The 47,461-nt window shown below is 68.8% G+C and carries 39 protein-coding genes and 4 pseudogenes; 19 read left to right on the plus strand and 24 right to left on the minus strand.

The annotated features are described in order from the left end of the window. Window positions 1-403: 403 nt before the first annotated feature. Window positions 404-3,010 carry a rifamycin-inactivating phosphotransferase gene (gene rph / locus ACFWDI_RS36040; RefSeq protein ID WP_385310693.1) on the minus strand — a complete coding sequence of 869 codons (2,607 nt, stop codon included), beginning with the start codon at window positions 3,008-3,010 and terminating at the stop codon, window positions 404-406. Window positions 3,011-3,633: 623 nt separating this feature from the next. Beyond that, the gene (locus tag ACFWDI_RS36045; protein ID WP_385310695.1) at window positions 3,634-4,227 is read right to left on the minus strand and encodes an MBL fold metallo-hydrolase; all 594 of its coding nucleotides are present in this window, start codon (window positions 4,225-4,227) and stop codon (window positions 3,634-3,636) included. Window positions 4,228-4,367: 140 nt separating this feature from the next. On the opposite strand from ACFWDI_RS36045, the gene ACFWDI_RS36050 reads away from it, so the two are divergent. Next, a complete protein-coding gene (locus ACFWDI_RS36050) occupies window positions 4,368-5,276 on the plus strand; it encodes a helix-turn-helix domain-containing protein (RefSeq protein ID WP_327328474.1) in 909 nt (302 codons plus the stop codon). A gap of 459 nt (window positions 5,277-5,735) precedes the next feature. On the opposite strand, the gene ACFWDI_RS36055 is transcribed toward ACFWDI_RS36050, so the two are convergent. Continuing rightward, on the minus strand, window positions 5,736-6,308 hold the full coding sequence (locus ACFWDI_RS36055) for a DUF4291 domain-containing protein (protein WP_385310697.1): 573 nt from the start codon (window positions 6,306-6,308) through the stop codon (window positions 5,736-5,738). Then, window positions 6,250-6,813 (minus strand): annotated as a pseudogene (locus ACFWDI_RS36060) (hypothetical protein). Before ACFWDI_RS36060 ends, ACFWDI_RS36055 begins: the two are co-directional and overlap by 59 nt. Before the next feature lie 172 nt (window positions 6,814-6,985). On the opposite strand from ACFWDI_RS36060, the gene ACFWDI_RS36065 reads away from it, so the two are divergent. After that, window positions 6,986-7,612, plus strand: a complete 627-nt coding sequence (locus ACFWDI_RS36065) for a hypothetical protein (protein WP_385310699.1) — start codon at window positions 6,986-6,988, stop codon at window positions 7,610-7,612. Window positions 7,613-7,786: 174 nt separating this feature from the next. Here the strand turns inward: ACFWDI_RS36065 and ACFWDI_RS36070 are convergent, their stop codons facing one another. The 3 genes and pseudogenes from ACFWDI_RS36070 to ACFWDI_RS36080 form a co-directional block, all read right to left on the minus strand. Beyond that, on the minus strand, window positions 7,787-8,071 hold the full coding sequence (locus ACFWDI_RS36070; protein WP_385310701.1) for a hypothetical protein: 285 nt from the start codon (window positions 8,069-8,071) through the stop codon (window positions 7,787-7,789). A gap of 249 nt (window positions 8,072-8,320) precedes the next feature. After that, window positions 8,321-8,461: pseudogene (locus ACFWDI_RS36075) on the minus strand (DUF4291 family protein); the annotation flags it as partial. 182 nt (window positions 8,462-8,643) lie between these two features. Continuing rightward, a pseudogene (locus tag ACFWDI_RS36080) lies at window positions 8,644-8,775 on the minus strand (peptide-methionine (S)-S-oxide reductase); the annotation flags it as partial. An 89-nt stretch (window positions 8,776-8,864) separates the two neighbouring features. On the opposite strand from ACFWDI_RS36080, the gene ACFWDI_RS36085 reads away from it, so the two are divergent. Next, window positions 8,865-9,641 carry a GntR family transcriptional regulator gene (locus ACFWDI_RS36085; protein WP_385310703.1) on the plus strand — a complete coding sequence of 259 codons (777 nt, stop codon included), beginning with the start codon at window positions 8,865-8,867 and terminating at the stop codon, window positions 9,639-9,641. A 436-nt stretch (window positions 9,642-10,077) separates the two neighbouring features. Beyond that, the gene (locus ACFWDI_RS36090) at window positions 10,078-11,049 is read left to right on the plus strand and encodes an alpha/beta hydrolase (RefSeq protein ID WP_385310705.1); all 972 of its coding nucleotides are present in this window, start codon (window positions 10,078-10,080) and stop codon (window positions 11,047-11,049) included. Between the two features lie 392 nt (window positions 11,050-11,441). Here the strand turns inward: ACFWDI_RS36090 and ACFWDI_RS36095 are convergent. Both ACFWDI_RS36095 and ACFWDI_RS36100 read right to left on the minus strand, forming a co-directional pair. Continuing rightward, window positions 11,442-11,594, minus strand: a pseudogene (locus ACFWDI_RS36095) (peptide-methionine (S)-S-oxide reductase); the annotation flags it as partial. Between the two features lie 28 nt (window positions 11,595-11,622). Further along, complete coding sequence (locus ACFWDI_RS36100) at window positions 11,623-11,937, minus strand: hypothetical protein (RefSeq protein WP_385310707.1); 315 nt, start codon at window positions 11,935-11,937, stop codon at window positions 11,623-11,625. A gap of 813 nt (window positions 11,938-12,750) precedes the next feature. Between ACFWDI_RS36100 and ACFWDI_RS36105 the strand changes: the two genes are divergently transcribed. Further along, window positions 12,751-13,524 (plus strand): polysaccharide deacetylase family protein, encoded by a 774-nt coding sequence (locus ACFWDI_RS36105; protein ID WP_385310709.1) that lies wholly within the window; start codon window positions 12,751-12,753, stop codon window positions 13,522-13,524. 121 nt (window positions 13,525-13,645) lie between these two features. On the opposite strand, the gene ACFWDI_RS36110 is transcribed toward ACFWDI_RS36105, so the two are convergent. The 3 genes from ACFWDI_RS36110 to ACFWDI_RS36120 all read right to left on the minus strand — a co-directional run bounded on the left by ACFWDI_RS36110 (window position 13,646) and on the right by ACFWDI_RS36120 (window position 16,160). Beyond that, window positions 13,646-14,083 carry a hypothetical protein gene (locus ACFWDI_RS36110; RefSeq protein ID WP_385310711.1) on the minus strand — a complete coding sequence of 146 codons (438 nt, stop codon included), beginning with the start codon at window positions 14,081-14,083 and terminating at the stop codon, window positions 13,646-13,648. A gap of 127 nt (window positions 14,084-14,210) precedes the next feature. Further along, a complete protein-coding gene (gene msrA, locus ACFWDI_RS36115) occupies window positions 14,211-14,876 on the minus strand; it encodes a peptide-methionine (S)-S-oxide reductase MsrA (protein ID WP_385310713.1) in 666 nt (221 codons plus the stop codon). A gap of 180 nt (window positions 14,877-15,056) precedes the next feature. Then, a complete protein-coding gene (locus ACFWDI_RS36120; protein WP_385310715.1) occupies window positions 15,057-16,160 on the minus strand; it encodes a hypothetical protein in 1,104 nt (367 codons plus the stop codon). Window positions 16,161-16,270: 110 nt separating this feature from the next. Between ACFWDI_RS36120 and ACFWDI_RS36125 the strand changes: the two genes are divergently transcribed. Further along, window positions 16,271-17,425 carry a cystathionine gamma-synthase gene (locus ACFWDI_RS36125; protein WP_385310717.1) on the plus strand — a complete coding sequence of 385 codons (1,155 nt, stop codon included), beginning with the start codon at window positions 16,271-16,273 and terminating at the stop codon, window positions 17,423-17,425. A gap of 135 nt (window positions 17,426-17,560) precedes the next feature. On the opposite strand, the gene ACFWDI_RS36130 is transcribed toward ACFWDI_RS36125, so the two are convergent. The 4 genes from ACFWDI_RS36130 to ACFWDI_RS36145 all read right to left on the minus strand — a co-directional run bounded on the left by ACFWDI_RS36130 (window position 17,561) and on the right by ACFWDI_RS36145 (window position 19,101). Continuing rightward, a complete protein-coding gene (locus ACFWDI_RS36130; RefSeq protein WP_385310719.1) occupies window positions 17,561-17,752 on the minus strand; it encodes a DUF1059 domain-containing protein in 192 nt (63 codons plus the stop codon). 82 nt (window positions 17,753-17,834) lie between these two features. Further along, window positions 17,835-18,086, minus strand: a complete 252-nt coding sequence (locus ACFWDI_RS36135; RefSeq protein WP_327325727.1) for a hypothetical protein — start codon at window positions 18,084-18,086, stop codon at window positions 17,835-17,837. Then, a complete protein-coding gene (locus ACFWDI_RS36140) occupies window positions 18,083-18,556 on the minus strand; it encodes a sigma factor-like helix-turn-helix DNA-binding protein (protein WP_385310722.1) in 474 nt (157 codons plus the stop codon). Before ACFWDI_RS36140 ends, ACFWDI_RS36135 begins: the two co-directional genes overlap by 4 nt. A 32-nt stretch (window positions 18,557-18,588) precedes the next feature. After that, on the minus strand, window positions 18,589-19,101 hold the full coding sequence (locus ACFWDI_RS36145) for a MarR family transcriptional regulator (protein ID WP_327325729.1): 513 nt from the start codon (window positions 19,099-19,101) through the stop codon (window positions 18,589-18,591). 146 nt (window positions 19,102-19,247) lie between these two features. On the opposite strand from ACFWDI_RS36145, the gene ilvA reads away from it, so the two are divergent. The 3 genes from ilvA (at window position 19,248) to ACFWDI_RS36160 (ending at window position 22,592) form a co-directional block, all read left to right on the plus strand. Further along, window positions 19,248-20,477, plus strand: a complete 1,230-nt coding sequence (gene ilvA / locus ACFWDI_RS36150) for a threonine ammonia-lyase (RefSeq protein WP_327325730.1) — start codon at window positions 19,248-19,250, stop codon at window positions 20,475-20,477. 247 nt (window positions 20,478-20,724) lie between these two features. Next, entirely contained in the window at window positions 20,725-21,744 is a 1,020-nt protein-coding gene (locus tag ACFWDI_RS36155; RefSeq protein ID WP_385310725.1) for an ATP-binding cassette domain-containing protein, read from the plus strand. Beyond that, a complete protein-coding gene (locus tag ACFWDI_RS36160; protein WP_385310727.1) occupies window positions 21,741-22,592 on the plus strand; it encodes an ABC transporter permease in 852 nt (283 codons plus the stop codon). Before ACFWDI_RS36155 ends, ACFWDI_RS36160 begins: the two co-directional genes overlap by 4 nt. Before the next feature lie 153 nt (window positions 22,593-22,745). On the opposite strand, the gene greA is transcribed toward ACFWDI_RS36160, so the two are convergent. Together greA and ACFWDI_RS36170 are read right to left on the minus strand one after the other, a co-directional pair. Continuing rightward, window positions 22,746-23,246, minus strand: a complete 501-nt coding sequence (gene greA / locus ACFWDI_RS36165) for a transcription elongation factor GreA (protein ID WP_327325733.1) — start codon at window positions 23,244-23,246, stop codon at window positions 22,746-22,748. Window positions 23,247-23,442: 196 nt separating this feature from the next. Then, window positions 23,443-23,847 (minus strand): DUF4307 domain-containing protein, encoded by a 405-nt coding sequence (locus ACFWDI_RS36170; protein WP_385310730.1) that lies wholly within the window; start codon window positions 23,845-23,847, stop codon window positions 23,443-23,445. 151 nt (window positions 23,848-23,998) lie between these two features. Between ACFWDI_RS36170 and mca the strand changes: the two genes are divergently transcribed. Together mca and ACFWDI_RS36180 are read left to right on the plus strand one after the other, a co-directional pair. Beyond that, complete coding sequence (gene mca / locus ACFWDI_RS36175) at window positions 23,999-24,880, plus strand: mycothiol conjugate amidase Mca (protein WP_385310731.1); 882 nt, start codon at window positions 23,999-24,001, stop codon at window positions 24,878-24,880. After that, complete coding sequence (locus ACFWDI_RS36180; protein ID WP_327325736.1) at window positions 24,873-25,124, plus strand: hypothetical protein; 252 nt, start codon at window positions 24,873-24,875, stop codon at window positions 25,122-25,124. Before mca ends, ACFWDI_RS36180 begins: the two co-directional genes overlap by 8 nt. 208 nt (window positions 25,125-25,332) lie before the next feature. Here the strand turns inward: ACFWDI_RS36180 and ACFWDI_RS36185 are convergent, their stop codons facing one another. Further along, the gene (locus ACFWDI_RS36185) at window positions 25,333-28,539 is read right to left on the minus strand and encodes a tetratricopeptide repeat protein (protein WP_385310733.1); all 3,207 of its coding nucleotides are present in this window, start codon (window positions 28,537-28,539) and stop codon (window positions 25,333-25,335) included. 124 nt (window positions 28,540-28,663) lie between these two features. Here ACFWDI_RS36185 and ACFWDI_RS36190 point away from each other — a divergent pair, with 124 nt between their 5' ends. From ACFWDI_RS36190 to ACFWDI_RS36210, 5 genes are all read left to right on the plus strand, one after another. Beyond that, a complete protein-coding gene (locus tag ACFWDI_RS36190; RefSeq protein ID WP_385310734.1) occupies window positions 28,664-30,673 on the plus strand; it encodes a thioredoxin domain-containing protein in 2,010 nt (669 codons plus the stop codon). A 228-nt stretch (window positions 30,674-30,901) separates the two neighbouring features. Beyond that, complete coding sequence (locus ACFWDI_RS36195; RefSeq protein WP_385310736.1) at window positions 30,902-32,116, plus strand: glycosyltransferase; 1,215 nt, start codon at window positions 30,902-30,904, stop codon at window positions 32,114-32,116. Next, on the plus strand, window positions 32,113-33,858 hold the full coding sequence (locus ACFWDI_RS36200; RefSeq protein WP_385310738.1) for an ArnT family glycosyltransferase: 1,746 nt from the start codon (window positions 32,113-32,115) through the stop codon (window positions 33,856-33,858). Before ACFWDI_RS36195 ends, ACFWDI_RS36200 begins: the two co-directional genes overlap by 4 nt. Further along, window positions 33,855-35,039, plus strand: coding sequence for a glycosyltransferase (locus tag ACFWDI_RS36205; protein ID WP_385310740.1), 1,185 nt, complete (start codon window positions 33,855-33,857; stop codon window positions 35,037-35,039). The genes ACFWDI_RS36200 and ACFWDI_RS36205 overlap by 4 nt, the downstream gene beginning before the upstream one ends. Before the next feature lie 73 nt (window positions 35,040-35,112). Continuing rightward, a complete protein-coding gene (locus tag ACFWDI_RS36210; RefSeq protein WP_385310742.1) occupies window positions 35,113-37,548 on the plus strand; it encodes a galactose oxidase-like domain-containing protein in 2,436 nt (811 codons plus the stop codon). A gap of 77 nt (window positions 37,549-37,625) precedes the next feature. Here the strand turns inward: ACFWDI_RS36210 and ACFWDI_RS36215 are convergent, their stop codons facing one another. Together ACFWDI_RS36215 and ACFWDI_RS36220 are read right to left on the minus strand one after the other, a co-directional pair. Then, complete coding sequence (locus ACFWDI_RS36215) at window positions 37,626-38,264, minus strand: TetR/AcrR family transcriptional regulator (RefSeq protein ID WP_385310744.1); 639 nt, start codon at window positions 38,262-38,264, stop codon at window positions 37,626-37,628. 185 nt (window positions 38,265-38,449) lie between these two features. Further along, a complete protein-coding gene (locus tag ACFWDI_RS36220) occupies window positions 38,450-39,127 on the minus strand; it encodes a hemolysin III family protein (protein WP_327325744.1) in 678 nt (225 codons plus the stop codon). Between the two features lie 309 nt (window positions 39,128-39,436). Here ACFWDI_RS36220 and ACFWDI_RS36225 point away from each other — a divergent pair, with 309 nt between their 5' ends. Then, on the plus strand, window positions 39,437-41,260 hold the full coding sequence (locus ACFWDI_RS36225; RefSeq protein ID WP_385310746.1) for a phosphoenolpyruvate carboxykinase (GTP): 1,824 nt from the start codon (window positions 39,437-39,439) through the stop codon (window positions 41,258-41,260). Window positions 41,261-41,481: 221 nt separating this feature from the next. Next, window positions 41,482-42,072 (plus strand): helix-turn-helix domain-containing protein, encoded by a 591-nt coding sequence (locus ACFWDI_RS36230; protein ID WP_385310748.1) that lies wholly within the window; start codon window positions 41,482-41,484, stop codon window positions 42,070-42,072. A gap of 161 nt (window positions 42,073-42,233) precedes the next feature. On the opposite strand, the gene ACFWDI_RS36235 is transcribed toward ACFWDI_RS36230, so the two are convergent. Both ACFWDI_RS36235 and ACFWDI_RS36240 read right to left on the minus strand, forming a co-directional pair. Beyond that, window positions 42,234-42,620: a hypothetical protein gene (locus ACFWDI_RS36235; RefSeq protein ID WP_327325747.1), complete on the minus strand. Its 387-nt coding sequence runs from the start codon at window positions 42,618-42,620 to the stop codon at window positions 42,234-42,236. A gap of 92 nt (window positions 42,621-42,712) precedes the next feature. Beyond that, window positions 42,713-43,924 carry a pyridoxal phosphate-dependent aminotransferase gene (locus tag ACFWDI_RS36240; RefSeq protein WP_385310750.1) on the minus strand — a complete coding sequence of 404 codons (1,212 nt, stop codon included), beginning with the start codon at window positions 43,922-43,924 and terminating at the stop codon, window positions 42,713-42,715. Between the two features lie 324 nt (window positions 43,925-44,248). Here ACFWDI_RS36240 and ACFWDI_RS36245 point away from each other — a divergent pair, with 324 nt between their 5' ends. Then, complete coding sequence (locus tag ACFWDI_RS36245; RefSeq protein ID WP_385310752.1) at window positions 44,249-45,040, plus strand: maleylpyruvate isomerase family mycothiol-dependent enzyme; 792 nt, start codon at window positions 44,249-44,251, stop codon at window positions 45,038-45,040. 88 nt (window positions 45,041-45,128) lie between these two features. Here ACFWDI_RS36245 and ACFWDI_RS36250 read toward each other — a convergent pair whose 3' ends face one another. Further along, window positions 45,129-47,180 (minus strand): GTP-binding protein, encoded by a 2,052-nt coding sequence (locus ACFWDI_RS36250; RefSeq protein ID WP_385310754.1) that lies wholly within the window; start codon window positions 47,178-47,180, stop codon window positions 45,129-45,131. Window positions 47,181-47,461: the final 281 nt, after the last annotated feature.

A 47,461-nucleotide genomic window follows, 5' to 3' on the forward strand; every position in this document is an offset into this window, starting at 1 on the left:
CACGCCAACCGGCCCCCACAGTCCCCAACCGGGTGGGAGCAATGGCTCCGCACCACCCGGAAAGCGATAAAGGCACGACACATCGCCTACCAGGGGACGAAGACGCCGGACGGGGTTCAACTCCGCCTAGCTCATGCCTCGTGCCTCCGACGCCGGAAGGCGTCAGGCAACGGGAATTCTGCATAGTCCCAAGAGCCTTCAGGACTTGCTTGAGCCGTATGCGCGGATAACGTGCACGTACGGTTCTGAGGGGGCGAGGGCGCCGAAATGCGCCCTCGCTACCCGACAACAGTTACGGGTCGTGTCCGCGTGTCCGCGTTGCGGGCGGCGGTCGTGGGGTGGTCATCAACTGCTTGGCGTTGTTTGGTCGGAAGCTACGGATGGGGCTTCTCGGTGTGGTCGGTCAAGGCAGGATCTCGACGTACCCGTCGGTTCCGTGCACGCGGATCCGCTGCCCGTCCCGGATCAGCCGGGTGGCCTGCTCCACGCCCACGACGGCCGGCAAGCCGTACTCCCGGGCGATCACTGCGCCATGGGTCATCAGACCGCCCACCTCCGTCACCAGGCCCGCGATTCCGACGAACAGCGGCGACCAGCTGGGGTCCGTGAAGGTCGTGACCAGGATGTCGCCCGCTTCGAGATCGGCCTCCGCCATGTCAAGGATGACGCGGGCCCTCCCCTCGATGGTCCCGGCGGAAACCGGTAGGCCGATCAGAGCGCCGGCCGGCACGTCGTCGCGCCGGTACGCCCCCGTGACGGCCTCACCATCCGATGTGAGCACCCGAGGCGGTGTGAGCGCGTGGTACGAGCGGAACGCGTCCTTGCGCTGCTGGATGAGCTGGTCATCCACCTGGTTCGAGCGCACGACCTCGTGGAGTTCCTGGAACGTGAGGTAGAAGATGTCCTCCTTCTCAGGAAGCACGTGGGCCCGCACGAGGCGCTCGGCCTCCTCCAGCAGGGCCCGCTTGTAGACGAAGGAGCGGCTGACGATGCCGTACTTCGGGTACTCCCGGTACCCGATGAAGGTTCTGACCCGGTCGATCATCCGCTTGGCCTCGTCGGCTTTCTGGTCCCCGTCCGGCAGGGCCCGCAGGCGTGACAGCACGTCCTGTTCCTTCTTCTGCGCCTTCTGCCGCCCTTGTTCGAAGCGCCGCTCGGCGGCGCCCGGTTCGAAATTCCTGACGTTGTCGAGGATCGCGGGCACGAGGGTGGTGGGGCGCTCGCGCCAACGTGGCCTCGTGATGTCGATCTCGCCGACGCAGCGCATGCCGTACCGGTCGAGATAGGCCTCGATGGCGTCGCGCGCTTCGGTCCCGCCCGCGAGCTTCGCCAGCTCGTCCAGGAAGGCCGTGTCCTCGACGTACTCGACGCCCTGCAGGAACGCCACCACCTCCGACTGCGGGCGGATCACGTCGGCGACGTCGAGGAGCGCCAGTCCCATTTCCGAGGTGATGTTGTCGGGGGCGGACAGCGTGAGCGTGTCAGCCGCGTTCTTCTCGCCCAGCCACTCCTGCAGCTTGTCGTTGAGCCACCATGTGGCCTCCATCCCCGCCATGATCGCCTGCATGCTCAGCGGATCACTGAGGACTTGCTTGTGCTCCTTGAAGGCTTCCAGCAGGAAGTCGAACAGCGCCGGTCCGGTTTTCGTCCGGATGTCGCGCTCCAGGGCGGCGATGGACGCCTGGCTGCGCTCGATCAGCTCGGTGACGATGGCCGGATCGGTCTCGATCGGGGCGGACGCACCGCCGGCCGGCGGCCCGCCGGGACCCGCGTCCGGGAGCGGCGGGACGAAATCGTCGCGTTCGAGGACGGTCTCCAGAGCGTCCCTGACCAGCGGATCGCCCCTCCCCATGACGTCCAGCAGGCCGGCGCGGCTCGCGGGCGAGGCCAGGCGCCGGGTGACATCGACGAACAGCCTCCCGCCGGCCTCGTGCATCGCCACCATGGCCGTCAGCTGCCACATGGAGAACCCCAGGGGCTTCATGGGGTCGGTCATCATCTGCTGATGGCCGACGGAGACGTAGACGTGATTCTCCTGGTCGCCGCTCTCGGGGATGGGGAACAGCGTCGTGATCGGCCGGCTCTGAACGATCTGGAAGCCGTCATCGACCAGGCACCATTCGATGTCCTGCGGGCGGCCGAAGTGCGCTTCGATCCGCCGCCCGAGCTGCACGAGCCGCACGACCTGCGCATCCGTCAGCGCCGGCTGCTCCTGCCGCTGCGAGTCGATCGCCACTTCCTGCGTACCGCCGGCCGGCAGGGCGTGAACGGCACGCTCTTTGGCGGCGATCGCCTTGGCGACGACTTCGCCGTCGCGCACCTTGAAGACGTCCGGGTTCACCAAGCCGGAGACCAGGGCCTCGCCGAGGCCGAAGCCGGCGTCCACGGTGGCGACCTTCCGGTTGCCCGTGACAGGGTCGGCCGTGAACAGGATGCCGGCCGCATGCGGGAAGACCATCTGCTGCACGACCACGGCCATGTGGACCGTACGGTGGTCGATACCGTTCCGCTGGCGGTAGGTCACGGCCCGCTCGGTGAACAGCGAGGCCCAGCACCGGCTGACGTGCTGGAGGATCGCCGTCGGCCCCACGACGTTCAGATACGTGTCCTGCTGGCCGGCAAAGGAGGCCGTCGGCAGGTCCTCTGCCGTCGCGCTGGATCGGACGGCGTAGGCGGCTTGCTCGCCGAGCTGGGCGAGCGCGCGGGTGATCGCCGCCGCGAGATCGCCCGGGATGGCAATCCCTTCGATGGTCCGGCGAATCTGCGCGCTGAGCGTGCGGATCGCCTCCCGGTCGTCCGGGTTCAAGCGCGACAACTGATCGAGCCGATCGTCGATCGACGGCGCTTCCGCCATGATCCGCCGGAAGGCGTCCGTCGTCACGCAAAAGCCACCCGGCACGCGGATGCCTTCGATCCGCGACAGCTCCCCCAGGTGCGCGCCCTTGCCGCCAACGACCGCGACCTGCATCTCGTCAACCTCTTGAAGATCCAACACGTACTGCTCGATCATTGCGATACCTCCGAGGCAGCCGTGCTCCGTTGCACTGCGGTGGCCGATCGAATCACCGGCGCCTCCAACTCTGTCGAACCTCTTGTCGAGCACGTCCTCATCCCTGGTTGCCTTCCCTCTGACGAGTCGGCCGGCCGCTCCGCCCAGTCGGGCGACGCGCACCCCCGCACCCCCGCGCCGAGCACCCACAACTGCACCGCCGGTCCCACCACTGGTTCGACGTCACCGCGTCCCCCATACGTCGACAACAACACACGCACGTCGTGCCCCCATTTCCGCAGGTTGTGGCATCGGCCGACGATTCTGCGCCGTGAACCGGGTCTTGCGGCAAGCCCCCCAGCGCGCTATACGTTGAGAGTGGCAAGGAGAGAGCTCTCCTTGCCTTTGCCTTTTGCCGTCCAATGGAACTGACAAGCTTCTCGCGAAGCGGTGGCGCGTCGCGTACGGGTACGCGTCGTTGGCCCAGGCGGATGTCCCATCGGCCTACGGATGCAGCCGCGGAAGCCTCGCCCGTTTGGCGCCTGGCCTGCGCGTCGACACTCTGCCTCTCCCGCAGGGGAGTTGGGGTAGTCGTGGAGGTATTCGACCAGGGTGACGTGGCGGGTCTCGGGACCGCCGGCCAGTTAGCGTGGCGCGGTGATGTCGGCCTTGAAGGGGCTGCCGTGGCCGGGCACGATCAGGTCCGCGGCAGCCAGCACGCGGAGCCGGGAGGCGCGCAGTACCTCGCGATCCGGGGCCACGGGGTCGTCCGCGGGGCCGTCCGAGTGCCACCACAGGTCGCCGGCGAACGCCACCACGCCCGTGTCCGTGCCGGCCAGCAGGGTGATGTCCTCGAGGCTGTGTCCCGGTGTGCGGATCAGCCGCAGCGACGGGGTCAGTTCGTAGCCCTCCGCGTCCCGGTTCCTCCACTGGTCGCCCAGGTACTCCACCTTGTGGTCGTGGACCCTGGCCCGTCCGAACAGGCCCACGTTCATGGTGTTGTCCGGGTGGTGGTGGCTGAGCACCACGTCGGTGATGTCGTCGGGGCCGAGGCCCAACTCCGCGAGCGGGCCGAGGATGTGGTCGCGGCTCGCCACCATGCCCGGGTCGAAGACCACATGCCGGTCGCCGTCGGTGACGTAGGAGACGGTGGCGGCGACACCGGGACCGGTGGAGCCGACGTAGCCGGTGGTGAGGATCGTGTACACGGCGCTGCGGCCGAGCGGTGCGTCTGTCATGTCCCCCATCGTTCCGGGCAGGCCGGGCCGCTGACGAGTGGCACTCCTGCCGCTCATCGCAGGATTCGTGCCACTCGTGCCACACTGCTCCCGTGCCGCCTTTCGTGACCGTTGCCGCGTACGTTCCCCCTGGTGTCGGCATGCTCGCCGTGGGCATCGTCGCCGAGGTGTTCGGCCCTCACGGGGAGGGGCTGCCCGGCTTCGACTTCGTGCTGTGCACCGACCGGCCCGGGCCGGTCCCCACCGACCTCGGCGTGCCGCTCATGGTCGCGCATGGCCTGGACCGGCTGGCTGCCGCTGATCTGGTGATCGCCTTGCCATGGGCCGGCTTCCGTACGCCACCCGGTCCCGCTGTGCTTGACGCGCTGTCGGCCGCACACGAGAGCGGCTCACTGGTCGCGGCCCACTGTGTCGGCACGTTCGCGCTCGCCGCCGCCGGGCTGCTCGACGGCCGACGGGCCACCACGCACTGGCGGTTCGCCGAACTGCTGGCCCACCGCCACCCGGACGTCGATGTGGACCCCGACGCCCTGTACATCGACGAAGGGCGGATCACCACGGGTGCGGGAGCCGCCGCGGGCTTCGATCTGTGCCTGCATCTGCTGAGGCGGGAGTACGGGGCCGCGATGGCCAACGCCGTCGCCCGCGACATGGTGCTGCCCTCCCACCGGGACGGCGGTCAGGCCCAGTATCTGACCTCCCCCGTCCCCGAGGACTGCCAGGACGAGCGTCTCGCCGAGGTGCTCGCCTGGGCCCGCGAGCACCTCCACGAACCGCTTCCCGTCGCGGAACTGGCCCGACGCGCCGTGATGAGCAAACGGTCCTTCGCCCGCCGCTTCGCCGCCGCGACCGGCACCACCCCGCACGCCTGGCTCCGGAGCCTGCGACTGAGCAGCGCCGAGGAACTCCTGGAAACCACGGACCTGCCGATCGAGGAGATCGCCCACCGGGTCGGATACGGAAGCGCGGCCGTCCTGCGCGAACAGTTCGTGCGCCGCCGGGGTGTGCCGCCCCGTTCCTACCGCCGCTCCTTCACCAACGCGCCGTAGCGAGCCGGGCGAGCCGACGCCGTTCTGAGCAGGCCGCTCTCCCACACCGACAGTCACCTGGATGCGAGGTAGCTGCGGATCCCTGTCCAGTCAATGTTGGCCGGCACGAACTGCCCGGTCGTCGGACTTCGGTGGCAATCGGTCAAGGTTCGCTGTCGCAGGACACCAGCCGAACCTCTTCATAGGGGCGTGCTTCTGTGCTGCGCGACCATCCCAGTGCCATGGTGCAAGGCAAGCCGGCCGGGCGACCTCGCAGGCCTCCCCATCCACCACACACAGCGGCTTCGCATCCAGCGCTTCCTGGAGCACCGGGGACCGGCCCTACCTGGGCTGACGCCCTTTGGGGTCAGCACTCCGCAGTCGCGACGCCGATCGGGCAGAAGACGCCCGTGCCGCCGATCCCGTGCGGCCGTGTGACCCAGGGGCGACAGTTGGTCGTTCGGCGGGGGGCCCGCCAGGTCATGGACGCAGGTGGGTCAGCAGTTCGTCCCCGGCGGGGTATGGACGCTCCTGGGGCAGCAGTTGGGCCGCGGAGTCCAGGTCGCCGTCGCTTACGAGCGTGTGGATGGCACGGGCGAGCGGAGTCACGTCGCTGATGGCGACCGTCCACTCGTCCGCGTAGCGTCGTACGGCCTCACTGGAGAGCCCGAGTTGCAGCGAGCGGTACGGCAGGGGCCGCAGGTGCAGATCGCGCTCGGGGTCCCATTGGACGCGGGCGGGTGCGCGCTTCACCTGACGTTGCCAGGTGCTGCGGTCGGTATGCACCCCGCGCACGTAGCTCGACAGGCACGCGTGGCGCAACGCCCACTCGAAGCCGCTGCGGGAGATCTCGACGGCGAGGACTGTCTCCTGGCCGGCCTTCGTGCCCCATCCGCAGCGGTACATCATCCACAGGAACGACGGCTTGATCCATGTCAAGCCGCGTTCGCAGACCTTTTGGCTCGAGTGGTTCTGGGCACGCGTCGCGGGCTGGTCAGCGCCGAGCGTCGCTGCCATTGCCGTGCTCAGGGTGGCGGGTCCACAGAGATACATCACTGCTCGTCGCGACTGCGATGGTCTCCCCGGAGGGAGAGAAGCCGAAGGCTCGAAGTTCCGAGTATGTGGAGTGGAAGATGTGCCACCACTGCTCTCCGTACGGGCCGGAGTGGGGGAGTCCGCCGTCGACTGAGAGCAGCACGGGGTCGTTGGGCCAGGCCGGGGTGACGGTCTCCAGGGTCCAGCCGTCCTCGGTCGTGGTGTGCAACCCTCCGCCGAAGAGCCCTGCGATGTGTACGCGGCTGCCGGTGATCGGTCCCAGTCCGGGGCAGGTCAGGTCAGCGACCGCGTCGGGGGTGCTGTCCTCGGGGTCGGGGTCGCGGTCCCTGGCGATCTTCTCCCCGGTGACGGCGTCGAAGAGGCCATGACCGTCGTGGGAGACGACCATCACCAGGTCTCAGCTGCTCTCGGGGTGCGACGCGAAGCCGATCCCGAGAAGTCCTCCGACAGGGACGCCGTACTCGTACTCGAAGACGGGCCGCCAGGGTTCGGGCGCAGGCATCACAGGGGCGGCGAGGAGCCGATCCCGCAGGGCCTGCTGGTACGCGGAAAGTGCCTGTTCACGAACGAGTTGCTCCACCGGTTCTGCCCTCTTGAGCCGCTTGATCACCTCTCCATGATCCGCGTCGGTGACTACCCTGCCCACGCAACCCGGCAGTTGAGAAGATCACGGCATGGCGGCTTCGAACGAACATCCCCCCGATGGCTGGGCATTTCTCGGGATCGGCGACCCGCTCTTGGCCGTCCACGACGAGCGGCGCGGCCTTCTGGCGGCGGCAGGCACGGATGTGCACGGCAGAACCACTCCGGTCGCGGTCTACAAAAGCCGCTCCTTCGTCCGCAGCGCGCTCATCCGCTCACGCTTCCCCGTGCACGCGATGGCGTTCCATCCCAGGCGTTCGCTGCTTGCGGTAGGCACCGGAAGGTACGACGGTGGCTACTTCTTCGCTGGCGAGCTACTACTTCTGCACCTCAAGACGGGCGCGGTCCTTTCTCTCATCGAGCACGAACTCGGCCGTCAGGTTCTGGGCCTGGAGTGGCTCGACGAACAGTCACTCCGTGTCCTCATGGCGCCGCCCGACGACTGGCACGACGAAGCGGCGCACGAGCACGGCCACGTCGCCGTCGTAGGCCGGCCAGACTGGACCGCCGTCCCAGCGCAGTCGCTCACCGGTGGGGACCTGGCCGGCCCCCGGATCCCCGCCCCGCGCCCGGACCCCCGTGAGGCAGCGCAACGAGCGGTCGCCACACTGCGATCTGTCTGGGAAGCCCAGCGTGCCGCCCCGTCGGAGGGCGTCTGAGGAGGCATCTGCCTCAACGGGATGGAACGAAGCTTCTCGGTTGCCGATGGAGTCTGTGGCAGTCCTCTTTGCGGCCGACGCACCTCGCGGGATCAAGGCTGTGAAGGGCGACCATCTGGGCGCTGCAGGCCGGTACAGCCTTGGAGGCCATCTCATGTGGCCGGCCCAACGCTGTCATGCGGAAGCCACCACCTCGCCGGCCATGACCTGGGGAGGGTTGGGGAGCAGTGACGCAAGGTTGTCCCGCACGAAGTCCGCAGCCCTTGAGATCGATTCGTCGGCACCGGCCTGGTCCCGGAAGACGCTGGTCGAGACCATCACTCCGTCTCCGGTATCGATCCAGTAGTAGGCCACGAAGCCGGAGACCTGGCGCATGAGTGGCACGAACCCCTCGTTCACGAGACGTGCGGCTTCGGCCGAATCGGTCACCCCTTCGTACCGCCGGACTGCTGCGTACATCGCCAAGCTCCTCACGGCGTTCTGGGTTCGTCCTCTGCTGAGACGTCATACCCCTGCGACGGCTGCGTGGTTCATGAGGCGTCTGGCAATCACCTGAAGGGCCGCCTTGGGTGATCCGAACGGCGGCCGCCGGCCCGGACGCACGGTCCTGCGTACGTCTGCCACGAGAAGGCCGACGTGGAGTAGAGCAGCCTAAGCCGGTGGCTGCCCGCAACACGGAAGAGGCTGTGAACGCGGCTTGATGACTCATGTCATCCGGTCCCGCTTCCACGTGGCGGGGAAGCGGCCCTCGCGGACGGCCGGCAGGCCGATGTCCGGGGAGTACGCCTGGTAGACGGTGACTGTGGATGCCGTGTAGTGCGCACGGATCCTGCGTTGCGGTTCTTCCATGGCGTACAGGGTGGTGCCGGCCGGGTCTGTCTGCCATTGATTTTCGATCGCCCCTTACGGGGCAGCGCCCCCGCTGCGACTGTGTGGGCGGGACCCTCCACGTGGACGGGCCCGTCCGAAACCGCAGAGCGAAGTGTCCCTCCCACGGAGCAGTTCCCTCAGTCCTCAACAGGCGAGTTTCCTCAGTTCCCGACGGGCGCGATGCCGGTTGCGCAGGAGCGGCCCCAGTTGTTCTCCGAAGGGGCACTTAGGTGGACGCCGGTACCGCCGATCCCGCAGTACCCCGCCGGGTTTTTGTCCAGGCACTGCTGGTGTTAGAGGCCCAGCGGGGTGATGAGTGACGTAATACGACGGGAGTCAGCCGCCCGCATCCCAATGCGCGCCCACGAGCGGAAGGCCCGACATGGCAGGCATCGAGCGCCCCGGACCGCTGTACCAGCAGGTCGGCGCCGCCATCCGGCAGGGCATCGCGGACGGTGAATTCCCGCCCGGCACCCCACTCCCCTCAGAGGCCCAGCTCATCGAGCGCTACGAAGTCAGTCGGCCGACTATGCGCAACGCGATCGCGGCCCTGCGGTCCGAAGGGCTCATCGAGGTACGGCACGACAAGGGCAGCTTCGTGAAGGGCGCGCCGACGCCGCCACTCACGATCGACCCGTCGATCACTCGCACTGGCAAGACCTACGCCCCCGATGCCACCCCGTGGGAACAGGCGCAGGAACCGACCGTCTACCGGACCGCGACGACCGTCACCACGGGCCCGCTGCTCGAACTCGGCGAGGGAGAAGCGCTGTTCGGCGTCGACCGCGTCTTGATTGACCCGGCCACAGGCGCTCGCGCACTGCACCGCGTGCTGATCCCGTTCGCCGCTGCCGAGAACACGCCACCCCTCGCCGACGTCCCGGACACCGCGCCGGAGGGGGTCTACGCCGCTCTCACCGCGGCCGGGCACAAGCTCACCTGGTCCGAGACCGTACGAGCCCGCATGCCCCGGGCCGACGAACGCAGTGGCCTCGCACTCCCCGATGCCACACCGGTCATCCACACCCTGCGCGTCACCCACGGCACCGACCACCAGCCCCTCATCATCGAAGAGCTCCGCGCCAGCGGCAGCCAGGCCCAACTCACCTACCGCATCACCGCCGACAGCCCCCGCACACTTCGCACCGTCCGCAACTGACAGACCGCCGACAGGCCGGATCGGTCCAAATCGTCGTCACTTACTTCAGGGGCCCGCGCACGGCGCGGGCTGGCCCCTGGGCTAGCTACGGCCCTGAGTTGAGACCTGGACACATACTGCCCACAGTCAGAACGAGCCTCCGGCGGGGCGCTCAGGCTCCGAGATGGAGGGGGCGCCGGCTGCGAGTGCTGGCCGATAGTGGCGTGCGCGGGGAGCTCCCATCCCGTCTGCCATGCAGACGCGGCCCCTGGCGCTCACTGGCCCTGACAGAAGCCGTTGATCATGTGACTGGCCTGGGCGTTTTCCGTTGGGTCTCCAATGCCGGGGAAGCCGTCCCCGCCCTCTCCCGATGTTGCGCCGATTCGCCACTGAGAGACGATGGAAATGGCTCGGCGCTGTCCGCTGTCCCCAAATCCGCCGAGACAGGAGGCGTACCATGCCCGCGATCCCGTCGTTCCCGACCCCTGTCCTGGAACCCGCGGCCAAGGAGCTGGCGGACGCCACCTCACAGCACCCGCGCATCTACGAAGTCCCACCGGAGAACGGCCGCGAGATCCTCGATGACCTGCAGACCGGCGAGGGCGTGGCCAAGCCCGCCGTGAACGAGGACTGGGTGAGCGTGGATGCAGGAGAGTACGGCCACGTCCGCGCCCGTATCATCCGCCCCGAAGGAGCGACGAAAACCCTCCCGGTGGTGTTGTACATCCACGGCGCCGGATGGGTATTCGGTGACGAGAACACCCACGACCGACTGGTACGTGAACTCGCGGTCGAATCGAACGCCGCGGTGGTCTTCCCGATCTACGACCTGGCCCCCGAGGCGAAATACCCCACGCAGATCGAGCAGAACTACGCGATCGGAAAGTGGATCGTCCAAAACGGCGAGGAGCAAAACCTTGATGCCTCCCGGATCGCGGTCTGCGGCGATTCGGTCGGCGGCAATATGTCGGCCGTCTTCGCGCTGATGGCCAAGGAACGCGGCGATGTCAGCCTGGCGGCCCAGGTGTTGCTCTACCCCGTCACCGACGCCAACTTCGACACCCCCTCGTACCAGCAGTTCGCCGAGGGCTACTACCTCACCCGCGACGGGATGAAGTGGTTCTGGGACGCCTACACGAGCGAGCCCGGGCAGCGCGAAGAGATCTACGCCTCCCCTCTGCGGGCCGACATCGAGCAACTGCGCGGCCTTCCCACCACCTTGGTCATCACCGATGAGGCCGACGTACTGCGCGACGAGGGTGAGGCGTACGCATCCAAGCTGCGCGAGGCCGGTGTGGACGTCACCGCGGTGCGAGTGTTGGGGATGGTCCACGATTTCCTCATGCTCGACAGCCTCCGCGACTCCAAGGCGACCGTTGTCGCACGCACGCTGGCCGTCGAAGCACTGCGCCGAGCACTCCACTCCTGAAGATGATCGGTGATTCCCAAGCTCAGGTCTTGCCCGTCCAAGACCCGGACCGTAGGCACACCTCGGAATCACCTTGCCTTGCCCAACCCGAGCGACCTCGTCCGGGCAATCTTCGCCAACGCAAGGGCAGTTTCGACGTGCAGGGACAGCCAGAGGACACCTGAACCGTCAGGGCCGGCGTCCGCCTTCGCTGTCACCCTTGACGTGTCGATGCCTGCTTCAGCCATGGCGATGGTTGGCTCAGCCGCCGCGTCTGTAGCGCTCCGCCAGCCAGCCACGTAGTCCACTCCTCGCTCCCCTATCCAGCCGTCCGGTTCCAGCACGCTCGGCCGTGGTGCCGTCCTGAGTTCTGGACGCTGCCACGGCCGATTGGATCAAGTGTCAGTTCAGGACTACTTCTCCGTGGTTTCAGGTGCCGGAGCGATGCCCGTCGGGCACGACGCCCCCCAGTTCGTCTCGAACGGGTCACTTAGCTTGACGCCTGTCCCGCCGATGCCACAGCACCCCGCCGGGTTCTTGTCGAGGTACTGCTGGTGGCCCAGCTCGCTTGTACCGTTGCTTCCTTGACCCAAGTCAGGCGACCGGACGCGTCTCGCAGCGCTGCGGGGGGTGGCCGATGTCTCGCTTCCACCACTGGCCATCCGCGTCGCGGAAACCGAAGGTGATCACAAGCCTCATGCCCGGCGTGGGTGAAAGTGGTACGCCCCCTGCATCGAGCAGTTGTACACGCGACGTCAGAGATTCTCCAGGCTGCAAGATGCACGCCTCTGCAGTGTTATGCGAGATGTTCGGATTGAGGCACCAGGTTGCTTCTGGGTCTGCCGCTGCTGCGCGCACACTGAGCAGGTCCACATCGGCGATGGCGGTTGGTGCACCGTTGGTGATCATTACGTCAATGGTTGTGCTACTGGACCAGGGGGTTGAAGCCGTGACCAGGGATGCACGGCCCGCGGCCGAGCGTGCCTGTACGGCTGCGGCTTCCCGTTCTGCCTTGAGCGCCCTTCGATGAGGGATAAGGAATGCCGCGACCGCGACCAGGAGTGCTGCCAGTGTGCTGCCCACTGTCCACGCCTCACCCATGGCTCGCTCCTGACGTTAGACCTCTGTTCCGTCGATTCTGAGTGCCACACTCGTTGCCTGGTTGGACCCTGCTGAGCGAGACCGCCGCACCGTGTCACAGCGTGCTGTTCTTAGGATGCCCCGGTCGGGGGCCGCATAGGGCTGCCGCCGCGAGATAGGCGGCAGTCTCGGCGTCGTCCGGAAATTCGCGCCGCTGATGCGATGCCCGAGGCTGTAGTCGAGTCGCTTCGCCTCAAGGGCCTTTGCCCCACGTACAGCTCGAAAGGCACTGCTGGTGTCAGAGCCCCGCTTTGTTGCTGGGGAGCCAAAGTCGCGCCGGTCGAGGCTGAGTGTCGCGTTCATTGGCCTTCCGCCAGGCGCGGACTGTCCACCAACGCGGTGCTTCGTCGTCGGGGATGTCCGGGGAGGCTGAGTGGAACGACAGCCCGCAGAGTGGCCGCCGCCCTGGGACAGGGCCAACTGGCCCGGTTCTGGCCGCTGCCGGCCGAGTTGTCCGCGAACTCCCCCGAGATTGTCCGTGATCTGTAACGGACGCATCCCGTGGCCGCCGCCCCTCGTCCTGCCAGGTGGTCGCAATGTGACCGGGGGATCGGCGAGGGACTGCGCGAAAGCGGGGCAGACATGGCACGGCACGGCGGCGGGCGGGGCTGGTACGGCAAGCTGGTGGGGGCGGCGCTCGGGGTGACGGTGCTCACCACCGGTGCCTCGGTGTGGACCGCGCAGGCCGGTGCGGTGGGCGGCTCGTCGCCCAAGGCGGCCGCGTCGGCGACACCGGGCAGTGACGTCAAGCAGGTCGCGGTGACCATCGCGCACGCCTCGGACAAGGGGACGCGCGGCGTCAACATCACCATCGACGACGGCCCCGACCCTGTGTGGACCCCTCAAGTGCTGGGCGTGCTGCGGGAGTACGGGGTGAAGGCCACGTTCTGCATGGTGGGGAGGCAGGCGCAGGCCCACCCGGACCTCGTGAAGAAGGTGGTCGCGGCCGGGCACCGGCTGTGCAACCACTCGGTGTCGCACGACACCACCATGGACAAGAAGTCCCAGGCCTACCAGTCGCAGCAGATACGCGACGCCGAACGCATGATCACCGAGGCGTCCGGAGGTGTACGGCCGATGTACTACCGGGCGCCCGGCGGGGCCTTCACCCCTCACAGCCGTAAGCTCGCCGCTTCCCGGGGGATGCGCCCGCTGGGCTGGAACGTGGACACCAAGGACTTCGAACGACCGGGCACGGACGCTATCGTCGCCACCGTCGAGCGGGAGGTGCCCAATGGGCCGACGCTCCTCTTCCACGATGCGGGCGGCGACCGTTCCCAGACCGTCGAGGCCCTGCGCCGGATCCTCCCCTGGCTCAAGGAGCAGGGCTACTCCTGCGGCTTCCCGGTGCGTTGAGCGGCCCTGGTCGGTCCCGGCGTTCGAGGTCCCGGCCTGCCGCTAGCGCCACCCGCAGCCCGGGCCGGGCAGCTCAGCGGCGTCGAGCCCACAGCGTGCCCTTCAGGGCGCACGACCACGGTCAGTGGCAGTCGAAGCGCCAGTCCCACGGGAGGCCGGGGCACTGGCGGCAATGGAAGAAGTAGACGCCGCCGCAGTCGCCCAACTGTATGTCGCCGGTGATGGTCAGAAGGTGCTCCATGCGGTGTCCGCTCTCGCAGTCCGGCCAGTCGGCAGGCTGCGTCCAGGCGGGCCAGCCGCCGACCTTCGTCCCGATGATGTTGGAGTCGGATGGCCACTTGGAGCCGCCCGTCGGCAACCGGAAACGAGGTTCCCAGGTCTCCCACATGTCCTTGGGCAGATCAAGCCACCTCGGACAGTCCTCCGCGGTAGTCGGGGACAACGTGGACGGTTCCGGCATGTGCTCCTCGTCGTACTCCCCCTCGCTCACCCCGGGGATCTCCGACAGCAGCCCGCCAGCCACGACCTCCGCCTCGTTGCGCCAGTACAGCTGCGGCATCACCGGCCCGGGATCCTGCGCACCCAGCGGTCGGGGTACGTGATGCGGAACGTGTGGGCGACGGGCGGGCCTGACGGACGCCGTTCCCGCCACAGCCTCGACAGCAGCTCCGAGGTGAAGCCAGCGATCACCCGTCCGCCTTCGCGACGCCGATCGGGCAGCTGACGCCAGTCCCGCCGATCCCGCAGTACCCCGCCGGGTTCTTGTCCAGGTACTGCTGGTGATATCCCTCAGCAGGCCAGAACGGCCGCCCCTCCGCAGGGAGCAGTTCCGTCGTGATCGTGCCGTATCCCGATCCCGTCAGAACCTTCTGGTACGCCTCCCGCGACGCCGCCGCGGTCTGCGCCTGGGAATCGGAGTGGGTGTAGATCGCCGAGCGGTACTGCGTGCCCACGTCATTGCCCTGGCGGAAGCCCTGCGTCGGGTTGTGGGACTCCCAGAACAGCTTCAGCAGCTCCGCGTACGAGACGACCTTCGGGTCGAAGACGACGCGTACCGCCTCCGTGTGGCCCGTCAGGCCCGAGCAGACCTCTTCGTATGCCGGGTTCGGCGTGTAGCCGCCCTGGTAGCCGACCAAGGTCGTCCAGACGCCTTTCGTCTGCCAGAACTTGCGCTCCGCGCCCCAGAAACAGCCCAGGCCGAAGTCCGCGATCTCCAGGCCCTCCGGATACGGGCCCAGCAGCGGGTTGCCCAGCACCGTGTGGCGGTCGGGGACGGAGAATTCGGGGTCGGGGCGGCCGCGTAGAGCCTGGTCGGGGGTGGGGAGCTCGGGGGTGCGGCGGGACAGGAACATGCGGGGCTCCTCAGGGTGTGGGGTCCGTACAGGGGAACGTATGGACTCCGCCGGGCATTCCTCAGCCTGCTGCCTTGCGGACCCCTTCCTCGCGGGCCGCGATGTACGCCTTCACCGGGTCGGGGAAGCGCCTCGACCTGTCGACCTGTCGTCGAACTGCCGCTGACGCGCCCCGCCGCGTCAGCGCGGCAGCGTCGCCGGGCTGCCGCCGTTCGCCTCGTACCCGGCCACCGCCAGCGCCCGGTAGACCGTGTACTCCGCCGCCGGATCGCCGCTGTGCGTCCACGGCAGCGCGCCGATGTGGCCGTCCACCCGCACCAGCTGGTTCATCGCCTCCGCCCACCTCTCCGAACGTACGAGGAAGAGGATCAGCATGTGGCGTACGTGCGCGAGCATCGGGTCGTCGGCGCGGGCGGAGTGCACCGCGAAGAGCGCGCCCTCCACCGCCTTCGTGACCACCGCGCTCTGATGGAAGCCCTGGACCAGGACCACGTCCGGGACGTGCTCGTACACCGCGAAGAGCGGGAGAGCGGCAAGGAGTGAGCCCTGCGGGGCGCGTGCCGCGGCCGTGGTCGCGAAGTGGTCCGCCTCCTCGCGCGAGCCGTGCCACTTCTCGCACCAGTAGTGCAGCGCGGCCAGATGCGCGCCCATGTGCTCCGGCGCGCGGTCGATGACCTTCGCCCACACCTGGTCGAACTGCTCGGGGGAGTAGCCGAGTCCGCGCGCGACGGCGAGTTCGACGATGTACGGGATCGGGTCGCCGGGTGCGAGCAGTGCCGCCTCGCCGCAGACCGCGCGGGCCTCCTCCAGGATGATCCGGAAGTCGTCCGTCCCGGTGGTCGAGGACCGCCAGGCCTGCTGTACCAGGAACTCGGCGTGCACCTGCGCGGCGCCCGCGTCCTTCGGGGACTCGGTGCGCCAGGCGCGCAGCCACGCGCCGCCGACGCCAGGCCGCTGCTGGAGCTCCAGCGACGCGGCGCCGGCGAAGGCCTGGACGCGCTGCCAGCGCACCTCGCCCTCCTTCGGGGTGCCGGCCAGCAACTGGGCGGCGGCCCGCCACTCCTGGGTGCGCTGGACGACATCGAGTACGTCGAGGAGGTCCTGGTCAGGTCCCGGCAGCCGGATGTCCAGCTCCTCCTGGCGCACAAATCCGTACGTGTCCGGGTCGGCGGCGTCGGGCGAGCCGGGCGCGACCTGGCGGATGCCGGAACGGCGGCGCAGCAGGTAGGGACCGAAGGCCGCGGCCAGCAGACCCATCGCGATCAGGAACCAGAGAATCTCCATGACCCCATTGTTCCGGACAGGGGTCGGGTGTTCCGGACAGAGGTCGGTGTTCCGGACAGAGGTCGGGCCGGGCCACGTCCGGGGCCCCGGCGGGGACTACGCTCGGCCTCATGAGTGACCAGCACAGTTCGCACAGCTTCGAGACCCTTGCCATCCACGCGGGCAACACCGCGGATCCGCTGACCGGCGCGGTCGTCCCGCCCATCTACCAGGTGTCCACCTACAAGCAGGACGGCGTGGGCGGGCTCCGCGGCGGCTACGAGTACAGCCGCAGCGCCAACCCGACGCGTACCGCGCTGGAGGAGAACCTGGCGGCCATCGAAGGCGGCCGGCGCGGGCTCGCCTTCGCGTCCGGACTCGCGGCGGAGGACTGCCTGCTGCGTACGCTGCTGGCGCCGGGCGATCATGTGGTGATCCCGAACGACGCGTACGGCGGCACCTTCCGGCTCTTCGCGAAGGTCGTCTCGCGCTGGGGCGTGGAGTGGTCGGTGGCCGACACCTCCGACCCGGCGGCGGTACGTGCCGCGGTCACCCCGAAGACGAAGGTGATCTGGGTCGAGACACCCTCCAACCCGCTGCTCGGCATCACCGACATCGCGGCCGTGGCGGACGTGGCGCGCGGCGCGGGCGCGAAGCTCGTCGTCGACAACACCTTCGCCAGCCCCTACCTGCAGCAGCCGATCGCGCTCGGCGCGGACATCGTCGTGCACTCCCTCACCAAGTACATGGGCGGGCACTCGGACGTCGTCGGCGGTGCGCTGATCGCGGCGGACGAGAGGGTCGGCCAGGAACTGGCGTACCACCAGAACGCCATGGGCGCGGTGGCGGGCCCGTTCGACGCGTGGCTGGTGCTGCGCGGTATCAAGACCCTGCCCGTCCGTATGGACCGGCACAGCGAGAACGCCGGCCGCGTCGCCGAGATGCTCACCAAGCATCCCAAGGTCACCAAGGTCCTCTACCCGGGGCTGCCGGAGCACCCGGGGCACGAGATCGCCGCGAAGCAGATGAAGGCGTTCGGCGGCATGGTCTCGTTCCGGATCGCGGGCGGCGAGGAGGCGGCTGTCGAGGTCTGCAACCGCGCGAAGCTCTTCACGCTGGGCGAGTCCCTGGGCGGCGTCGAGTCCCTCATCGAGCACCCGGGCCGGATGACGCACGCGTCGGTGGTGGGTTCGGCGCTGGAGGTCCCGGGAGACCTGGTGCGCCTGTCGGTGGGCATCGAGTCGGGCGACGACCTGCTGGCGGACCTGAAGCAGGCGCTGGGCTGACCGCGTCCGTCCGGCAGCCGGTCCGTCCGGCAGCCGGTGGGTCCGGCGGCCGGTGGGTCCGGCGGCCGGTGGGTCCGGCGGCCGGTGGGTCCGCAACGCCGGACGGGCTTGACCGAGCCCGTCCGGCGAACGACGTCAGGCGCTGACCTTCTCGTCCTCGAGGGTCTCGCGGATCTGCCCGCGCAGCTCCAGACTGTCCGGGTGCCCGTGGACGGAGACCGCGTGTTCACTGGCGGCCCGTACGACTTCCTCCTCCTCACCGGTGATGGTGAGGGAGCAGTTCGTCTCGCTGGGGAACTTGCGGCAGTCGGCAACTTTTCTCGTCATGGCGACCTCCTCGGTCGGTCTGTACGCCGCTTCCTACAGCATAGATCCGTACAGGCCGGACATATCCTGACGAGGGGGCGACTTACCAGCCCTCCAGTGGAGGAGTCGTCTTCGTCGGCGGCGTGACCCACGGCTCCGCCGCCGCCGCCCAGATCGCGAACGCGATCGCCGCCGCCACCAGGAGCAGCCATGCCGCGCGGCGCAGCGCCCGGTGGCGGCGCAGCAGACGGGTGCCGTGTTCCGCGGCGCGGGCCGCCAGATCGGCCGGGACCGGCGGATGCCGGGTCTCCAGCATCCGGCGGACCTCGTCCTCCTTGCGGTCCGGGCGGCTCATGACACCGCCTGCACCGGGGCGCGCGGCGGCGCCGGCGGCGCGCTGCGCATCGTCGCGATCGCGCGCGTGCAGATCGCGCGGACCCGTTCCACCGTGAGCCCGATCAGCGCCGCTGTCTGCTCCTCGGCCACCCCTTCGTACAGGCGCAGCACCAGAATCAGGCGCTCCTGCGGGGTGAGGCGTTCCAGTACGCCGCCGTGCGCCTTGTGGTAGCGCCAGCCGCTGCGTGCGAAGCGGCTGGCGAGTTCCTGGCGGGTGCGGTCGTACGGGTCCTCGCCGCGCAGCCGGTCCCACTCGGCGTACGTATGGGCCAGCGCGGCGGTCAGCAGCTGCTGCGCGTGCGGATTGACGCCGGGCGCCTCCGCGGTGAGCAGCGTGGCCGCATGCAGCAGTCGGCCGGCCGCGCCCGCGACGAATGCCTCGAACTCCCGGGCCCGGCGACGTCTCTGGGCCGTCTGCCGCTCGCTCACCTCCTCATATAGAGGCAGATGCGCTACCGGGGTCAAGAGGTCGGCGGCGTCTCCGTGTCCACGGGCGGCAGGCCGGACTGGCGTGCGGAGAGCGCGGAGTTGAAGCGGGTGAGCAGAGTGCAGAACGACTCACGCTCCGTCTCCGTCCAGCCGTCCGTCACCTGGGCCATCAGCTCGCGCCGCGAGGAGCGGACCTCTTCGAGCCTGGCCTGGCCGCGCGGGGACAGCTGGAGCACGACCGCTCGGCCGTCCTCCGGGTGCGAGGTGCGCTTGACCAGGCCGGTGTCGACGAGCGGCGCCACCTGGCGGGTGACGGTCGACGAGTCGATGCCCATCCCCGCGGCCAGCGCCTTGACGCCCATCGGGCCTTCCAGGTCGAGCCGGTTGAGAAGCAGATAGGCGGCGCGGTCCATGGAGTTGCGGACCTGGCCGACCCCGCCGAGCCGGGTCTGTTCCGCGCGGCGGGCGAAGACGGCGACCTGGTGCTGGAGGGCATCGAGGAGGCCGGGGTCGAGATGAGTCGTCATGTCCTGAGAGGTGGGCATGGCTAGGGGGCTCTCTCGTGCGGTGGTCGGTTGGTGGGGGACAGAGTACGCGGCCTTCACGCGGTGCGTACCAGCGCTGCACAAACCAGTGGGGAAGCACGGGATCCGGGCGGCCGTCGGGTCGATGAGCTGCGAGACTGGGCGTCATGAGCTTCAGTACGTCTGGCACCTTGCGTCCCGTCATTCTCGACGACATCCGCGGTGCACAGAAGATGCTCTCGGGGGTCGCGAGGACCACCGCGATGGAGGGCAGCAGGCATCTGTCGCGGCTGGTGGGCGCGCCCGTCCACCTCAAGTGCGAGAACCTTCAGCGCACCGGTTCGTTCAAGCTGCGCGGCGCGTACGTACGGATCGCCGGCCTCTCCCCGGAGGAGCGCGCGGCGGGCGTCGTGGCCGCCTCCGCCGGCAATCACGCGCAGGGTGTGGCGCTGGCGTCCTCGCTGCTCGGCGTGCATTCCACCGTGTTCATGCCGATGGGAGCGCCGCTGCCGAAGGTCGCCGCGACCAGGGAGTACGGAGCCGAGGTGCGGCTGCACGGCCAGGTCATCGACGAGACTCTGGCCGCGGCGCAGGAGTACGCGCGCGATACGGGCGCGGTCTTCATCCACCCCTTCGACCACCCGGACATCATCGCCGGGCAGGGCACGGTGGGTCTGGAGATTCTCGAGCAGTGCCCGGAGGTGCGGACGATCGTCATCGGTATCGGCGGCGGCGGGCTCGCGGCCGGTATCGCGGTGGCGGTGAAGGCGCTGCGTCCCGATGTGAAGCTGATCGGTGTGCAGGCGGAGGGCGCGGCCGCGTACCCGCCGTCACTGTCCGCCGGGCACCCGGTGTCGATCGATTCGCCGACGACGATGGCGGACGGCATCAAGGTGGGCCGGCCCGGCGACGTTCCGTTCAAAATCATTGGCGATCTCGTCGATGAGGTCCGTACGGTCACCGAGGACGCGCTCTCCAGCGCGCTGCTGCTCTGCCTGGAGCGGGCCAAGCTCGTTGTCGAGCCTGCCGGGGCGAGTCCGGTGGCGGCGCTGCTGAGTGACCCGCGGTCGTTCCAGGGGCCGGTTGTCGCCCTGCTGTCGGGCGGCAATGTGGACCCGCTGCTGATGCAGCGCATCCTGCGGCACGGCATGGCGGCGGCGGGTCGCTATCTCTCGCTGCGGGTGCGTCTGACGGACCGGCCGGGAGTACTTGCCGCACTTCTGGCGGCGTTGTCAGTGGTCGACGCTAACGTGCTCGACGTGAGTCATGTACGGACCGATCCGCGGCTCGGGCTCACGGAGGTGGAGGTGGAGTTGCAGCTGGAGACGAAGGGCCCGGAGCACTGCGAAGAGGTCGCGACGGCGCTGCGCGAGGCGGGTTACACGATCACGGGCTGAGCCGGGGGCACGCGCTCGCCGTCACTTCCTCGCGAATCGCCTCGGGACATCGCCTCGGGACATCGCCTCGGGACACGTCTCGGGACGTGGCCTCGGACATCACTGCCTCGCGACACAGTCTTGAGTGTCGCGATGTATCGCGTTACGGTGTGGGCCTGCCACGCTCCCGCCGGGCGCTGGAAGACGTACACGTCCAAGTTTTCGCACCAAGAACCCGCCCACCTGTCACCACCTTGGGAGAACCCATATGCCAGGCGCCATATACGCCGAAGGTCTGGTCAAGACCTTCGGCGACGTAAGGGCTCTGGACGGTGTCGATCTCGACGTCCCGGAAGGTACGGTCCTGGGTCTTCTCGGCCCCAACGGAGCCGGCAAGACCACCGCTGTGCGCGTACTGACCACCTTGCTGCAGCCCGACAGCGGCAAGGCAGTCGTCGCCGGTATCGACGTCCTGAAGCACCCGAACGAAGTCCGCCGCTGCATCGGCCTCTCCGGCCAGTTCGCCGCGGTCGACGAGTATCTGACAGGCCGTGAGAACCTCCAGATGGTCGGCCAGCTCTACCAGATGAGCGCACGCGACGCGAAGGCACGGGCGGTCCAGCTGCTCGACCGCTTCAACCTCGCGGACGCCGCCGACCGCCCGGCCAAGACGTACTCCGGCGGTATGCGCCGCCGGCTCGACCTCGCCGCCGCCCTGGTCGTCTCCCCGCCCGTGATGTTCATGGACGAGCCCACCACCGGGCTCGACCCGCGCAACCGGATGCAGCTGTGGGAGGTCATCCAGGAACTGGTCGGCGGCGGTACGACACTGCTGCTCACCACCCAGTACCTCGAAGAGGCCGACCACCTGGCCGACGACATCTGCGTCATCGACCACGGCAAGGTCATCGCCCGCGGCACCGCCGACGAGCTCAAGGCCCGGACGGGCGGCGAGCGCGTCGAGGTCGTCGTGCACGAGCGTGACCAGATCGCCCCTGCCCGCGAGGTCCTGCTCGGCCTCGGAAAGGGCGATGTCGCCGTCGCCGACCACACCCGCAAGCTCACCGTCCCGGTCACCGGCGGCGCGAAGCTGCTCGCCGAGGTCATCCGCGAACTGGACACCCGGGGCGTCGAGATCGACGACATCGGTCTGCGCCGCCCCACCCTCGACGACGTCTTCATCTCGCTCACCGGCCATGCCGCCGAGCTTCAGGACGAGGAGAACGGCGAACCCGAGGACGCCGTGGCGGCCAAGGGCAAGAAGTCCCGGAAGGAGAGCGTGAAGTGACCACCACCACGGAAGCCCTGAAGCCGGCGGCGCCGAGACCCCGCGGCGGCGTCGTCCAGTCCGTCAACGACTCGCTCGTCGTCGCCAAGCGCAATCTGATCCGGATGACCCGCATCCCGGAGATGATCATCTTCGGGATGATCCAGCCGATCATGTTCGTGGTGCTGTTCAGCTATGTCTTCGGCGGCTCCATGAATGTCGGCGGCACCACGGACCCCGACGTCTACCGCGAGTTCCTGATGGCCGGCATCTTCGCCCAGACCGTCACCTTCGCCACGGCGGGCGCGGGCGCGGGCATCGCCGACGATATGCACAAGGGCCTCATCGACCGGTTCCGCTCGCTGCCGATGGCCCGCGGCGCGGTCCTCACCGGTCGTACGCTCGCGGACCTCGTCCAGACCGCGCTGACCGTCGTCGTCCTCGCGATCGTCGCTCTGCTGGTCGGCTGGCGGATCCACGAGGGCATTCCCAAGGCGCTCGGCGCGTTCGCGCTGCTGCTTCTGCTGGGTTACGCCTTCTCCTGGATCGGCGCACTGATCGGACTCTCGGTCCGGACGCCCGAGGCGGCCACCTCAGGCGGCCTGATCTGGCTCTTCCCGGTCACCTTCATCTCGAACGCGTTCGTGGAGTCCAGCAATCTGCCCGGCTGGCTGCAGCCCGTCGCCGAGTGGAACCCCTTCAGCGCCACGGTCCAGGCCTGCCGTGAGCTGTTCGGCAACCCCGGTGCCTCACCGTCCGACGCCTGGCCGATGGCGCACCCGGTCCTGGCCTCGATGCTCTGGTCGGTCCTGATCATCGTGGTCTTCCGGACGCTGTCGGTGCGCAAGTACCGTTCGGCAACCGCGTGAGACCGGACGCTGACACCAGGTGAAACACCGGAAGGTGCTGGAACACCGGAAGGTGCTGGAACACCGGAAGGTGCTGGAACATCGGAAGGTCCTGAAACATCGGAGGGGCCGGACCGCATGCGGCGGTCAGGCCCCTCCGGTGTTCCTCCAGTCTCAGCCCGTGTACGGCTTGGCCTCGAGGATCTTCACCGAGGCCGTCTTGCCGTTGGGCAGCTCGTACTCCGCGTTCTCGCCGACCTTCTTGCCGTTCACGCCGGAGCCCAGCGGGGACTGCGGCGAGTACGTCTCGATGTCCGCGCTCGCGTACTCCCGCGAGGCGAGCAGGAAGGTCGTCGTGTCGTCCTCGTCGCCGTCGAAGGCGATCGTCACGACCGTGCCGGGCGCGACCACGCCGTCCGCGACGGCAGGCGCCTCGCCGACCTTGGCGTGCTCCAGGAGCTGGGTCAGCTGGCGCACACGGAGCTCCTGCTTGCCCTGCTCCTCCTTGGCCGCGTGGTACCCGCCGTTCTCGCGCAGGTCGCCTTCCTCACGCGCAGCGGCGATCTTGGTGGCGATCTCCGTGCGCGCAGGACCAGACAGGTACTCCAGCTCGGCCTTCAGCTGGTTGTACGCCTCCTGGGTGAGCCAGGTGACGTTCTCGCTGGTCTGGGTCACAGGTGCTCCTCGTAGGTACTGGGAATACAAAGCATCGCCCTACCCAAAGGATGTGCCTCCCCGGGTGGGCGAAACCACGAGCCTAACAATTTCGTGGCGGAAGGGGGAGGACGAATGCCATCAGAATTACATCAATGCAGGTCAGCGACGAGACCCGCCGTCAGTAAAACGGCCGACGGGCGGCTCAGCAGGCGGCTCAGCGCGCGGTGCACTCCACCAGCTCGGCACTGGTGGCACGCGCCGTTGTACGCACCTTCACGACCTGGTCGATCCGCTTCCGGCCCCGCTGGTCCACGGCGACGTCCAGCCGCCCGACCTCGTTGCCGTCCTTCGCGCGGGAACGCAGCGTACAGGTGCCGGTCGCTTCCGTGTCCTTGCGCACCTCCAGGTGCACCTGGACCTCGGAGTCGGAGGTGACGTCGAACTTGATCACCTCGGCGCTGATCTTCTGGCCCGCGATGTAGTCGTAACCGAACCAGCCGATCATCCCGAGCAGCGCGACCCCCAGGACCGCGCCCACGATCTTGAGTTTGCGGTCGGCGCGCTCGTCCGCCGAGCGGCCGTAGCGGCCCTCCGGGAGCTGTTCGCGCACCGCAGCCATGATCATTCCTTCCGGGACGGGCGGCCGGAATTTTCCGGCCCCCGATTCGGTCACTATAGAAGTCTTGCGCCCGCCGGCCGACCGCCGCCCCACATCGACGTCACTGCGGGACGGCACCGGCATTTCGCGACGAATCAATGAGGATCGAGTCTTGACTGAGCAGCTGCGACTGATGGCCGTTCACGCCCACCCCGACGACGAGTCGAGCAAGGGCGCGGCAACGATGGCCAAGTATGTGTCCGAGGGGGTGGACGTGCTGGTCGTGACCTGCACGGGAGGCGAGCGCGGCTCCATCCTCAATCCGAAGCTCCAGGGCGACGCGTACATCGAGGAGCACATCCACGAAGTGCGCAAGAAGGAGATGGACGAGGCGCGGGAGATCCTCGGCGTCGGCCAGGAGTGGCTCGGCTTCGTCGACTCCGGTCTGCCGGAGGGCGACCCGCTGCCGCCGCTTCCCGAGGGCTGCTTCGCCCTGGAGGACGTGGAGACGGCCGCCGGCCGACTGGTGAAGTCCATCCGCACCTTCCGCCCGCAAGTCGTCACGACGTACGACGAGAACGGCGGATACCCGCACCCCGACCACATCATGACCCACAAGATCTCGATGGTGGCCTTCGACGGAGCGGGCGACGCCGAGAAGTTCCCGGAGTCCGAGTTCGGCCCGGTCTGGCAGCCGCAGAAGCTCTACTACAACCAGGGCTTCAACCGTCCCCGTACGGTCGCGCTGCACGAGGCGCTGCTCGAGCGCGGCATGGAGTCCCCGTACGGCGAGTGGCTGGAGCGCTGGAAGGAGTTCCAGCGCGCCGAGCGCACCCTGACCACGTACGTTCCGTGTGCCGACTTCTTCGAGATCCGCGACAAGGCGCTGATCGCGCACGCGACGCAGATCGACCCGGACGGCGGCTGGTTCCGCGTCCCCATGGACATCCAGAAGAAGGTCTGGCCGACGGAGGAGTACGAGCTCGCCAAGTCTCTGGTCGATACCTCCCTCCCCGAGGACGACCTCTTCGCGGGCATCCGCGACAATGCCTGATATGAGCGCAAGCGCAAACCTCGCACTGACGCATCTCGTCCCTCTCGCCAAGGAGGTCGACGACAACAAGGTCACCCCGGGCGTCCTCGGCTTCATCGTCTTCGCGGCGCTGGCCGTGGGCGTGTGGCTGCTGATGAAGTCGATGAACCGCCACATGGGCAAGGTCGACTTCGAGGAGGCCCCGGACCCGGCGGCGGACGCCCCCAGGGGCGGCAAGGGCACGTCGGGCCCTGCCGCGGTGTGACGGGGCGGGGCGCCTGCGGCGGGCTCTGCCCCACCCCGCCCCTTCCCGAAACCATGGGCCCCGCGCCCGGACCCCGGTACGCCCTCGGGGCGTGTCCTCAATCGCCGGACGGGCTTGGGTTCCCGGCGGAAACCAAGCCTCGCCGGCGATTGAGGCGCGGGGTCCGGGGCAGCGGCCCGGCAAGGGCCCGCCCCACCAGGGCCGCCGCCTACTTCGCCGCAGTCACCGGTACGCCCATCACCTCCCGCGCATGCCGGTTCGGCACCATCCCCAGATGCCACGCCTGCCAGCCGTCCTCCAGATGCACGCCCCGCTCCAGCATCACCGCCAGAGCCTCCGCGCAGTCCTCCAGCTTGCCGTCGCGCGATGGGTGCGTCGCCCCCATCAGCTCGGCCAGCTCCTCCTGGGCCACCACCGTGCCGACCTCGATGCCGCCCGGTGAGGCGAACGGCAGCAGCGTGCAGCGCAGAAAGCGCGCCCAGTCCGCGCCGCGATGGTCCTCGTACGAGGTGAACAGAGCCGCCGCCTCGTCGCACAGCGCCAGCGCCTGAGCCGGACGGCTGTTGCCGCCGTCGATCAGCGCCAGCTCCAGACACGTCCACGCCTCGCCGTGCGCGACACCGATGCGCTGGAAGTCGGCGCGGGCGTCCACCAGGAGCTGGCGGGCGAAGCCGGAGTTCCGCAGATTCCCGGTCTGGGCCGCCCGCTGGTCCCGCGTCACCCGGCCCGAGTGATGCCGGGCACAGGCCAGGCCGTACACATCGCGCATCCGCGAGAACATCGTGCGGGCCCGCTCCAGTTCACGTACTGCCTGATCGCGGTCGCCGCACTCCTCCAGCGCCTGGCCCAGGTAGTACAGCGTCCACGCCTCACCGCGCGCGTCCTCGTTGTCCCGGTGACGCGACAGCGCCTGGCGCAGCTGGTCGACCGCCGGGGCCGGATCGCCGTCCACCAGACGGGCACGGGCCAGCTGGGTCATCGCCCAGGCCTCGCCGCGGCCGTCGCGGGTACGGCCGTAGGAATCCAGAGCCGTACGCAATTCCTCCTCCGCGCGCGGCACATCCCCCATCCGCAGACACACCTGGCCCAGCTGGAAATGCGTCCACGCCTCGCCGTGCAGCGACTCGCCCTCCCGGTGCAGCCGCAGAGCCGTCGCCAGCAGATCCAGCGCCTGGTTGATATTGGCCCGGTCGCGCTCCACCGCGGCCAGTGCGTGCAGCGACCACGCCCGGTCCTCGGCCTGCTCGTCCGAGGACTGCAGCTCGATCGCCTCGTTCAGCTTCGCCGCAGCCTCGGTCAGATTGCCCTGATGGTGCAGCGTGATGCCGAGTGAACAGAGCGCGAGCGCCGTGCCCGAATCGTTCTGCGCCTCGCGGTAGAGGCCGACGACCGAGGACAGCGTCGTACGCGCCTTGTCGAGCTCGCCGAGCTGGCGGGCCGCGATGCCGGTACGCCACCGTACGGAACGCTCCAGCAGCCCCTGGTCGACGGCCTGCGACAGCTCGCTGATCTCACCGAGCCGGTACAGATCGCCGCGCAACAGGCAGTAGTCGCAGAGCGCACCCAGCAGATTGAGCACCGCCTGCTGGTTCACACCCTCGGCATGCCGCAGCGCCGAGGTGATGAAGCTCGACTCGTCGTCCAGCCAGCGCAGTGCCGCGTCCAGCGAGGAGAAGCCGTGCGCCCCGAACTGGCCCGCACGCGTGGACATCTTGCCGTCCACCATCCGGATCACGGCGCCGGCCAGATCCGCGTAGTTCTGGATCAGCCGCTCCTGAGCCGCCGTACGCTCCGCCGCCTCCTCCTCGTCCAGCAGCCTGGCCCGCGCGAAGGACCGCACGACATCGTGCAGCCGGAAACGGCTGGCCCGTACATGATCTATCAGGCCCGCACCGGCCAGCTCCGACAGCAGCCGCTGCGACTCCTGCTCGTCCGTGGCCAGCAGCGCCGCCGCCGCGGCCGCGCCCAACGACGCCCGCCCGGCCAGCGCGAGCCGGCGCAGCAGCCGCCGCGCCTGCTCGGACTGGTCGGTGTAGCGCAGCCACAACGCCCGCTCGACCGGATCCACGGGACCGTACGCACCAAGATCCGCCGCCAGCTGATGAGCGGTGCGCGTGCCGAGCGACGAACCCGCGATACGCAGCGCCAGCGGCAGTCCGCCGCACAACTCCCGTACCTGGTCCGCCGATTGGGCGTCGTACGGCCCCGTCGAAGTATCCTCCGCCGACGCCCGCAGCAGTTCCTCCGCACCCGCCGCGTCCAGCGCCTCCACCGGCAGCTGATGCACCCACGCCGGAATGTCGTCCGGCAGCTCGAGCCGCCTGCGCGCCGTCACCAGCACCAGACTGTCCGAACGCTCCGGCACCAGCGTCCGCACCTGCGCCGCATCGCTCGCATCGTCCAGCACCACCGTCACCGGCAGACCCGTCAGATGCTGGTGGTACAGCTCGCTCAGTCGCCGCACCTGCTGCTCCGCCGACGACCGCTCCCGGAACAGCAACTGCTCGCGCGGCGCACCCAGCCGGTTCAGCAGATGCAGCAGCGCATCGCGCGTCGAGAGCGGCTGCTCGCCGTCACCGCGCAGATCGACGATGCACGCACCGCGGAACTGGTCCTTCAGATGATGGGAGGCCCGCAAGGCGAGCGTCGTACGCCCCGCGCCCGCAGCCCCGTACAGCACCACGACGGTCGGCCTGGTCTCCGTCGACGCACGGGCCGCATGCACCCACTGCGCGATCTGCGTCATCTCGTCCCGGCGGCCCGCGAACGGACCCTCCGGTTCCGGCAGATGACCGAACGACTGCTCCAGCACCGACCTCCGGCGCGCCGCCGCACTCCGGTCCGTACCGCGCAGCTGCGGCACCGCGGTCGCCTTCTTCGCCGTACGGGTGGAGGAGGCCAGCATCCGCTGCTGATCCAGGAACGGGCGGATGCCCCGTACCTCCAGCGCGGTCAGCCACTGCAGCCGCAGTTGCTCGGCACCGCCCGGCTGGCCGAGCGCCCCGGCTCTGCGGTGCGCGGCCGGCCAGTGCGACGCCGTCACCTTGGCGACGGTGGTCGCGGCCCCGGCCACCGCGACCACGGCCCCGGCACCGAGCGCGGTGCCCGTCGCCGTACCCAGCGCGATGTCCGCACCGATCGCGGCAACGGCCGCAACGGCCGTCACCAGCACGGCAGTCGAGGTGTTCTTCCGGCTGAAGGTCTCGGCCAGAGGTTGCTGCCCGGCCTCCGCCTCCGTCAGCGCCTGCTCGTACGCGGCGTACTCCTCGCCCGCATTGGCCGCCATGGTGTCCAGGGCGGCCCGACCGCGTGCCAGCAGCACACCCGAGTCCGACCGCCCGCCCGAACGCCGTACCTCTTCCTCGACGGCGCGTACCAACAGCCGCTCGGCTTCGGCCCGATGGCTGTCCCGCATGTGCGTCCCCCTCCGAGAGCCCCGGTTTCCGTTCCACTTCTGTTCCGGCGACAAGTGTCCTGCGTACGGCGCGTCAGCGCGAGGGAGTCTGACGATCAACCGCACCTGAGAGAGGATGGACTGTATGCCGAACCGTCTTGCCCATGAGACCTCCCCCTACCTTCTGCAGCACGCCGACAACCCGGTCGACTGGTGGCCGTGGTCGGGCGAAGCCTTTGAGGAGGCGCGCAAGCGCGGGGTGCCCGTGCTGCTCAGCGTCGGCTACTCGAGCTGCCACTGGTGTCATGTCATGGCCCACGAGTCCTTCGAGGACGACGCGACCGCCGTTTACATGAACGAGCACTTCGTCAACATCAAGGTCGACCGTGAGGAGCGACCCGACGTCGATGCCGTCTATATGGAGGCCGTGCAGGCCGCCACCGGGCAGGGCGGCTGGCCCATGACCGTCTTCCTCACCGCGGACGCCGAGCCCTTCTACTTCGGTACGTACTTCCCGCCCGAGCCCCGGCACGGCATGCCCTCGTTCGGGCAGGTCCTGGAGGGGGTCTCGGCCGCCTGGGGCGAGCGGCGGGAGGAGGTCGGTGAGGTTGCGGGGAAGTTCGTCCGTGATCTGGCCGGGCGGTCGCTGGCGTACGGCGGGGACGGTGTGCCCGGCGAGGAGGAGCTGGCGCAGGCGCTGCTCGGGCTGACCCGCGAGTACGACGAGCGGCACGGCGGCTTCGGCGGTGCGCCGAAGTTCCCGCCGTCGATGGCCGTCGAGTTCCTGCTGCGGCATTACGCGCGCACCGGCGCCGAGGGCGCGCTGCAGATGGCCGCCGACACATGTGAGGCGATGGCGCGCGGCGGGATGTACGACCAGCTCGGCGGCGGTTTCGCGCGGTATTCGGTGGACCGCGAGTGGGTCGTGCCCCACTTCGAGAAGATGCTCTATGATAATGCGCTGCTGTGCCGGGTGTACGCGCATCTGTGGCGGGCGACCGGTTCCGAGCTGGCCCGACGGGTGGCGCTGGAGACCGCGGACTTCATGGTGCGGGAGCTGCGTACGGCCGAAGGCGGTTTCGCCTCCGCGCTCGACGCCGACAGCGACGACGGTACGGGCAAGCATGTCGAGGGCGCGTTCTACGTATGGACGCCGGAGCAGCTGCGCGAGGTGCTGGGGGGCGAGGACGGTCAGCGGGCCGCGGAGTTCTTCGGCGTGACGGAGGAAGGGACTTTCGAGGAGGGCGCCTCGGTCCTTCAACTCCCGGACGGCGAAGCGGATGCGGAGATCAGGGAGCGGCTGCTCGCGGCGCGTGCGCTGCGGGCCCGGCCTGGACGGGACGACAAGGTGGTCGCCGCGTGGAACGGGCTGGCGATCGCCGCGCTGGCGGAGGTCGGGGCGTATTTCGAGCGGCCGGATCTGATCGAGCGGGCGACCGAGGCGGCCGACCTGCTGGTGCGGCTGCACATGGACAGCGGTGCGCGGCTGGCCCGTACCTCCAAGGGCGGTCAAGTTGGCGCAAACGCTGGGGTGTTGGAGGACTACGCGGATGTCGCGGAGGGCTTCCTGGCGCTGGCGGCGGTGAGCGGTGAAGGGGTGTGGCTGGAGTTCGCGGGGTTCCTGCTGGACATCGTCGTCGAGCAGTTCGTCGGCGAGGGCGGGGAGTTGTACGACACCGCGCATGACGCGGAGCGGCTGATCCGCCGGCCGCAGGATCCGACGGACAGTGCGACCCCGTCCGGCTGGTCGGCCGCGGCCGGAGCGCTGCTGTCGTATGCCGCGCACACCGGCTCGGAGGCTCATCGCGCCGCCGCCGAGGGCGCGTTGGGTGTGGTGAAGGCGCTCGGTCCGCGTGCTCCGCGGTTCATCGGCTGGGGGCTCGCGGTGGCGGAGGCGCTGCTGGACGGGCCGCGCGAGGTGGCTGTCGTCGGGCCCCAGGACGACCCGGCGACGCGGGAGTTGCACCGTACGGCGCTGCTGGCGCCGGCGCCGGGTGCGGTGGTCGCGGTGGGGGAGGCGGACAGTGAGGAGTTTCCGCTGCTGAGGGACAGGCCGCTGGTGGGCGGTCGCCCGGCGGCGTACGTCTGCCGGAACTTCACCTGTGACGCGCCCGTAGCAGACGCATTCGCACTTGCCCGAAAACTCGCCAATTAACGGTGGAACGCCAGTTTTTATCAGTCGAACACCGGACTTTAACCTTCCGCCTATAGGGTCCTCGGCACGAGGAGTAGCCGGGCGTACGTACTGGGGAGTGCTGCGCCGGGCCTGCAACAGATGTGTCGCCGGCCAGGGGGGTCCTGCTGTCGGGGCGCAGGTCCAAGGGGGGACCTTTCGGTGCTCATATCGGTGTTCATTGCTGCCATTTCCGTGGCGCTTTTCTGGATGGCGGCATTCACGCTGTGGTGGCAGATGCATGCCTGGCGTACGCCCGAGACGCTCGCGGCGACCCGGTTCGACCGGCCCCACGGCGGTGTCGGGCTCTCGTTCTCCCTGCTGCTGCCGGCGCGGCACGAGCAGGCCGTGCTGGAGCACACGATCGAGCGGCTGCTGGAGTCCAGCCACTCCAACTTCGAGATCATCGTGATCGTCGGGCATGACGATCCGGAGACCGCCGCGGTCGCCGAGCGCTCCGCCGCCCGTGACCCCGTCCGGGTGCGCGTGATCACCGACACCCACGAGGTGAAGAACAAGCCCAAGGCCCTCAACACGGCGCTGCCGCACTGCCGCGGTGACATCGTGGGCGTCTTCGACGCCGAGGACCAGGTGCATCCCGAGCTGCTCGCCCATGTCGACCACGCCTTCACCTCCACGGGTGCGGATGTCGTCCAGGGCGGCGTACAGCTGATCAATTTCCACTCCAGCTGGTACAGCCTGCGCAACTGCCTGGAGTACTTCTTCTGGTTCCGCTCCCGTCTCCATCTGCACGCCCAGAAGGGCTTCATTCCGCTCGGCGGCAACACGGTCTTCGTCCGTACGAAAGTGCTGCGCGAGGCGGACGGCTGGGACCCGAACTGCCTTGCCGAGGACTGCGACCTGGGCGTACGCCTCTCCTCCGTCGGCAAGAAGGTCGTTGTCGCGTACGACAGTGACATGGTCACCCGCGAGGAGACCCCCGGCACCCTGATGAGTCTGCTCAAGCAGCGCACCCGCTGGAACCAGGGCTTTCTGCAGGTCTACCGGAAGAAGGACTGGAAGCAGCTGCCGGGACGCGGGCAGCGGATGCTCGCCCGCTACACCTTGATGACGCCGTTCCTGCAGGCGTTCTCCGGCGTGATCATTCCGGTCAACGCCGCTGTCGCGCTCTTTCTCGACGTCCCTGTCGGGATCGCCATCGTGACCTTCCTGCCGCTGATCACGGCGATGGTCACCTTGGTCTTCGAGATCGTCGGACTGCACGACTTCGGCAAGCAGTACGGGCTGCGCGTCCGCACCGTCCACTACCTCAAGCTCATCGTGGGCGGCCCCTTCTACCAGGTCCTGTTGGCCGGTGCCGCGATGCGCGCCGTCTGGCGGGAGCAGCGCGGCCGTAACGAGTGGGAGCTGACCAGTCATGTCGGCGCGCATCTCACCGAGACCCGAGAGGATGCCCACCGGTGACCACGACACTTCCGCCGGCGCCTGACACTGACGCCGACCCGTCCGCATCCCCGTCCGCCGACTCGTCCGCCGCCCCGTCCTCCGGCGCGGAGTCCGGGCCGGAGTCCGCGCCCGAGGCGCCGGGCTATATACGACCCGTCATACGGTTCCGCAGCTCGCGCCCCGATCTGCTGCTCTGCGCCGGTCTGTTGGCCGCGATCCTGCTCGTCCAGGGCTGGAACATCACGCACTTCCCGACCCTCAGCGACGACGAGGGCACCTATCTCGCACAGGCCTGGGCGGTGCAGCAGGGCGACGGGCTCGCGCACTACACGTACTGGTACGACCATCCGCCGCTCGGCTGGATCCAGATCGCGTTCCTCACCTGGCTGCCGTCGCTGATCGCGCCGGAGACGATGACCGTGGCATCGATGCGCTTCGCGATGCTGCTGGTCAGCGCGGCGTGCGCGGTGCTCCTCTACGTACTGGCGCGCAGGCTGTTCCTGCCGCGCTGGGCGGCCGGTCTTGCCATGCTGCTCTTCGGTCTTTCACCGCTGTCCGTGGTCCTGCAGCGCGAGATCTTCCTGGACAACATCGCGGTGATGTGGATGCTGCTGGCGTTCTGCCTGGCCGCGTCCCCGAGCCGTCATCTGTGGCACCACTTCGCCGCCGGTCTCGCCGCGGCGACCTCCGTACTCACCAAGGAGACGATGCTGGTGGTGCTGCCGGCGCTGCTGGTGACGATGTGGCGGCACAGCCATCGCGACACCCGTAAGTTCGCGGTGACCGGAGCGATAACGGCATGCGCGCTGATAGGCCTGTCGTATCCGCTTTTCGCGCTGCTCAACAATGAGCTGTTCCCGGGGCCCGGTCATGTGTCGCTGATCGACGGGATCACGTACCAGATGGGCCGCGCGGGCTCCGGTTCGATCTTCGACGCGGGCTCCGGTTCGCACGGCGTCTTCCGGTCCTGGCTCTACTACGACCGGGTGCTGCCGCTCGGCGGCCTCGCGGGCGCGGCGCTGCTGCTGGTCACGCTGCGCTGGTCGGTCACCGCGCGGGCGCTCGCCGGACCTTCGCTGGTGGTGGCGATCCTCGCGCTGGTCGCGATGCGCCCTTCCGGCTATCTGCCGGCGATGTACGTCATCCAGGCGCTGCCGTTCCTGGCGATTGTCCTGGCAGGGGGCGCGGCGAGTGTGGCGCATGCGATCCTGCGGCGCCCGCTGGGGGCTTCGCCCGCGGACCCAACGTCCTCAGACGCCGGACGGGCAGAAAATCAGCCCGGCCTGCGTTTGAGGCGCGGAGCCCCGGTGGTTCGCCACGTCGTGGCCGGGCTCCTCGCGGTCGCCGCGGCCGCCTACGTCGTGCCGCGCTGGTACGACGGCAACCGCGCCGCCCTGACCGTCGACGCCAACGGCCCCTACCGGGCGGCCGCTTCCTGGCTCCAGGACGAGGTGCCCGACCCCGCGTCGACCCGGGTCCTGGTCGACGACGCGCTCTGGCTGGACCTGGTGCACGACGGTTTCGAGCCCGGCACCGGCGCCATCTGGTTCTACAAGGCCGACCTCGACCCCGCGGTGACGAAGACGATGCCGCGTGGCTGGCGGGACCTCGACTATGTCGTGTCGTCGCCGACCGTCCGGCGTGACGCTGTCGATCTGCCCAACGTCAAGGCGGCACTGGAGCATTCGAAGCCGGTTGCCGTCTTCGGCGACGGCGAGGACCGGATCGAGATCCGCCGTATCGCTGGAGGCGCCCGATGACCACACCCCGTACGGGCGCCGAAGAGCTCGGCAATCCGGAACTCAGCGGCGCCCAGCTCGCCGAGCCCGGTGCCGTCACCATCATCATCCCCACCTTCAACGAGTCGGGAAATGTACGGGAGCTGCTGCACCGGCTCACCGAGTCGGTGCCGTCCCGGCTGCCCTGCGAGGTCGTTTTTGTCGACGACTCCACGGACGACACCCCGGAGGTGATCCGCAGCGCCGCGCAGGACTGCCCGTTTCCGGTCGCGGTGCTGCACCGCGAAAGGCCGGTCGGCGGGCTCGGCGGCGCCGTCGTCGATGGCATGAAGTCCGCGGGCTCCGACTGGATCGTCGTCATGGACGCCGACCTCCAGCATCCGCCCGCGCTGGTGCCCGAACTGGTGGCGGCGGGCGAGCGGTCGGGCGCCGATCTCGTCGTCGCCAGCCGCTACATCCGCGGCGGCAGCCGCGCGGGCCTCGCCGGCGGCTACCGCATCGCCGTCTCGCGCGGTGCGACCTGGCTGACCAAGGGGCTCTTCCCGCGCCGGCTGCGCGGCATCAGCGACCCGATGAGCGGCTTCTTCGCGATCCGCCGAAATGTGGTGACGGCCGATGTGCTGAAGCCGCTCGGCTACAAGATCCTGCTGGAGCTGGCCGTACGGTGCCGTCCCGAGAAGGTCGCGGAGGTGCCGTTCGTCTTCCAGGACAGATTCGCGGGCGAGTCCAAGTCGACCGCGAAGGAAGGGCTGCGCTTCCTCGGGCATCTCGTGGCGCTGCGTACGGCCTCGTCGGCGGCGCGGATGCTGGCTTTCGGACTGATCGGGCTCACCGGCTTCGTACCGAATCTGTTCGGGCTGCATCTGCTGACGGCCGCCGGAATGCACTATCTGCCGGCCGAGATCGTGGCCAATCAGTTCGGCGTCGGGTGGAACTTCCTCCTCATCGAGGTGCTGTTGTTCCGGGACCGGCGCAGGCATCGGCACTGGGCGGACCGGGTCGGGCGCTTCGCGCTGCTCGCCAACGCCGATCTGCTGCTGCGCATTCCGCTGATCGCGCTGTTCGTGGGCCATCTGGGGATGGCTGTGCTGCCCGCGACCACGTTGGCGCTGCTGACCACGTTCGTCCTGCGGTTCGCGGCGACGGAGGCGCTGGTGTACCTGCCGCGCAAGGGCCGTGTCGGGACCACCCGGCGGCAGTAGTTCGTTCTCGATCGCGGGACGGGCTTTCTCTCGGGCCCGTCCGGCTGGGGACAGCACAGAAAGGGACCTGCCCATGCCATCAACGATCCGGAGAGGGCGCCGACGCCCGGCCGCGCTGCTGGGCGTCGGCGCAATGACCGCCGCGCTGCTGATCTCCGCTCCGCAGCCCGCCTCGGCCGGAGCCAATCTGATCACCAACCCCGGCTTCGAGGCGGCCGGTTCGGCCGGTTCGGCGGACATGCCCGCCTGTTGGGAGAAGTCCGGCTGGGGCGACAACGACTTCACCTTCGAGACCGTGGCCGACGCGCACTCCGGCAGCAAGGCGATGAAGGTCTCGCTGAGCCGCCGCGTGGACGGCGACCGCAAGGCGATGATCACCGAGGACGCGACATGTGCGCCCACGGTGAAGCCGGAGAGCCAGTACGACCTCTCGCTCTGGTACAAGAGCACCACTCCTGACACGTCCGTCACCCTCTTCCGGCACGACACGACGCTGGGCTGGCAGTACTGGACGGACCTCAAAACCCTCCCGATGAGCGGCGGTTACGAGCGCGCCGAGGTCCGGACGCCCGCCGTGCCACCGCATACCGACCAGATCACCTGGGGTGTGTCGGTCTACGGCACCGGCTCGGTCACCACCGACGACTACGCCATGGAGGAAGTGACCGCGCCTGCCCCCGCGCCCGAGTGCACGGCGACGCCCGAGGAGTGCGCCAAGGGCCGCTGGGAGGTCCTGCCGGTGCAGAACCCGGTGCGTTCGATGCACTCCGTCGTCCTGCACAACGGCAAGGTGCTGGTCATCGCGGGTTCCGGGAACGACCAGGCGCAGTTCGAGGCGGGCACCTTCACCTCGGCCGTCTACGACCCGGCCAACGGCACCTTCAGAACCATCCCCACGCCGGTGGACATGTTCTGCGCCGGCCATGTGCAACTGCAGGACGGCAAGGTCCTGGTGATGAGCGGTAACAAGGGTTATCCGTCGGCCGACGGCAGGATCGGCTACCAGGGGCTGAAGGACTCGTACATCTTCGACCCGGCGACCGAGACGTACACCAGGACCAACGACATGAACGGCGGACACTGGTATCCGTCGGCGACGGTCCTCGGCAACGGCGACGTCATCTCCTTCGGCGGTCTGAAGGAGGACTCCACCGGCAATGTGACGGCCGAGAAGTTCTCGGCGGCGCAGAACAAGTGGCTGCCGATGAACGAGGTCAACCAGACCTGGTCGTACTGGGGTCTGTATCCGTCGATGATCCTGATGCAGGACGGCCGGCTCTTCTACTCCGGCAGCCACGTCTTCGGCAACGGAACGCAGGGCTCCGGCGCCTCGATCTACGACTACACCGCCAACACGATCACCGATGTGCCCGGTCTGCAGAACAAGGACCAGCGCGACGAGTCGGCGAGTGTGCTGCTGCCGCCGGCCCAGGACCAGCGGGTCCTGACGATGGGCGGCGGCAACAACGAGACCAATCCGGTGGCAGGCCGTCTCACCGACATCATCGATCTGAAGAGCTCCAACCCGGCGTACACGAACGGGCCGTTGCTGCCGCAGGGCCAGGTGGACCAGGGACAGGGCAAGCGGCCGCAGTCGGGAGCCGAGGGGAAGATGTTCGTCTCCGCCGTGCTGCTGCCGGACGGAAAGGTGCTGGAGACGGGCGGCGGACTGCACGACCGGGCTGATCCGGTGTACGAGGCGTCGTTCTTCGACCCGGTGAGCAATACGTACGAGCAGGGCCTGGCGACGGACCCGATCCCGCGTACGTATCACTCAGGGTCCTTCCTGCTGCCGGACGGGCGGGTGATGTCCGTCGGCGACAACCCGGGCAACGGCACGTACAACCACAATGTGTCGGTCTACACCCCGCCGTATCTGCTCAAGGGCGCCCGGCCGAGTATCACTTCGGTGATCGACGGGCAGTGGACGTACGGGGACACACAGCGGATCACGGTCGACCGGCCCATCGCCAAGGCGGAGCTGATCCGTCCGGCGGCGGTGACGCACTCCTCCGACCCCAACCAGCGGTTCGTGGATCTGCCGATGACCGTCGACGGCAACAACATCGACCTCAATGTCACCAGCAACCCGAATCTGGCGCCGCCCGGCTGGTACATGCTCTTCGCGGTCGACACGAACGGCATTCCGTCGCTGGCCCAGTGGGTGCATCTCGGGGGCCCGGCGGCGCTTGCCGCGGACGCGCCGTCCGCGCATGTCCACGACTTCGCGGACGCGCCGGCGGCGGCGCCCAGGAAGGCGCAGAAGAAGCGGAGTTCGGTATCGGTGAGCCCGCAGGTCGCGGGCTGCGACCGGCACTACGGGGCGGCCGGCGTATGTGTTCCTACGGTCTTCCCGCGGACGGTGAAGGCGGGCACGGCGGCGCGGTGTCAGTGGCTTTCAGCGCATGACTACGGCGGCCTGAAGGTCAACGGCAAGGACGATCCCCTGGGGCTCGACCCGAACAGGGACGGACTTGCCTGCGGGAAGGGGGACCGGGCCGGCCATTGACGCCGGCGCGGGGCCGGAACAAGCCTCGCCGGCGTCGGAGGGGCGCGGGGGTGGGGCGGAGTTCCCAGGAGCCAGAGCTAGAGCTTCAGCCCGCCCTTGATCGTGGTCAGCGCGCGGTCCACCAGCTCGATCAGATCGTCCTGGTGGTCGCGCGCGGCCCAGTACAGCATCACCTCGCGCAGCGCCCCGAGCACCGCCGCCGTGAAGACCCGTACGTCCAGGTCGTCGCGGTCGCGGCCGGTGCGGTCGGCCAGCGCCTGGACCAGCAGCTCCGAGGTGGTGGCCATGGTCTCGGTCATCCTGGCCCGGATCGCCGGGACCTCCGCCATCAGCCTGGTGCGCTGGATGACCTCCTCGCGCTCCTCATGGATGAAGGTCCGCAGGGCGTGCGTCATCACATGCCGGATCGACTCCAGCGGGTCCTCGCCGGCCGGCCTGGCCCGCAGCGCCGTTTCCATGACCGGGTCGTACTCGTCGGTGAGGACGATGTCCTTCTTGGTCGGGAAGTAGCGGAAGACCGTGGAGGGCGAGACCTCCGCGGCTTCCGCGATCTGCTCGATGGTGGTCGCCTCGTACCCCTGCTCGGCGATGAGACCGTACGTCGCCCTGCGGATGGCGATCCGCGTCTTGAGCTTCTTCCGCTCGCGCAGACCCGGCTGTGGCTGCGCTTCGGCGACGGACGAGTCGCGCGAGGGGGTACGTGTGATGGCGGCCATGTTCGTCATTGTCCTGTATCGACCGGGGCGGGAGTCACGTCCGCGGGGTCGTCCTCGGAGAGTTGATGTCAAATGACGCCCGCTGTCGAAAGGCGTCCGGCGTCAAGAAAAAGGGCCGTGGCGGCGATGCCACGGCCAGGGCCAAAAGAGTGGTCGGAAGGAGCGCCCGGAAGGGGTGAGAGAGGTTACGAGTGCTGGTAGGCGACCATCGAGATGCCCACGTAGTGCACGACGAACGCCGCGAGGGTGAGGGAGTGGAAGACCTCGTGGAAGCCGAACCAGCTCGGTGACGGGTTCGGCCGCTTGATTCCGTAGATCACGCCGCCCGCGCTGTAGAGCAGCCCGCCGACGATCACACAGACGAGCACGGCGATTCCCCCGGCGCGCATGAAGTCGGGCAGGAAGAAGACCGCCGCCCACCCCATCGCGATGTAGCAGGGGGTGTAGAGCCAGCGCGGGGCGCCGACCCAGAAGACCCGGAAGGCTATTCCCGCCACGGCCGCCACCCAGACCGCCCACAGCAGCGTCCGGCCGCTGGAATCGGGGAGGAGGAGCATCGTCAGCGGTGTGTAGGTGCCCGCGATGATCAGGAAGATATTGGCGTGGTCGAGCCGGCGCAGTACGGCTTCGCCGCGCGGGCCCCACGTGCCACGGTGGTAGATCGCGCTGACGCCGAAAAGCAGGCACGCTGTGAAGACGTAGATCGCGCAGGCCACCCGGGCGCGGGTGGAATCGGCGAGTGCCGTGAGCACCAGCCCCGCGACGAGTACGGCGGGAAACATCCCGGCGTGCAGCCAGCCGCGCAGCCTCGGTTTCACCGGGGTTGGCTCTATCTCGGTCACTTCGGGCGCGGCAGAGGTCATGACGAGGATGGTACCTACGCAACCGTAGGTAACGCGCGCTTCGCGCCAGGCTCACAGCGGTTGGCCCGAGCCCGCTCCGGGTTCACGGCTACGGGTTCGCAGCTCAGGTCTCACCTCCGGTTTCCAGCCCCGGTTTGCAGGTTTTGAGTGATGAGTGGTGATGCTCACGTGAGAGGTCCTCTGGACATATGCGCACAGGACACCGATCATCAGATGAGTGCGGTCGGCACCGGATGAGCGGGCTACGAAGCATCCGGGTCGCAGCCCCCACGGGGCAACAACCTTCAAACCCCTCACTTAGGAGCGATCGTGGCGCGCGACATCGCGGCTCCCGGCACCGTCCCCACCAATCACCAGGAGCTCGTCGACTGGGTCGACGAGATCGCAGCAATCACGGAGCCGGACAGCGTCGTCTGGTGTGACGGATCCGAGGCCGAGTACGAGCGCCTGTCCGAGGAGCTCGTCGCCAAGGGCACGTTCAAGAAGCTGGACCCGATCAAGCGCCCGAACTCGTACTACGCCGCGTCCGACCCGAGTGATGTCGCCCGGGTGGAGGACCGCACCTTCATCTGCTCCGAGAAGGAGGAGGACGCGGGCCCGACGAACCACTGGAAGGCTCCCGCGGAGATGAAGGACATCTTCGCCGGCGAGCAGGGCATCTTCCGCGGCTCGATGCGCGGGCGGACCATGTACGTCGTGCCGTTCTGCATGGGACCGCTGGGCTCGCCGCTGTCCGCGATCGGCGTCGAGATCACCGACTCCGCGTACGTCGCCGTCTCCATGCGCACGATGACGCGCATGGGCCGGCCGGTGCTGGACGAGCTCGGCACCGACGGCTTCTTCGTCAAGGCCGTCCACACCCTCGGCGCCCCGCTCGCCGAGGGCGAGGCCGATGTGCCGTGGCCCTGCAACTCCACCAAGTACATCTCGCACTTCCCGGAGACCCGCGAGATCTGGTCGTACGGCTCCGGCTACGGCGGCAACGCCCTGCTCGGCAAGAAGTGCTACGCGCTGCGCATCGCGTCCGTCATGGCGCGCGACGAGGGCTGGCTCGCCGAGCACATGCTGATCCTCAAGCTCACCCCGCCGCAGGGCGAGTCGAAGTACGTCGCGGCGGCCTTCCCGTCCGCCTGCGGCAAGACCAACCTCGCGATGCTCGAGCCCACGATCTCCGGCTGGACCGTCGAGACGATCGGCGACGACATCGCCTGGATGCGGTTCGGCGAGGACGGCCGGCTGTACGCGATCAACCCGGAGGCCGGTTTCTTCGGCGTCGCGCCCGGCACCGGTGAGCACACCAACGCCAACGCCATGAAGACCCTGTGGGGCAACGCCGTCTTCACCAACGTCGCGCTGACCGACGACAACGACATCTGGTGGGAGGGGATGACGGAGGAGACTCCGGCACACCTCATCGACTGGAAGGGCAACGACTGGACGCCGGAGTCCGAGACCCCGGCTGCCCACCCGAACGCCCGGTTCACCGTGCCCGCCTCGCAGTGCCCGATCGCCGCGCCGGAGTGGGAGGACCCGAAGGGTGTGCCGATCTCGGCAATCCTCTTCGGCGGCCGCCGCGCCTCCGCCGTCCCGCTGGTGACCGAGTCCTTCGACTGGAACCACGGTGTCTTCCTCGGTGCGAACGTCGCCTCCGAGAAGACCGCGGCCGCCGAGGGCAAGGTCGGCGAGCTGCGCCGCGACCCGTTCGCGATGCTGCCGTTCTGCGGCTACAACATGGGCGACTACATGGCCCACTGGGTCAAGGTCGGCGCGGACAAGGACCAGTCGAAGCTGCCGAAGATCTACTACGTGAACTGGTTCCGCAAGAACGACGCGGGCAAGTTCGTGTGGCCGGGGTTCGGTGAGAACAGCCGCGTGCTGAAGTGGATCGTGGAGCGTCTGGAGGGCAAGGCCGAGGGCGTCGAGACGCCGATCGGCATCCTGCCGACGCGTGAGGCGCTCGACACGGACGGCCTCGAACTGCCGGAGGCCGACCTCGACTTCCTCCTCAAGGTCGACAAGGAGGTGTGGCGCGAGGAGGCCGCTCTGATCCCCGAGCACCTCAACACCTTCGGCGACCACACGCCGAAGGAGCTGTGGGACGAGTACCGCTCGCTGGTCGCCCGTCTCGGCTGAGCACAGCTGCAGGCTGAACAGCTGAAGAAACGTCGCGGCGGATCAATCCGACATCCGCCCTGACCTGTGGGGTCACACAGGTCCGCCGCGTCCCCGGCCCCCGGAGCCCCCTCACGGCTCCGGGGGCCGGGCCTTTCTCGACGGGCGGCAACAGCCCGGCGGGTCTCCTCGGCGTGCCGCCCGACTTGACAAACTTTCTTGCCGGGACAGCAAATGGGGAGATGGCCGACGACGACATTCCCGGCGTGCTGACCGCTGTTGGCCCGCGGCTGCGGGCCCTGCGGCACGACCGCGGCACCACCCTGGCCCAGCTGAGCGAGACGACCGGTATCTCGCTCAGCACCCTCTCGCGGCTGGAGTCGGGCAAGCGCAAACCGACCCTGGAGCTCCTGCTCCCGCTGGCCAAGGCGTTCGCCGTGCAACTGGACGAACTGGTCGGCGCGCCGCCCACCGGCGATCCCCGTATCCACCCGCGCCCCTTCACCCGGCACGGCCAGACCTTTGTGCCACTGACCCGCCATCTCGGCGGTCTGCACGCCTACAAGCAGATCCTCCCCGTCAGCAAGGCGACGGGCGTACGGCCCGACCAGCGGACGCACGAGGGCTACGACTGGCTCTACGTTCTGTCCGGCCGACTTCTGCTGGCCCTGGGTGAGCACGACATCGTCCTCACCGCGGGCGAGGCCGCCGAATTCGACACCCGTACCCCCCACGGCTTCGCCAATGCCGGACCCCAACCCGTGGAGTTCCTCAGCCTGTTCGGGGCGCAGGGCGAGCGCATGCACGTACGGGCCCGCCCCACCGGCACGTGACCGGAGGCTCCACGCTCGCGTCGACACGTGATCCGCACGCGCTTGTTCGCCGACACGCCGGAGCCTCCCTTCCCGTGGAGGGGAGGGAGGCTCCGGCGTTGAGGCGTCGGCAGTGGGTGGCACCCGGCCCACGCGCCTCCGCGGCCCGTGAACCGGGGCCGTCAGTGGGCGCCGACCAGATGCAGTTCGGTCAGCGCGGCGGTGTGCGCGTCCATCCGCTCGGCGGAGAGGATGGCGGCGGCAGTGTCGGCGCGGGATGCCGCGACGACGAGCGCGCGGCCCGCGAGTGCGTGCGCGCGGCGGTGCAGGGCCGCAGGATCGGCGCCGCTGAGGCCCGCGTGGCGGGCCGGCGGGGCGCCGCGCAGGCGGGAGATCTGGGACGCGATGCGCTCGGCGGCCGTGTCGAGACCGAGCTCGTCGGTGACGGCGAGCAGCGCGGACAGATGCCCGGCGAGCTGGATGTCCAGCTCTTCCTCGCGGCTGCGGTGCGGGTACTCGGCATCGTCGGCCATCGAGTGGAGTGACCTGGTGCGAATCGGCTCGTACATGGGGATGGCCTCCTGCTCAATGTCAGGAGACCATCCTAGCTTGGATTCTGTCTAAAGTTGAGTCGGGTCGTGATTTTTTGCTCGGGACCGGCTCAGGTCTGGCTGTAGCCGTCCAGGAACGTCCCGATCCGCGTCACCGCGTCCGCCAGGTCGTTCGCCGCCGGCAGCGTCACGATCCGGAAGTGATCGGGCTCCGGCCAGTTGAAGCCCGTACCGTGCACGACCATGATCTTCTCGGTCCGCAGCAGATCGAGCACCATCTGCCGGTCGTCCTTGACCTTGTAGACCTTGGGGTCGAGGCGCGGGAACAGATACAGCGCACCCTTCGGCTTGACGCAGGTCACGCCCGGGATCTGGGTGAGCAGGTCGTACGCGACATCCCGCTGCTCCAGGATCCGCCCGCCCGGCAGCACCAGGTCCTCGATCGACTGCCGGCCGCCGAGCGCGGTGGCGACCGCGTGCTGCGAGGGCATGTTGGCGCACAGGCGCATATTGGCCAGGATCGTCAGGCCCTCGATGTACGAGGAGGCGTGCGCCTTCGGGCCGCAGACGGCCATCCAGCCGGAGCGGTAGCCCGCCACCCGGTAGTTCTTGGAGAGCCCGTTGAAGGTGAGGACCATCAGGTCCGGGGCGATCGCAGCGGTCGGCGTGTGCGTGGCACCGTCGTAGAGGATCTTGTCGTAGATCTCGTCGGAGCAGACGACCAGGTTGTGCCGACGGGCGATCTCGGTGAGGCCGCGCAGCATCTCGTCGCCGTACACCGCACCCGTGGGGTTGTTCGGGTTGATGATCACGATCGCCTTGGTGCGGTCGGTGATCTTCCGCTCGATGTCGGCGAGGTCGGGCATCCAGTTGGCCTGCTCGTCGCACCGGTAGTGCACGGCGGTGCCGCCGGCGAGCGACACGGAGGCGGTCCACAGCGGATAGTCCGGCGCCGGTACGAGTACTTCGTCGCCGTCGTCGAGCAGCGCCTGCATCGACATCTGGATCAACTCGGAGACGCCGTTGCCGAGGTAGATGTCCTCGACGTCCAGGTCGATGCCCTTGGTCTGGTAGTGCTGCATCACCGCTCGGCGTGCGGACAGCAGCCCCTTCGCATCGCCGTAGCCGTGCGCGTCGCCGAGGTTGCGGAGGATGTCCTCGAGGATCTCGGGCGGGCACTCGAAACCGAAGGCGGCGGGGTTGCCGGTGTTGAGCTTGAGGATGCGATGACCTGCTGCCTCCAGCCGCATCGCCTCCTCGAGGACCGGGCCCCGGATTTCGTAACAGACGTTTGCGAGCTTCGTCGACTGGATCACCTGCATGTCTGCGAGCTTACGGGCGCGTAACGCTGATCGCCCCGTGTTTTCGGCCACGGGAAGGGGGTGCGAATGTCCGGTTTGGAGTATCTCTCGGTGAGAGCGGCTCCATCCCTTCGAAAGGGCCACCCGGACGGGCCGGACACCTGCGGATTGGGTCGCGGGGGCGGGAGGGAATCGGTTCGGTGTTGTCCGCGTCACCTTCGCTGTGACCGTCGCTGTTCCCTTCGCATTGACCTGTGACTGCCGTACGGCTCCGGCACGAGCTCTCGCCGAAGTCATGGCCGAGTCTCCGTCCGGCTGTCCGTGGCGCGCACCTACCGTCGTGTCATGAGCCTTCTGAGCCATGACCGCCACTGCGACGAAATCGTCGCGCAGACCGAGCTGTTGAGGTCCACCGTCGAGGACGCGGACCTGACCGTCCCCGTGCCCTCCTGCCCGGGCTGGAACACCGGCCAGCTGCTGCGGCATCTCGGCGGCGGCCACCGCTGGGCCGAGGCGATCGTACGGACCCGGGCGGCGTCCCCCCTTTCCGACGAACACTTCCGCGACCTCTCCGCGTACACCGACGAGGACTCCGCCGTACTCGGGCCCTGGCTCGCCGAGGGCGCCGCGCGGCTGGCGGACACACTGCGCGCCGCCGGGCCCGACGCGGAGCTGTGGACGCCGGTCCCCGGAGAGACGGCGAAGTTCTACGCCCGCCGCTTTGCGCACGAGACGGCCATCCACCGGGCCGACGCGACCTTGGCCGACGGCGCGGAGTTCACCCTCGACGAAGAGGTCGGTATTGACGCCCTGGACGAGTGGATGGAGCTCGGCTCGCTGCCACAGGTCTTCGAGTACCACCCCGAGCAGCGCGAGCTCCTCGGCCCCGGCCGCACCCTCCACTTCCACGCCACCGACACCGCGCCGGAGGCGGCGGCGGAGTGGCTGGTGGACCTCACCGGCGACGCGATCGCCTGGCGCCGCACACACGAGAAGGCCGCGGTGGCGGTGCGCGGCTCGCTGACCGACCTGCTGCTGGTCGTGTACCGCAGACGGCCGGCCCGCGCAGACGGCATCGAGATCCTCGGCGACGGGACGCTGCTCGACTTCTGGCTGGAGCGGGTCGGCTTCGGCTGACCCTGACCGGCGGGCGTGCCACTCGATCAGCCGGAACTCGCGAGGACCCGGCCCTTGGCCTCAGGGACACCCCGGTCACTCCCGGAGATCACGCGTCCTCCCGACGCCCGCCGACCCGCCGCACCACGCGCAGCAGGTACTCCCGGCGGTTGAGCGGATCGTGGTCGGTCCGCCGACGGGTCGGGACTGTCCCGGTGACGGGCTGGTACCGGTCGAAGGCGCATTCCAGCACGCCCTCGCCGCGTGTCAGCGCCGGTAGTTGTTGCTCCAGCTCGTGCACTCCGGCCGCCGGGATCTCGCCCTCCACCACGTACGACGGACCCCGCATCGCCGGTGCTTGTGGCACGGCACGCAGCCGGGCCAGTACGGGCAGGACCGGTCCGAACGTGTCCGCAGGGACCTCAAGGTGGAAGCGGTGCACCGGCTCGTACACCCTGGTGCCCGCCTCCTGGAGCGCGCTCATCAGAACCAGCGGGGTCAGATTGCGGAAGTCCCCGGCCGTGCTCGACATGCTCTTGTCGAAGGTGCCGTGGGCGTGGCTCTGCCGCGGCCAGTATCCGGAGTGCGTCATCGTGACCGTGCAGTCGGTGACCTCCCATCCGTAAATCCCTTGGTACAGCGTCTCTTTCACGGTGTCCTCCACCGCCTTCATGAGCGAGAACGGCATCGACCCGAGCTCGACCTCCAGCCGGAATTCGACGCCGCTGCCGGCCGGCGCCGGATCGACGCGCAGACCGACGGTCGCGAGAAACGGATTGGGCTCCTTGTCGATGATCTCGACTGCCGTGCCGGTGCCGATCGGCCGTTCCATGCAGATGGTCGTCGTCTCGCGGAAGGTGACGCCGATACCGAAGTCGTCCGCCAGCGTTGCCTGGATGACCTCCTTCTGGACCTCGCCATAGAGCGAGACGGAGACCTCTCGCCGCATATCGTCCTGCCGCAGATTGATCAGCGGGTCCTGCTCGGCGAGTTGGGTGAGCGCGAGGTGCAACGGGCCTTTGTCGGCGGGGTGGCAGGGGACGACGACCGTTTCCAGGGTCGGCGGGGCGAATTGCTGACCCGCCGGTGCAGGTGCCGGAGCCGGAGCCGGAGCCGGGGCCGGGGTCCGGGCCGGGGTTCGCGAGACGCCGATCGCGTCGCCGATCCGGACAGCGCCGAGACCCCACAGCTTTCCGATCTGCCCTGCGCCGACCGACGCGCGCCGGACGGCCGAGCCGCGGTCGAAGACGCTGATCGCGGTGACCTTCCCCTCGTCGTCCCCGCGGAAGCGCAGCCGGTCCCGCGTGCGCACCGCTCCCGAGAACATGCGGACGTACGCGATCTTCTCGCCGGCCGAACCGCGTTCGACCTTGAAGACTGTGCCCGAAACCGGGCCGTCGACGTCGCCTTCGGTCGCGGGCAGCAGCTCCCTGATACCGGCGATCAGCGAATCCACGCCCGCGCCTGTGACCGCCGAACCGAAGAACACCGGATGCACCAGAGCCTGCCGGGTCTGCGACGCCAGCTCGCCGCGGAGTTGTCCGTAACCGACTGCCGTCTCGTCGTCGACGTACGCGGCCAGAAACGCATCGCTGTGGTCGGCGAGCAGATCGACCAGCCCGGAAGTGAAGCCGGTGTCGGCGGCGGTGTACGGCGCGTAGTGCGCGTCGCGGGTGCCCAGTCCGCCGGCCGATCCCATCGGGATGACCGCCGGGGTCAGCTTCTCGGAGATGCTCCGCAGTACGCGTCCGTCGTGCGCACCACTGCGGTCGATCTTGTTCACGAAGATGAGCGTGGGAATGCGCAGGCGCCGCAGTGTCCGCATCAGTACGCGGGTCTGCGCCTGCACGCCCTCCACGGCGGAGACGACCAGCACGGCACCGTCGAGCACGCTCAGCACCCGTTCCACCTCGGCGATGAAATCCGGGTGACCGGGCGTGTCGATCAGATTGACCGTGACGTCATCGATGGCGAACGACACGACGGCGGACTTGATCGTAATGCCGCGTTGCCGTTCCAGCGCCAGGGAATCGGTCTGCGTATTTCCGTCATCGACGCGGCCGATCTCGTCGATGACACCGGCGGAGTGGAGCAGCCGCTCGGTCAGGCTTGTCTTACCGGCGTCGACATGCGCCAGAATTCCCAAGTTCAACGTTCGCACGAAGTGTCATGTCCTCTAGGCAGGTGGAAATTACCTTCTGGGTGGACATGAACGCAGTGCGCATTACCGTCTCCTGGGTCGATCGGGCTGTTACCCGGGTAGTGCAGCAGACGGCCACACCGGGGGCAACTGATTTACCAGCGCGCCCTCGGACCGGCCCCCGAAGGGGGGCCGGGGCGTGGGGCCATACGCAGCCCGGTGTCTTTTAAACCTCTGACGCGGCCGACGACCCGAGGGGGGTAGATCTCCGGGGTCGCCGTGGCAATGTTTGGCGGGTGGGG

Origin of the sequence: Streptomyces sp. NPDC060064, from assembly GCF_042736455.1 — a bacterium.
Lineage (GTDB): Bacteria > Actinomycetota > Actinomycetes > Streptomycetales > Streptomycetaceae > Streptomyces.

Bases quoted from the DNA above. Each gene is read 5' to 3' on its own strand.
- rph (WP_385310693.1), bottom strand. From the start codon at position 3,010: ATGATCGAGCAGTACGTGTTGGATCTTCAAGAGGTTGACGAGATGCAG.
- ACFWDI_RS36045 (WP_385310695.1), bottom strand. From the start codon at position 4,227: ATGACAGACGCACCGCTCGGCCGCAGCGCCGTGTACACGATCCTCACC.
- ACFWDI_RS36050 (WP_327328474.1), top strand. From the start codon at position 4,368: ATGCTCGCCGTGGGCATCGTCGCCGAGGTGTTCGGCCCTCACGGGGAG.
- ACFWDI_RS36055 (WP_385310697.1), bottom strand. From the start codon at position 6,308: ATGTATCTCTGTGGACCCGCCACCCTGAGCACGGCAATGGCAGCGACG.
- ACFWDI_RS36065 (WP_385310699.1), top strand. From the start codon at position 6,986: ATGGCGGCTTCGAACGAACATCCCCCCGATGGCTGGGCATTTCTCGGG.
- ACFWDI_RS36070 (WP_385310701.1), bottom strand. From the start codon at position 8,071: ATGTACGCAGCAGTCCGGCGGTACGAAGGGGTGACCGATTCGGCCGAA.
- ACFWDI_RS36085 (WP_385310703.1), top strand. From the start codon at position 8,865: ATGGCAGGCATCGAGCGCCCCGGACCGCTGTACCAGCAGGTCGGCGCC.
- ACFWDI_RS36090 (WP_385310705.1), top strand. From the start codon at position 10,078: ATGCCCGCGATCCCGTCGTTCCCGACCCCTGTCCTGGAACCCGCGGCC.
- ACFWDI_RS36100 (WP_385310707.1), bottom strand. From the start codon at position 11,937: ATGATCACCAACGGTGCACCAACCGCCATCGCCGATGTGGACCTGCTC.
- ACFWDI_RS36105 (WP_385310709.1), top strand. From the start codon at position 12,751: ATGGCACGGCACGGCGGCGGGCGGGGCTGGTACGGCAAGCTGGTGGGG.
- ACFWDI_RS36110 (WP_385310711.1), bottom strand. From the start codon at position 14,083: ATGCCGCAGCTGTACTGGCGCAACGAGGCGGAGGTCGTGGCTGGCGGG.
- msrA (WP_385310713.1), bottom strand. From the start codon at position 14,876: ATGTTCCTGTCCCGCCGCACCCCCGAGCTCCCCACCCCCGACCAGGCT.
- ACFWDI_RS36120 (WP_385310715.1), bottom strand. From the start codon at position 16,160: ATGGAGATTCTCTGGTTCCTGATCGCGATGGGTCTGCTGGCCGCGGCC.
- ACFWDI_RS36125 (WP_385310717.1), top strand. From the start codon at position 16,271: ATGAGTGACCAGCACAGTTCGCACAGCTTCGAGACCCTTGCCATCCAC.
- ACFWDI_RS36130 (WP_385310719.1), bottom strand. From the start codon at position 17,752: ATGACGAGAAAAGTTGCCGACTGCCGCAAGTTCCCCAGCGAGACGAAC.
- ACFWDI_RS36135 (WP_327325727.1), bottom strand. From the start codon at position 18,086: ATGAGCCGCCCGGACCGCAAGGAGGACGAGGTCCGCCGGATGCTGGAG.
- ACFWDI_RS36145 (WP_327325729.1), bottom strand. From the start codon at position 19,101: ATGCCCACCTCTCAGGACATGACGACTCATCTCGACCCCGGCCTCCTC.
- ilvA (WP_327325730.1), top strand. From the start codon at position 19,248: ATGAGCTTCAGTACGTCTGGCACCTTGCGTCCCGTCATTCTCGACGAC.
- ACFWDI_RS36155 (WP_385310725.1), top strand. From the start codon at position 20,725: ATGCCAGGCGCCATATACGCCGAAGGTCTGGTCAAGACCTTCGGCGAC.
- ACFWDI_RS36170 (WP_385310730.1), bottom strand. From the start codon at position 23,847: ATGGCTGCGGTGCGCGAACAGCTCCCGGAGGGCCGCTACGGCCGCTCG.
- ACFWDI_RS36180 (WP_327325736.1), top strand. From the start codon at position 24,873: ATGCCTGATATGAGCGCAAGCGCAAACCTCGCACTGACGCATCTCGTC.
- ACFWDI_RS36185 (WP_385310733.1), bottom strand. From the start codon at position 28,539: ATGCGGGACAGCCATCGGGCCGAAGCCGAGCGGCTGTTGGTACGCGCC.
- ACFWDI_RS36190 (WP_385310734.1), top strand. From the start codon at position 28,664: ATGCCGAACCGTCTTGCCCATGAGACCTCCCCCTACCTTCTGCAGCAC.
- ACFWDI_RS36195 (WP_385310736.1), top strand. From the start codon at position 30,902: ATGGCGGCATTCACGCTGTGGTGGCAGATGCATGCCTGGCGTACGCCC.
- ACFWDI_RS36205 (WP_385310740.1), top strand. From the start codon at position 33,855: ATGACCACACCCCGTACGGGCGCCGAAGAGCTCGGCAATCCGGAACTC.
- ACFWDI_RS36210 (WP_385310742.1), top strand. From the start codon at position 35,113: ATGCCATCAACGATCCGGAGAGGGCGCCGACGCCCGGCCGCGCTGCTG.
- ACFWDI_RS36215 (WP_385310744.1), bottom strand. From the start codon at position 38,264: ATGGCCGCCATCACACGTACCCCCTCGCGCGACTCGTCCGTCGCCGAA.
- ACFWDI_RS36220 (WP_327325744.1), bottom strand. From the start codon at position 39,127: ATGACCTCTGCCGCGCCCGAAGTGACCGAGATAGAGCCAACCCCGGTG.
- ACFWDI_RS36230 (WP_385310748.1), top strand. From the start codon at position 41,482: ATGGCCGACGACGACATTCCCGGCGTGCTGACCGCTGTTGGCCCGCGG.
- ACFWDI_RS36235 (WP_327325747.1), bottom strand. From the start codon at position 42,620: ATGTACGAGCCGATTCGCACCAGGTCACTCCACTCGATGGCCGACGAT.
- ACFWDI_RS36240 (WP_385310750.1), bottom strand. From the start codon at position 43,924: ATGCAGGTGATCCAGTCGACGAAGCTCGCAAACGTCTGTTACGAAATC.
- ACFWDI_RS36245 (WP_385310752.1), top strand. From the start codon at position 44,249: ATGAGCCTTCTGAGCCATGACCGCCACTGCGACGAAATCGTCGCGCAG.